This window comes from Sphingomonas sp. PWP1-2, from assembly GCF_049898305.1.
Lineage (GTDB): Bacteria > Pseudomonadota > Alphaproteobacteria > Sphingomonadales > Sphingomonadaceae > Sphingomonas > Sphingomonas glacialis.
Genome location: NZ_JAFCXM010000006.1, coordinates 1 through 57,671, shown reverse-complemented (window position 1 = coordinate 57,671; position 57,671 = coordinate 1). Strand labels below are relative to the sequence as shown.

The window sequence follows — 57,671 nt, the reverse complement described above, 5'->3', positions numbered from 1 at the left end:
GCCCGGCCTGTCCGTTGATCGACCCGATATTGACGATCCGCCCCCATTTGCGATCGCGCATGCCGGGGAACACGCCCTTGGCCATGTTGAAGCAGCCGCCGAGATTGGTGTCGATCACCTCTTTCCACGCCTGGTAGCTGAGCTTCATGATCGTGCCGTCGCGCGTGATGCCGGCATTGTTGACGAGCACGTCGACCGGCCCGAGATCGGCGGCGACGCGCGCGCAGCCGTCCTGGCAGGCGTCATAATCGGCGACGTCCCATTTGTACGCGGCGATTCCGGTGCGCTCGGTGAAGTCGCGCGCACGGTCGTCATTGCCGGCATAGGTCGCTGCGACGGTCATCCCGTGATCCTGGAGCGCAAGGCTGATCGCCTCGCCGATCCCGCGGGTTCCGCCGGTTACGATCGCGACGCGTGCCATTCTACTCTCCTCAAAGGATCTGTGTCCGGCGCGCACGCTAAGCGGCGCTCACCCAGCCTTCAAGTTCACGCGCGAGTAAAGTGCGCAACATTTCGACACCGGTGTCGCTGGCATTAAGGCACGGGATATAGGCGAAATGCGTGCCGCCCTTCTCCTCGAAACTCTCGCGCCCGCGGATCGCCAGTTCCTCGAGCGTCTCGAGGCAATCGGCCGAGAAACCGGGTGCGACGATCGCAATCTTGGTGATTCCCTTGGCCGGCAATTCCTCGAGCGTGATGTCGGTCGCCGGCTCGAGCCATTTCGCGCGCCCGAAGCGCGACTGGAACGACACGATCAAGGGTTTGCCGAGCCGCTCGCCGAGCAAGCGCCCGGTCTTCTGGCAATGGCAGTGATACGGATCGCCGAGTTCGAGCGTGCGCTGCGGCATGCCGTGGAAGCTCGCGACGATCGCCTGCGGCTCGAAATCGAGCGCCGCCACGCCCGCTTCGATCGAGGTCGCGAGCGCGTCGATGTAGACGGCATCGTCATGATAGGGCGGGAGCGTGCGCAGCGCGGGCTGCCAGCGCATCTTCGCCAGCGCCTCGAACGCCTTGTCGTTGGCGGTCGCGGTCGTCGCGCCGCAATATTGGGGATAGAGCGGCGCGACGAGGATCCGCTCGCAGCCGGCATCCTTCATCGCTTGCAACCGCTCGGGAATCGACGGCTTGCCGTAGCGCATCGCCCAATCGACCATCACGCCCGGCCCGAACGCGCCTTGCAGCGCCTTGTTCTGCGCCTTGGTGATCGCGGCGAGCGGCGAGCCGTCTTCGCTCCATACCTGCGCATAGGCTTCGGCCGATTTCTGCGGGCGCGTGTTGAGGATGATGCCGCGCAGGATCGGCTGCCAGATCAGCGGCGGAATCTCGACCACGCGCCGGTCCGACAGGAATTCCGCCAGATAGCGTTTGACCGACTTGGTATCGGCGCCGTCGGGCGTGCCGAGATTGGTCAGCAAGACGCCGACTTTCCGCTTGGGGATGGGGGGATGATCGGCAGGCAGCATCACAGGGTTCCGGGCATTAGCGGCAAGCTCCGCAGGCGATAGCCCGTAGCGGCTTGCAGCGCATTGGCAATCGCTGGCGCGACGGGCGGCACGGCAAGTTCGCTCACCCCGCCCGGATCGGCCTCGCTCGGCACGAGCTCGACGGTGATGTCGGGCGTGTCGGCGAGCCGTGGCAGCCCGAGCCCGCCAAGCCCGCGAACGGTCGCAAGATTGTCCGTGAAGCCCGTCGTGCAGCCCGTCGCCGCCGCCATGCCGAACAGCAGCCCACCCTCGATCTGCTGGCGGACGAGGTCGGGGTTGATCTGCCGCCCGCAATCGACCGCGGCGACGATCCGGTCGACGCTCACCGCTTGCCCCTCGCCGACATGCGCCTCGACCAGCACCGCGATGTGGCTGCCGCGGAAGCTGTGGCAGGCGATCCCCTGCCCGCTTCCCGCGACGCCGCCTTCCCAGCCGCCGAGCGACGCGGCGGTCGAGAGACACCGCGCGAGCCGCGCGTCGCCGCCGAGCATGGCGATGCGGAACGACAAGGCTTCGGTCCCGGCGACATGCGCGAGTTCGTCGAGGAAGCATTCGGTGAAGAAACTGGTGTAGCTGTGCGCGCCCGAGCGCCAATGCCCGGTCGGCACGCCGATCTCGGCGGGATGGTGATCGATCGCGACGGCGGGGATGCGATACGCCGGCATCGCGCCCGCGACGGCATAGGGGTCGGCCGCCCCGGCGAGCGCGAGCGCGGCGCTCGTGCCCGCGTCGTGCGCGAACATCCGCCGCGCGAGGTCGTGCCCCGTCGCGGGTGCGGCGATCTTGGCGGAAAGCCCGAGGATCTGGCCGTTGGTGCCGAGCCGCGCAGTCATCCGCGCGTGCGCCGGCGGGCGATAGCGATCGTGCAGCAGATCCTCGACCCGGCTCCAGACGAGCTGGACCGGACGCTTGATCGCGTGCGCCAGCACAGCCGCCTGCGCCGCGCACTCGGTCTCGAGATTGGCGCCGAACGACCCGCCGATGAGCATCGGGTGGACGAGCACCGCATCCTCGGCAAGCCCGATCGCCGCCGCTGCTGCGGCGCGCGCCACGCCCGGGGCTTGCGTCGGCAGCCACAGTTCGAGCCGGCCATGGCTGAACTGCGCGGTCGCGGTCATCGTCTCGATAGCGGCGTGGGGCGCGAGCCCGACCTGATACGCCGCGCTGACCAGCCGCGCGCCCTTGAACGCCGCGGCGACATCGCCTTGCGCGACCATCCGCGTTCCGGGCGCTGCAAGCGCGGCGGCGAGCGCGGCGGCGATGCTCGCGCTGGTCACGATCGGCCCCTTGGTCTCGAAGCGCGGCGCGAGCGCATCGAGCGCGCGGTTGGCCGACCACCAGGTGTTCCCGATCGCCGCGACCCAGCGATCGTTGGTGACGACCTGCAGCACGCCATTGACGCGGTCGGCCGCGGCACGATCGACGCGCGCCACTCTGCTGTCGCCGACCGGACCCTGGCGGATGCTCGCATAGACCATGTCGGGGAGCCGGACGTCGCCGGCAAAGGTCGCCGAACCGTCGACCTTCGACGGCGCATCGAGCCGTGGCAGCGACTGTCCCGACAGCCGCCCGGCGGGATCGCTGCGCAGCGGAAGCGGATCGGGCAGCGCCGCCCCCCCGAAATCGCGCACCGCTTCGACCGCGAGCTCGCCGAAGCGCAGCCGGTCCTTGCCATGCACGACGAAGCCCTCGCCGGTGGTGCAGGCCTGCCAATCGATCTTCCACCGCGCGGCGGATGCCTTGCACAGCAGGATCCGCGCCGCGGCCCCCGCCGCGCGCAGCGGATCCTCGAAACTGCGCACCGAGCTCGACCCTGCGGTCAGCGTCAGCCCGACCCGCACCGCATGGCCATCGCGCCAATGCTTGAGCAGGCCGTTGTCGGGCTGTTCGAACAATTGCTCGGCGCCGAACGGGTTGGCGTAAAGCGGATTGCTCGGCGCCGGCTCGACCCCGACGGTGCGCCAGTCGGCGCCGAGCTCGTCGGCGACGATCTGCGGCAGCGCGGTATAGACGCCCTGGCCATGTTCGGCCTGCGGCACCGCGACGATGACGCGTCCATCATCGCCGATCTTGAGCCACGCGCCGAAGATCGTCTCGCCGGGATCGGCAGTGAGATTGCCGACATAGCTGCGCGGCCACAGCTGCCACGCGACCACCAGACCGATCCCCGCGCCGCCCGCGATCAGCAGCGTGCGACGGTCGACCGTGGGGAGCGTGGGGGATGCCATCGCCAAGCTCTATCGCGCCGCGCGGTGCGCCGCCAGTTCGCTGTGCACCGCGCGGCGACCGGACGCCGACGGGCTGCAAAGCGGCATGGCGGCATCGAAGCGCCGAAACTGCACAAGCGGTCCTGTGCGAAGGCTCGGGGTGATCGCCAGCGACGCGCTGGTCACCAGGCCGAGGCAGCGCCGCGACCGCGTGTCGATGATTCGAGCCTGATCGTGCCCGGGTCCGGTGCCGCGCAGCTGCTGGCAAATGCCGGGCGTAGGGCTATCAAGGGCGGATGATGTCTCTCTACGCGCTGGCGCTGGCCTCAGCATTGCAGCACGCCGACACCGCAAATGGCGGTCCCGCGAGCACATCTGAGGTCGACGCCATACACTGCCGCCTCGATGTCCCCGGCTACACGCAGTTCGCCATGGCGATCGATGGCGAGGAGAAACTCGCGCAAACGCGCCGTTGGAAACGGATCGCCTCGCGCAATGCCTTCATGAACGAATATGAGCTGCCGCAAGCGATCACTGTCGCCGGCGCGTACAGCACCCGCCGGATCGCGTTCACCGCGAACGCAATCCTCGCCATCCTCGACTTGCCCGACCCAGCTACGGTCGCGCGCCCCGAGCAGGTCGAAAACGCCATGTCGACCGACCCGATGATCGCCGCGCTCGTCGACACCGGCACCATGACCGATGCGCAGGCGAAGGCTGCGGTCCCGTTTCGCAAATTCATGGGCGAGCGCATTCTGAAAGACGTCACCGAGCACGCGGCGGCGGGACAAAGCTACGGCAGCCATCTGGTCGTCGCGCGGACCATCTCCAACGCCACGACGCATCCGGGCAAGACCTTCTACGGCTGCAGCTACCGCTTCGAGATGCTCGACAAGGACGGGGTGCCGCTGTGACGCCGTGGCCCCGCCCGGCGGCATCATGGTGGCGCTGACGATTGCCGACGCCGCGGAGGATCCGCTGAGGAAACCGCGACCGCTCGGACGCGGCCGCGGATCGGCGACGGCGTCTAGCGCAGCGTCGCACCCGCCAGCTGCGCCGTGGCAGACAGCGTGGTCTGCGCCGCGTTCAGCCCAAGGCGGAAATCCTTGTCGTCATAGGTGCTGTAGAGGTCGCTCGGCTGGTGCCACTGCGGGTCCCAGCCGCTTCCGACCTGCGCGCCACGGTCGTTCTCGCGCAGGCTGACGGCCGGTGCCAGGTCCATGAACGGACTCGAATCGGTATTGGTCATGTGCCGTCCGACCGTGGCCGGATAGTCTGTCGCGTACCGCTCGTTCGCCGCCTGCAGCGCCCAAGCCAACTCCTGTGATTGGCCGGCCAGCTTGGATGCAGACTGGAATTCGATGTTCACGTCGGCCTCGGGACGCTGCACCGGACTCATGCTGCCGTCGGCGCGGGGCATGCCGTGATCGAACAGCATCATATCGTGTTGCATTACGCCGAGCCATTTCGGCTCGGAGTAGCGGCCCGATCCGGCAGGCGATTCCTTGCCTTGCAGTGCCGCCCGCTGCTCGACATAGGCCTTCGCGCCGTTGAGGCCGGTCTCCTCGTTGTTCCACAAGATGAAGCGGATCGAACGATCGGTCTGCACGTCGGGGCTGCTGAACACGCGCGCCAGTTCCATCACCAGCGCCGTGCCCGAGCCGTCGTCATTGGCGGCTTCGCCAAAGCCGATCCCGTCCATATGGGCGCTGACGATATACATCTCGCCAGGGTGGCCGCTCCCGATCTTAGTGCAATAGACCTCCTCGCGCGCGCCCGGGACCGCGGGCGGCGTGTCCAGCGCCCTGATCCGCGGGTCGGGCTGCGCGCCAGGATCGCTGTTCACGCCGGTCTTGCGCGTGAAGCCGCGCGAGCGCCCGCCACCGACCGACCGGCCGGGTTCGTCCGACCCGGCCACCACCGCTGCCCTGGCCGGTGCGACCGTATGGACGGGCTCCTCGCCGAACGTGTACTTCAAGCGCTCGGTATTGGTGCAGCCATAGCTCTTGAGTTGGGCTTCGATCCAGTCGGTCGCGGCGCGGTTGCGCGCGGTGCCCTGGCGGCGGTCGCCGAACCGGGTGAGCGCTTTGATCGTCGCCTTGTAGCGCTCCAGATCAAGCCGCTTGACCAGCACGCGGACCGGATCGACTGGCTGCGCCGTCGGCTGGGCGAGGACGGGGGTGGTCAGGACGGGAGCGGTCAGAACGAGGGCCATCGCCGCGGAAAGGGCGCGAAGGACGCGCTGGGGCGTCGGCTGGATCGGGCGGTGGTTCATCGCGTCCCCTTCTCGCCGCCATAATCCGTAAAGGATCAGCGGCATGTGTCTCCATCGTAGCCGAGGATCGGCTGGGCGCCATACCCGAAATGGCGCCGCGTCAGCCGATCACGGCTTGGGGTTCGAGATCGGCTTCGAGCCCGAACACGCCATTCTCCCGGCCGATGCCGGAGTGCTTGATGCCACCGAACGCAGCGGACATCGCCAGCGTCTGCGCCGTGCGGATGGCAGGCGCCTTCCGGCCGGTGCGCTGCATGCGCTTATCCAAGCGCTCAAGGTCGCGGGATCCGCGCGGCCAAGCCGTGCCCCATGCTGGGTATTTTCCGAGGCTGACGCGCGGCCTGCGGTGCGCCGATCAGGCGGCATTCTCCCGCCCCTTGATCAGAGGTATTGCGATGCACGACCGGACCCACGCCGCTGCAGCCATTGCGCATGCGGCATCCACCGAGCGCGACAGCGAGACCCCGTCGTCCGCCGCGCGATCGCCCAAATGGGCGAAATACCACGCCAAGATGGCAGGCGAGTTCCCCTCGCCCTTTCGCGGCGATGACGATCCGCTCGCGCGCCAGATCAACACATTCGTCGAGAAGCTCGACATGCTGCGCCCCGAAAAGGGTGGCCCGGCCTTTCTCGGCAAGAACCCGGCGCTCACGTATGCCTATCCCGACGTCAAGAACATCACCGTGCCGCAGGCGATGGGCGATCTCGACCAAGTGCTCGACGATGTCGTCAAGCTGTTCGAGGGCGCGCCCAATTGGGGCAACCCGCTGACGATGTGCAACGTCATCCCGCAGTCGAATACCGCGGCCGTCGTCGCGTCGATGCTGTCGCAGGTGTTCTCCGCCAACATCCTCGAGGGCGAATATGCCTGGAACGTCCACCGCGCCGAGCTCGAGACCGCGGGCATGGTCGCCAACATGTTCGGCTGGACCCCGGTCAACAGCGGCGCGATCTACACCTATGGCGGTGGCGGTTGCTGGACCTACGGGCTGAAATACGGGCTGACGCGCGTCCTGAAGGACTCACGCGACAAGGGCGTGCGGACCGACGCCAAGGTCATCTGTTCGCAGCAAGCGCATTACGTCCAGCAGAACGCGACCGACTGGCTGGGCCTCGGCATGGACAATATCGTCCATGTCCGAACCGATGTCGCGACCAACCAGATGGACCTCGGCCATCTCGAGGAATTGCTGACCGATTTCGCAGCACGCGGCATTCCCGTCGCGACCGTCGTCTGCACAATGGGGACGACCGATGCGAGCGCGTTCGATCCGATCGCGCTGGTCCGCGAAGTGATGGATCGCCACCCAAATCCCGCAGGCTTTGGCAAGGCGGTGCTGTATGCCGATGCGGTCGTCGGATGGTCGTGGGTCTATTTCAAGGATTATGATTTCGAGGCCAATCCGCTCGAATTCTCCGATCGGATCCTGCCCGTGCTGCGCCGCAATGGCGAGGCGATGCGCGCGCTCGAACATGCCGATTGCGTCGGGATCGATTTCCACAAGGTCGGCTGGGCACCCTATGTCAGCAGCTGCTTCCTGTACCGCGACGCGACCGAGTTCGAGTCGATCCATCGCCGCGGTGCGGACGCCTATCTGCAGGCGCGCACGCCGTACAATCCGATGTATTACACGCTCGAAGTCTCGCGCACCGCATCGGGCTCGCTCGCCGGTTGGGCGACGCTCAAATATTTCGGCAAGGAAGGGATGCAGGCGATCCTCGGCGGCATCCTCGAGACCAAATACTACCTCTACGACCTGATCCGCAGCCATCCCGACATGGTCTGCGTCAACCCCGACGACACCGGACTGATCACGCTGTTCCGGGTCTACCCCGAGGATATCGACGCGCAGGTCCAGTTCGGTCGCGAGCTGAGCGACCCGGCGCTGCGCAGCGACCTCATCAAGCATAACCATTTGACCGAAGCGGTCGGCAACAAACTGTTCGAATGGTTCCGTAGCGGCAAGCAGATCGACGGCAAGTACACGCCGTACATGAGTTTCAGCACGGGTTTTCGCGCCACGACCTACAATCGCGACGGGACCGACGACGAAGCCGTCGTCTACGCGCTGAAATCGTTTCCGATGAACGTCTTCATCACGCCCGAGACGATGCAATGGGCGCTGCACTGCGTCGCGGCAGCACGCGACGAAGTGCTCAAGCGCTAAACACTTGGTCCGACGTCTGCGCCGCCGGCAATAGTCGGCGGCACGCTTTTTCAAGGCTGTTCCCATGACCGAGCCCTCGCCCGCCGCCGCCATGCCCGGCGGCAAGCCCAAGCCCGCGGGGTGGCTCGCGCATGGCGGCCAGACCAAGCCACAACCCAAGATCGTGATCGGCATGCTGGCGTTCGCAGTCATGAACGTGACGACGATCGTCAGCCTGCGCGGCATGCCCGCCCAGGCCGAATACGGCATGGCGTCGATCTTCTATTATCTGTTCGCCGCGATCGTGTTCCTGGTACCTGTGGCGCTGGTCGCTGCCGAACTCGCCGCGACCTTCCCCAAGCAAGGCGGCGTGTTCCGCTGGATCGGCGAGGCGTTCGGCCCGCGCTGGGGCTTTGCCGCGATCTATTATCAATGGCAGGCGGTGGTGATCTGGTTCCCGACCGTGCTGATCTTTGCCGCCGCCGCGCTCGCCTATATCTGGTGGCCGCCCGCGTTCGACCAGGCGCTCGCCGACAACAAGGTCTACACGATCACCGTCCTGCTCGCGGTCTATTGGTTCGTGACGCTGGTCACCTTCCGCGGCATGGCGGCATCGACCCGGCTGAGCTGGCTCGGCGGTCTGTTCGGGACGATCATCCCCGGCGCGATCCTGATCGCGATCGGCGGCGCCTATGTCGCGGCCGGCAAGCCGATGCACCTCGACCTGCACGCCAGCCTGATCCCAGACTTCAGCGATTTCCACAACATGGTGCTGGCCGCCAGCGTCTTCCTCTATTTCGCCGGCATGGAGATGCAGGCGGTCCATGTGCAGGACCTCAAGAACCCGACGCGCAACTATCCGCTGTCGGTGCTGATCGCGACGGTCATGGTCGTGGTGATCTTCGTGCTCGGCACGCTCGCGGTCGGTGCGGTGATCCCGCGCGCGGCGATCGACATCAACCGCGGGCTGCTCGTCGCGTATAACGAACTGTGGGCGGCGTTCGGGCTGCCGTGGCTCGGCAACGTGATGGCGGCGACGCTGGCGTTCGGCGTGCTGGGGCAAGTCAGCGTGATCGTCGCGGGGCCGTCAACCGGGCTGCTCGCGGTGGGCAAGGCGGGGTATCTGCCGCATGTCCTGCAGAAGACCAACGCGCACGGTATTCCGGTCGCGATCCTGATCCTGCAAGGTCTGCTCGTCACACTGCTGTGCGTCGCGTTCACCGTGCTGCCGTCGGTCGAATCGGCCTATCAACTGCTCAGCCAGATGGCGACGATCATCTATCTGGTGATGTACGTCCTGCTGTACGTCGCCGCGATCCGGCTGCGCTACACCCAGCCGGACCGCGAGCGGCCGTTCCGCATTCCCGGCGGGAATGTCGGGATGTGGCTGGTCGGCCTGCTCGGGCTGGCCGGGGCGCTCGTCGCGCTGGGGTTCAGCTTCATCCCGCCGGCGCAGATCAGCACGGGCAGCCCGGTGCTCTATGTCGGCGCGCTGGTGGTCGGGTCGGCGGTCTTCCTCGCCATCCCCTTCGTGATCTACGCCTTTCACAAGCCCGACTGGAAAGCGGCGGATTCGGACTTCGAACCGTTCGAAACCGCGGCATGACGGCACTCGACACCAGCGCGCTGGTGACGATGACCGTCGGCCTGTTCGCGATCACCGCGCCGATCGCGGTGCTGCCGTTGTTCGTCGCCGCTACCGCTGGCCAGACACAAGGGGACCAGCGTCGCACCGCGCTGATGGCGGCGGCGACCTATGTCGTCGCGGGGCTGCTCGCGCTGTTCATCGGCAATGCCGCGCTCGGCGTCTTCGGGGTCAGCATCGCCGCATTGCGCGTGGCGGGAATGGCGGTGATCGGCGTGATCGGCTGGCAGATGCTCAACGCCCCGACCCCGAGCGAAGCGACGCCCGTCCGCAGCCACCACCACCGTGCGTCCAACACGCATGTGCCGGTCGCCGCGCACAATGCCGTCGCCCCCTCCCCCGCATCGGTCGGGATTCTGCCGCTGGGCTTCCCGATCTATGCAGGCCCCGGGGTCTTGTCGGTCATCATCGCCTGGGGCAGCGTCAGTCGCCCGGTCTATCTCGCCGCGATGGCCGCGATCCTCGCGAATGCGGCGGTCATCGTCGCGCTCGATTTCCTGGCCGCGCCGATCACGCGGGTGATCGGGGAGAAGGCCTTGCTGATCACCGAAAAGATCTTCGGCCTGCTCGTCGTCGCGATCGCGGTCGGCGGAATGGCGAGCGCGCTGGTCGTGCTGTTTCCAGGGCTCGACGGGCGATGAAGACGGTGTGCGCGGCGGTCGCCCTTTGCGCGCTGGGATCGCCCGGCGCAGCGCTGGCGCAGGATGCGGATCTGGCGGTTCGCAACCAATGGTTCACCGGCTCGCTCGAGGCGTCGTCACCAGCCTTGTCGACGGCCGGGACGCTCGCGATCGAACCCTATCTCATCTACAAGATCGATACCGGCGCCTATGACGATCGGGGCCATCGCCACTCCGGCGGCGACGGCGTGCATCAGACGCAGTCGGTGACGGTCGTGAAATATGCGCTCACCGACCGGCTGAGCTTCCAGGCGCTGCCGACGATCGTCCGCGTGACCGATGGGCATGACGCGCGGGGCCTGGGGATCGCCGATCTGCCGATCGAGCTGGAATATCGCCTGAAGGACGAGAATGGCCGAACCGGATCGCCCTCGATCACCGCGAGCGCCGGCCTCGTGCTGCCGATCGGCCGCTACGATCACTTGACGACCGTGCTCGACGGGCTCGGCACGGGTGCGATGCTGGCCAAGCAGGGCCTCGTCGTCGAATCGCTGTTCGACACCACGGGTGGCCACCCGGTTCGTCTCCGCCTCTTTGCCTCGGTGACCGAGGCGCTGGCGTCGGCAGGCGTTCGCGATCTGAGCGTCTATGGCACGACGGACGGCTTCGTCGGCCACGCCATGCCGGGCGTGTCCGCGCAGTTCGGTGTGGCCGCCGGCTATGCGCTCGACCAGCGCTGGGTGATTGCACTCGATCTTGTCCGGAGCGATGCCAGTGGTTCGCGGCTGACGGGCGTCGATGCCAGCGGGACAGTGCGACGGACCACGGGCCGGCGCGCAAGCCGAACGACCTTGGCGCCGGCGCTGGAATATAACTGGTCGGCCCGCGCCGGGCTCATTGCGGGGGTCGAAGTGTCCGTCGCCGGCCGCAATACACCGTCCTACGCCGCGCCCCAGATAGCATTTGCCTTGGCATTCTAGCGTTCGTCGCGTCGAGCGATACCCCGATGGTGTGCGTAATTTCCGACGCTGCTCGCGCCGGGGGAACGGGACTACCGCGGGATGCTTGGGACAAGAGGATCAACGCATGAGCAGCTATACTCTCGTCAGCAGCGGAATTGCCGCGCTTGCCGGGGCGGTCATCCTGCTGCGGGATGGAGAAGTCGCGGGCGCGGACATCACGATCCTCGAGGAACGTCACCAGAGCGGCGGCGCGTTCGATGCGCACGGTAGCGCCGAGGACCGATATTTCCTGAGCGGCAGCCATATGCTCGAGGCGATGTACCAATGCACCGTCGACGTGCTCGACGACATTTCTTCGGCAAGCGACGCGACGATCTCGGTGCCCGAGGAAGCCAACCCAGCCGCTGCGGAATGGCGGTGGGACAATGAGGTGCGGCTCGTCAATCTGGACGGCTCTCGCTCGGATGCGCACGCCATGGGATTCACCGAGCACGACCGGATCGAACTGCTCGCGCTCATCGGTGGATCCGAGCGCAGGCTCGGCGACAAGCGCATCACCGATTGCTTCGCGGCCCATTTCTTCGAGACCACCTTCTGGCTGGAATGGGGGGCGCTGTTCGCGTTCGAGCCGTGGCACAGCGCAATCGAATTCCGCCACTACTTGCGACGCTTCATCGATCATTTCTCGGCGATCGAAGTCTAGGACGACATCTGTCGTACCATTTACACCCAGCATGACGGCATGATCGTGGCGTTCAGGTCCGCCATCGCGTCTGTCTCGAGGATCTCGGCTTTGCTGCACGCAGCACCGTGATCACCGTGATCACCGTGAGCGGCATCTCACTGGCCGCCCCGAACACGCGTTGCCGTGTCCATCGCAGTCGTGAGCGCATGCAGAGTGAAAGGCTTGGCGAGGACCACGGCGTCCGGCACCGCCTTCAAGAGCTGGATCGTATCCCCGCTCATATAGAAATGCGCGACAAAGCCGCGGGCAAGGATCCGCCGCATTGCGGATACTCCGCTGCCCTCGGCAAGATTGCCGTCGACGATCAGCAGATCGGGCGCCAAGCGCCGCGCCGCCGCCACGGCATCGCTCTCGGTCGATGCGATGTGGCACACATCGTGCCCCATCGCGATCAGCAGATCGGCAAGATCCATCGCGATCAGGACGTCATCCTCGACGAGGAGGATTCTGCGTCCAGGGCTCACAGCCGCGCACGCCTTGCCTCATCCGCGCGACGTCCACGCCCGGACACACCGTGGTACACCGCCGGTGGCTGCGCGCGCACGATCTTGGGCAAGCTGTTCGGGTTCGGGTACACTGTCTAGCCTCCAGGCCACCCCGTCGGCGATAGACATGAACCCGGGCACGATCGTGAACGGCGTTGTCATCAGGGTCGTCCGCGGTACTGCCTCAGAAAAATGCGCGCAGTCAGTCTCGGAAAATACTCAAGCTCATTGTGCACACCGGCGATTTATTTTTCAGCGTAACTATGCGTAGGATGGATGGGACCAGACAGTGCTACGTCCATTTCATGACCGTAAATAAAACACCATCGGTGGGGGCAAGCGACCAGCCTCTGCCCCATCCGGCGTCGCCGATGCCGCAAAAGGCTACCCCCAAAGTCGCTGGGCCGCGGCTTGCGGAGTCGGTCCCGATCGTCGCGATAGGCGCTTCGTCGGGGGGACTTAAGGCGGCATCCGGACTGCTCGACGCGATCTCACCCACCACGGGCATGGCGTTCATCGTCGTTCAGCATCTCGATCCGACGCACAAGAGCATGATGGTCGACCTGTTGGCCGATCATACCACGATGGACATCGGCGAAGCGGTCGATGGCTGCGTGATCCGCCGCGACCATATCTACGTCATTCCCCCCGGCCGATATCTTTCGGTCGAAGACGGCGCGCTGGCCCTTTCCCCGCAACAGTCGCACCATGGCGCGCGCCTGCCGTTCGACTTTTTGCTGGCGTCGCTGGCGGAAGAATGCGGTGACCGGACGATTGCCGTAATCCTGTCGGGAACGGGCGCAGACGGCAGTGGCGGGCTTGCCGCGCTGAAAGCCGCAGGCGGCTATGCGATCGCGCAAAAGCCCGAACAGGCCGATTATGACGGTATGCCGCGGAGCGCGATCGAAACGGGGCTGGTCGATCAGACCCTTGCGCTGGAAGACATCCCCCAGGCACTGGCGGACCGCAAAGTCGCGATCGCGCAGTCCGCCGCCGCACCGAGCGTGCCCGCCCCGCCGAGCATGCCCGCCCCGCCCGCATCGACCGACCTGAACGCGATCATCGCCTTCCTCGACGACAACACGGCGCACGACTTCCGCCAGTACAAGTCGGGGACGCTGGAACGGCGGATCGAGCGGCGGATCGTGCTACGCACGCTCGCGCCCGGCAATCTTGCCGGCTATCTCGATCTGCTGCGCACAGAGCCGGCCGAGCGCGACCTGCTCGCCAAGGACCTGCTGATCAACGTGACGCGCTTCTTCCGGGATCCGGCGATCTTCGATGCGTTGGCGCAGACGATCCTTCCCGACCTCGTCCGGCTCCTCCCCGAGCAAACACCGCTCAGGATCTGGGTCGCGGGATGCAGCACCGGTGAAGAGGCCTATTCGATCGCGATGCTCTGCCGCGACGCGATCAAGGCGTCGGGACGCGACATCAAACTCAAGCTCTTCGCCTCCGACGTCGACCCGGACGCGATCGCGACCGCACGCGAGGGGCTGTATCCGTTCGATATCGAGAACACGGTCCCCGCGGACCTGCTCGCGCGCTTTTTTGTTCGGGACGAGGCCGGCTACCGGGTGGCGACCGCGCTGCGGGACACTGTCGTCTTCACCGTGCAGGACGTACTGTCGGACCCGCCCTTTTCTAAGATCGATCTCGTCTCCTGCCGTAACCTGCTGATCTATCTGAACCCCGAGGCGCAGGCCAAGGTCATATCGCTGTTCCATTTCGCGCTCCGCGAAGGCGGCATCCTGCTGCTCGGATCGTCCGAGACGGTGGGCAGCGCCGGAGACCGGTTCGAAGTGATCGCCAAGTCGGAACGCATCTACCGGCACGTCGCGCACGGCCGGACCGGCACCACGGGCTTTCCCGTCAGCTTCGGCGACGCGCTGCCGATGCCGGGGACGACGGGCCGGTCCGCCTCATCGCAGCGCCAGGCCACGCTGGCGGACATTTGCCGCCGGGCCGTCATCGCCACCCACGCGCCCGCCGCCATCCTGATCAATCGCAAGCGGCAGTGTCTCTATTCGATCGGGCCGACCGATCGCTATCTGCGGATCCCGCCGGGCTATGCCACGCTCGACTTGCTTGCGATGGCGTCCCCGACGCTCCGCACCAAGTTGCGGCTCGCGATCGACAAGGTCAGCGAGGCAACGCCGCGCGTCGATGGCGGCCGGACGCGCGTGATGCAGGACGGCATCGCCATCTGGTTTCGGATCGATGTCATGGCGGTGGTCGACGGGCAGGACGACATGCTGCTCGTCTGCTTCGTCGAGGAACCGGGCGAGAGCGCGGGTGCGACGGCATCCCCCAACCGCGGTGACGCCGCGCGGGTCACCGAGCTCGAGCAGGAACTGGAGGCAACCCAGGCGGAATTGCAGACGTCGATCCTGAACCAGGAAACGTCGAGCCAGGAACAGAAGACGATCAACGAGGAAGCGCTCTCGGTCAACGAGGAGTTCCAGTCGACCAACGAGGAATTGCTGACGTCCAAGAAAGAGCTGCAGTCGCTCAACGAGGAACTGACCGCGCTCAACAGCCAATTGCAGGAAACGCTGGAACGACAGCGCCTGACCTCGGACGATCTGCAGAACGTGCTCTACAGCACGAATGTCGCGACGCTCTTTCTCGACATCGACTTGAAGATCCGGTTCTATACGCCCGCGATCAAGTCGGTCTTCAACATCATCGCCGGCGACATCGGACGACCGATCACCGACCTGGGCTCGATCGCGACCGATCCCGACCTGTTGGGTGATGCGCGCAAGGTGCTGGCGGATCACGGCTTGATCGACCGCGAGATCAGCGCGCCGAACGATACGTGGTTTCTGCGCCGCGTGTTTCCCTATCGCACGCATGACGATGCCGTCGAAGGCGTCGTCATCACCTTCGCCGACACCACCGACCGGAAGATGACCGCCAAGGCGCTCGAGGCCGCCAAGATCGAGGCGGACCGCGCCAATCTTGCCAAGTCGCGCTTCCTTGCGGCAGCAAGCCACGATCTGCGCCAGCCGCTTCAGTCGCTGACGCTGCTGCAGGAACTGCTGAGCCAGACCGTCGAGGGCGAGAAGCCCAGAAAACTCGTCTCCCGCCAGGGCCAGACGCTGGCCGCGATGTCCGGCATGCTCAATGCACTGCTTGACATAAACCAGATCGAAGCCGGCGTGGTGGAGGCAAGGCCAGTGGTCTTTCCGATCGCCGACGTGCTCGATCTGCTGCGCGACGAGTTCGGTTATCTCGCACAGGCCCGTAACTTGTCGCTGCACATCCTGCCAAGCGCGGCGTTGGTCCACAGCGACGCCACGCTGCTCACGCAGATGCTTCGCAACCTGCTGGGGAACGCGATCAAATATACCAAGCAGGGCAAGATCCTGCTCGGCTGTCGACGGCGCGGCGACACGCTTCGAATCGAAGTTTGGGATACCGGGATCGGGATCGCCGCCGACCAGTTGCACGCGATTTTCGAGGAATTCCACCAGATCGACAACGCCGCGCGCGAACGCAGCCTCGGCCTGGGTCTTGGCCTGTCGATCGTGCAACGCCTCGGCCATTTGCTCGGACATGCCATCGACGTTCGCTCGCGCCCGAACGCGGGCTCGGTCTTCACGATCACGCTTCCCTGCCCGGCCGCCGATCCGCCGGGCGCCGTCGCCAAACCACCCGAACCCGATGCGGCCCCGGACGGGCACCGGCGCACCTGCAAGATCGTCGTCGTCGACGACGACCCGGATGTCGTCGAATTGCTGGAACAACTCCTCAAGCGCGAGGGGCATATCGTCAAGACCGCGGCCGATGCAGCATCCGCGATCAAGCTGGTTGCGGGCAGCGCGATCAAGCCGGAATTGCTGTTGACCGACTATAACCTGCCCGGCGGCCGGGATGGCCTCGATCTCCTGCGCAGCCTTCGCGCGACCCTGCCGCACGGGCTCCCGGCGATCGTCCTCACCGGAGACATATCGAGCGCGGCGCTGGCGCGGATCGCGGCAGAAGACTGCGTGCAACTGAGCAAGCCGGTGAAGGCGCGCGACCTGCTCGCGGCGATCGAGCTCCTGTTGGCCCGGGCACTGCCGTCGGCGTTGCACCCGGCCGGAGCTGTTGCGATTGCGGGCCCATCGATCACCTATGTCGTCGACGACGACCCGTACATTCTGGCGACGATCCGCGATGTGCTGGAGGGCGATGGACGCAGTGTCCAGGATTTCCCAAATGCAGAGGCGTTTCTTGCAGCCTATGCGCCGGGCAATGACGGGTGCCTGCTGGTCGACGCGCACCTGCCAGGGATGAGCGGCGTGGCGCTGATCGAGCAATTGCGCGCCCGCGCAAACCATCTCCCCGCGATCTTGATCACGGGGAGCGGCGATATCGGGCTCGCGGTCAAAGCAATGCGAAGCGGCGCCTGCGATTTCATCGAAAAGCCGGTCGGCCGGGTCGAATTGCTTGCGAGCGTCGCGCGTGCAATTGATCAGTCACACGACCTTCGGCTGCGGGATGACGCGCACCAGAAAGCGGCGGCGCATGTCGGCGAATTGACCGACCGCCAGCGTGAAGTCATGGACCTGGTTTTGGCGGGCCATCCCAACAAGAACATCGCCGCCGATCTCGGGATTAGCCAGCGCACCGTGGAAAACCATCGCGCTGCGGTCATGCACAAGATGCAAGCCAAGTCGCTTCCCGAACTCGCGCGGATCGCGCAAGCCGCCGCCGACGGGAATGCGGCACGGCCGCGTTCGGCTCTGCCCCCGACCGAAAGTGCGGCGGTCTGAGGCAGGGCGTTGCAGCGGTCGAGCGGAGCATAGCGCCGCTGCACCGCGCTATCCGGCCGATATCAGTGTCCGGCAGTCCGCCTGCATATCGCAATCGCAGCACGCCGCGGCCTCGCCCACCGTGTCGATACACCGCGCACGGTAGAGGCGCGCGAGATGGGCGTGCGACCATGCGGCGGGGCCACAGTCGGTCGCCGCCGCGATCAGGTCTTCGGTGCGTGCCCGGTCGCGCAAAAACGCTCTGGTTTCGATTGACATGGCACTGGTCTTTCCGGCTGACCGCGGCGGGGTGGAGCGGTCCTCGGGCCAGATGCTATGGTGACGAACACGGCCGCCCAAGGATCGGAAACTACGCACGGAACAACCATCGCGAGCCGACGGACGCCTACTCGCTATCCGATCCGAGGATTTCTGCAATTTTAGCGGCGATATCTTCGGGACCTAGGATAAAATCGACACAGCCACTGGCAATGGCGCTGTCGGGCATGTCCGCCTGAATCGCGGACGCCGGCAATTGGGCGATCGTGACCCCGCCGCACGCGCGAATCCCGCACAGCGCGTCCGCACCATCGCCGTCATAGCCCGACACGATCACCGCGATCAGCCGGCCATGTCAATATTGCGTCAGCGATTGCAGGAAGACGGTGATGACGTCCGGCCATCCCCGCGGTTTGGAGATCGCCGTGAGGCGAAATGCCCCGTCCAGCACGTGCAGGTCGCGTTGCGCGGGAATGATGAAGACGTGGTTCGGTCGGATATCGAGCCCTTCGGTAATGAGCTCGACCGGCATCGCGGTATGCCGCGGGAGGATTTCGTGGAGCAGGGTCGAGACGGTTCGCAAATGGTTCACGATCACGATCGCCGCCCCGAGATCACTCGGTAGATTGTCGAGCAAGCGCTTGTACGCATCAAGGCCACCCGCCGATCCGCCGACGCAGATGATCGGTATATCCCGATCTGTCATTGAACGAATGCTCCTTTGCGTGAATGCGCCAAGCTATGTCCTGCGTCGGCACGCGCGACGGGCGGCGGTGATCGACCATAGGCATTTCTGCGCGGAACCCCGTACGCTTTCTGGTGCGGTGCCGGCATTCGGTCCGAATCGCTTGGAGTCGCCGCTCCGCTCGAGCAGCGTGACGGCGGCGGCGCAGCAATTGCCCCGGGCGCCACGCTGCTGCGTTCACAGGGCCGAAGTGATGGCCGGCGCGTTGTGCGTCATGAACCAGACCGGCTCCGGGCTTGACCCTGACACGGTGTCAGACCCTATCTGGGTTCGCATGGAGACCCAGATGACCAGCGACGTTCCCGTGCACGGCCTCGACCCCGACAGTCCTCGAGCGGACGGGATGGTGACCGATCCCGTCTGCGGCATGACCGTGGACGCGACAAAGACCGCACATCACGCCGACCATGAAGGTCACCGCTATTCCTTTTGCAGTGCGCGCTGCCGGAGCAAATTTATCGCAGCCCCCGAAACCTACCGCGCCGGCAAACCCGTACCCGCGCCCAAAGCGGGCCCCGGTGGAGTATGGACATGCCCCATGCATCCCCAGATCCGGAACGACGGTCCGGGAACGTGCCCACTCTGCGGCATGGCGCTCGAGCCCGAAGATCCGACGCTCGATACGGGGCCAAACCCTGAACTCACCGATTTTACCCGACGAGCCTGGGTGGCCGGGGCGTTGAGCGTTCCGTTGCTTGCGATTTCGATGGTGGCCGAGATGCTCGGCATCACGCTCGTGCCGCCGACATATTCGCCGTGGATCCAGCTCGCGCTCACCGCACCGATCGTCCTGTGGGCGGGTGCGCCGTTCTTTCAGCGCGGCTGGACGTCGATCCGCACGCGACACCTCAACATGTTTACGTTGGTCTCGCTCGGCGTCGGCGCGGCATTCAGCTATAGTCTCGTCGCGACGATCGCGCCCGGCGTGTTCCCGCCCTCGTTCCGCATGCACGGGGTCATTCCGGTCTATTACGAGGCGGCTGGCGTCGTCGTGACGCTGGTGCTGCTCGGGCAGGTTCTCGAACTGCGCGCGCGCGCGGCGACGGGTAGAGCCATCCGCGCGTTGATGGATCTCGCGCCGAAGACAGCGCGGCGATTGCGCGAGGATGGCAGCGAGGAAGAAATTCCCCTCTGCGACGTCGCCACCGGCGATACGCTGCGGGTGCGGCCCGGCGAGGCATTGCCGGTGGATGGCATCGTGGTCGATGGCCGGTCGTCGGTCGACGAAGCGATGCTGACCGGCGAACCGGCAGCGGTGCTCAAGCAGAAGGGGTCTTCCGTCACCGGCGGGACGATCAACGGCACCGGCTCGCTGGCGATCGAGGCGCGTGCCGTCGGCGCCGACACGGTCTTGGCGCGGATCGTCAAGATGGTCGCCGAGGCGCAGCGCAGCCGCGCACCCATCCAGGCGATCGCCGACCGTGTGTCGGGCTGGTTCGTGCCGCTGGTGGTGGGGGTCGCGATCCTTACTTTCGTCGTGTGGAATGGGGTGGGGCCGGAGCCGCGCTTCGGCCATGCCTTGCTCAACGCCATCGCGGTGCTGATCATCGCCTGCCCGTGTGCGTTAGGGCTCGCGACGCCGATGTCGATCATGGTCGGCACCGGGCGTGGTGCGCGCGGCGGCGTGCTGATCAAGGATGCCGAGGCGCTTCAGATGATGGCCGTCGTCGACACGCTGGTGATCGACAAGACCGGCACGCTGACCGAGGGCCGCCCGAAGGTGACCGCGATCGAGCCTGGTGACGGCTTCGATCGCGATACGGTGCTCGCGGCGGCGGCGGCCGTGGAGGGCCAGTCGGAGCATCCGCTGGCCGCTGCCATCCTGCGTGCCGCGCAGGACGCAAAGCTGAGGCTCGGGTCGCTTGCGCAGTTTGCATCGCAGACCGGATTGGGTGTCAGCGGTCATGTCGATGGCAAGGCGGTCGTGGTGGGCAATGCGGCGCAGATGCACCGGATCGGGGTCGATGCGGGGTCGCTCTCGGAGTCAGCGGAACGCTATCGCCGTGACGGCGCGGGCGTGATGCTCGTCGCAATCGCGGGCAAGCCGGCCGGATTGATCGCGGTCGCCGATCCCATCCGGGACTCCGCGCGCGACGCCATTGCTGCGCTCAAGGCGGAAGGGTTGCGGATCGTCATGCTCACCGGCGATGCCGAGGCAACCGCGCAGGCCGTTTCCACGGCGATCGGCGGGATCGACGAGGTCCATGCCGGGCTCAAACCCGAAGACAAGGCGCGGATTATCGGCGAGCTCCAGGCAAAGGGTGCCAAGGTCGCGATGGCGGGCGATGGCATCAACGACGCGCCCGCGCTCGCCGCGGCAGACGTGGGTGTGGCAATGGGCACCGGCACCGACGTCGCGATCGAGAGCGCGGGCATGACGCTGACCAAGGGCGATCTGGCGGCGATGGTGCGTGCGCGCCGTCTGGCCCGCGCGACGATGCGCAACATCCGCCAGAACCTGTTCTTCTCGTTCGTGTTCAACGGCATCGGAGTCCCGATAGCAGCCGGCGTGCTCTATCCCGTCACCGGTTTGCTGCTGTCACCGATGATCGCGGGCGCGGCAATGGCGCTGTCGAGCTTCACCGTGGTGACCAATGCGTTGCGATTGAACCGGGCCAAGCTGTGAAAATCGGGCCCGCATCGCAGGCGAGCGGCGTCTCGCAGCGGATGATCCGCCATTATGAGACGATCGGCCTGATCCCGGCGCCCCTCCGCCGCGACAGCGGGTATCGCGATTATGCCGATGCCGATGTGCACCGCCTTCGCTTCATCGCGAACGCGCGCGATCTGGGCTTCCCGATCGAGGACATCCGCTCGCTGCTGGGACTGTGGAACGATCGCGACCGCCAGAGCATCGACGTCAAGCGCCTCGCATTGGCGCGCGCCGACGACCTTCACCGCAAGGCCCTTGCACTGGAGGCGATGCGAAATACGCTGCTCGATCTCGCCGAACGATGCCATGGTGACGGGCGGCCGGATTGCCCCATCATCGCCGCCCTCGATACCGCATAGGGTCGCCACGACCTCAGCCCGTGCGATGCCCCGGCGCGCGCCGATCATCCGCCTTACACCTCGGCGTGGCGATGGCTCCTCGAGCGCGCAGCCCGCTCAGCGCGCGTCGGCACCACTGCCCAATGACAGGCGTTCGGGCCGAAGTCGCGTTGGGCATCGTCGCGCCTGAGCGTCATTCCGAGCGGGCGTTCGCCCATATCCGCCAGGAAAGCGGGAAAATCGTCTCTCCACCGCGCAGCCACCGCAATCCCTCGGCCGCCGCATTGCGGATAGCCGCTGACCTTTGGATTGTCGCACAGGCTCTTCATCGCCTGCCAAGCGCGGTAGGTCGGCGCATGCCGTTTGTCAGCGCGCTCGCCATGCGTGCGCAGCCGTGCGGCGCTGATCTCGCGGTGTCTGCAGCCACAGCTCGTGGTGCTTCCTGCCCGTACGTTGCCGCCATGCGCCACGATCATGGTGCCGCAATCACAGGCGAACAGCCAATGACAATGGCCGTGCCGATCGGTGTGCGAAAAATCCACACCCAGGAGCCGCGCATAGCGCAGCCCGGCCATGTCGATCCGAACCTTGCGCATCTCCCCCGTCACCCGTGCTTGTCGGCTGCAGGCTTTGGTTGCACCGACCAGGCGGCGGGTTCGTCGCCCTGGTCGGCCTTGGCCGCCGCTGCCGTGGCCTGCACGGTATCTGGCCGATGATGCGCGGCGGCATAGACGGTATAGAGTTGCATCGGCGTCGTGCCGGTATTGGTGATGTTGTGCCACGTCCCCGCCGGAACGAGCACACACCAGCCGTCCGAAACGTTTTTCTCGAAGGTCAACGCGTCCTTGGCAGCGCCCATCTGCACGCGCCCATGGCCGGCATCGAGGCGCAGCAACTGATCGGTTTCGGGATGCGCCTCGAGTCCGACATCGCCACCGACCGGGATCGACATCAACGTCACCTGCAGATAGCGACCGCTCCACGCGACGGACCGATACTCGGCATTGTCCTTGGTCGCGCTTTCGAGGTCGAACGACTGCGGCTGTGGCCCGATGTCTTTGATGCGTGAGTCGGTGCCGGCCATCATTCGTCTCCTCGAAAGCGTCGACCGGGCGTGGACTGCTTCACCCATTCTGAAGCGCACGCCGTGTCGCGATGGCGCTATCTGGCAGGCCGCCGCGACGGAACAGCATCGGAAACTACGCACGCCACAGGATGCTGCGCCGGCGGTATGCATCACCATCGGAGAAACGCGCGAGATCGTCAGAACTTGAACCGAACACCCGCCTCGTAGCTTTGGTCGTAGAATTCGCGTTGCGTCGTGGGATATTTGGCGATGTCCTCGGCGGACTGGACGTCGATGAGATGGGAAGCCGCCTTCTCCTCGGCGCGCGCGGTTTTTGCCGCGCGCGTGGCTGTGCCGACGATCGTTGAACAAAGTTCGACGATCGCAAAACCGCACCTTCAACGCGCAGGTTTGACCACCAGAATGTGAAAGGAGCCCGGCACCATCGCGGGACGTCCGCCCCCCGCTGCAGCCGCGCCGAACTTCGCGGTTGGCAGATACAGCGCCCCCGTTTTGGGATCGAGCGCGCCGGTGCGCGCGCCGACTTCGGTCGTCACGACGCCCACGGCTTCCACACGGACACCTTTCAACGAAAGGATGTCGAGCACCCCGTCTTTCCCGCACGGGATGAACGCGAGCCCGCGCGCCTCGTCCATAATCACGGCGTCGGGCCCCGCGCCGATATCGACGAGCGCGCTCAGCTGCCGTCGACGGGCGTCGACGATGGCGGCCTTGCCGTTGGCGCACGACGCGATCAGGCGGTCGTGCGCGCTGTCATAACCGAGCCCGGTCGGTGCTTTGCAGCCCGGCAGCGCGATCGCCTTGCCGGCGACCCCGCGCGCGACGTCGACCGTTTCGATCTGGTCCACCTCCTCGTTGTTGACGAACAGCGTCCCGTCCGCGCCGAACGCGGCATATTCGAGCGCGGGCTTGACCGGGATCGTGCGAGTCACCTTGCTGGTGGCGAGGTCGATCACCGACACGGTGCCGCTATCGGCATTCATGACATAGGCATGGGCCTTCTGCGGATCGAGAATGGCAGCGTCGGGTTTCTTGCCGACGGCGATGCTCGCGGTTTCGGCACCCGACCGCAGATCGTACAACCGCACAGTACCATCGGTCCCGCTCGTCACCAGCAGCTTGCCGCCGGACAGCGGCACGACTGCATGACCGCGCTGCACGCTGCCGAGCGAAGTGACCTTGCCGGTCGCCACTTCCAGCACCGTGACCGCGTTGCTGCGCGCGACATACACGAACGTGCCGTCGTCGTCGGTGCGGGCATAGTCCCACGATCCGTCGGGCCCAGCGATCGATTGGGTGACGGCATAGATCGGCGCGGGCGTCGCCGCGAGACCGGACGGCGTGGCGGCAGCTGCAGCGAGCAGGACGAGAAGCGAAGGGCGGCGCATGGCGGTCTCCACGAAGATGAGGGCTGCCTTTTGCCCCAGCGCCCCACTGCGGTCACGTTAGGGATCGCTAATCAGGCGCTGCGACCCCGGTCTCGACCACGCGTGTGGGCTGCGCGAAGGTCAGGCGAACCCGCAAGCCAGGGCGATTGTCGAGCAAATCGAGGCGGACGCGATGGAGCGCCGCAATCGCCGCGGCCAGCGCCATGCCGAGCCCTGCGCCCGGCAAGTTTCGGCTGCGGTCGAGGCGGTAGAAGCGAGTCAACACGGCGTCGCGTTCATGCGGCAGAATGCCAGGTCCGTCATCGCTGACGCTCGCGACGATCGCGCCGTCGATCCGCTCTAGCCGGCTGACGATCGTGCTGCCGGCCGGCGTATGGCGGATCGCATTGTCGACCAGATTGGTCATCATCTGCGCCAGCAATTCGGCATCGCCCTCGATCAGCAGGCCGTCGGCATGCGCCGCGATCAAGGTTTTCCCATCGTCCTCGGCAACGGGCTGATACGCGGCGATCACTCGCCCGACCAGTTCGCTCAAATCGAGCGGAGCGAAATATTGGCGCCCGTCGCCCCCCTCCAGCGTCCCGATCCGCAACAACGCCCGGAAGATCGCGAGAATCTCGTCGGTCTGCGCGATGGCGGTGTCGATGCTGGCGTCGAACCGCTCCGGGTCACGCGCATCGCGCGTTTGCTCGAGCTGCTGGCGAAGCCGCCCGAGCGGAGTGCGCAGATCGTGTGCGATGTCGGTGGTGACTTGGCGCAGGCCGTCCATCAGCGCGCCGATCCGGTCTAGCATCGCGTTGAGGTTCGCCGAGAGCTGGTCGAATTCGCGGCTGATACCGATCGGCGGCAGACGTTCGGCCGTATTGCCCGCCATCACCCGCGCGATCGCAGCGTTCACACGGTCGAGGCGGCGCATGAACAGCGCGCCAATGAGATAGCCACCGACCAGCGCAAGCACGGTGATGACCGCTCCCGCGACGACCAGGAAGCGGTCGAGCGCACGCCGCAATTCCTGGATGTCGTAAGTGTCGGTGGCGACGACCAGCGTCCCGCCGTTGGGGAGGGCAACCCCGAGGCTCCGCAAGGTTTCGGCGGCGGGGTCCTGCGGGTCGTCGTGCACCGCGACCTGCCCCCAGCCGAGCCTGACCGTCGGCGTGCCGATATCGTCGACCAGCAGGCGTCCGGCGCGGTCGATCACCTGGTATCGGAACGCTTCCGCGCCGCTCGCGCGCCGATGCCGGGCGATCGCCCCGAGCAGGCTTATTCGCCCCTCTTCCCGGTCCTCACCCGCAAGGATCGCGGCCTCGCTGGTCAAGCCGCCTTCGGTGGCATCGACCGCATAATGCGCGATGGACCGCTCGACCACGACCAAGACGAGCGCGGAACCTGCCGCGAAGGCAAGCGCGAGCAGGCAGGCAAAGCGGAACGCGCCGCTCCGGAAACCGCTAAGCCAGGCCATCGCACCGATAGCCCGCGCCGCGCACCGTATGGATCAGTTCCTGATCGAAGCCGCGATCGACCTTCGAGCGCAAGCGACTCATGTGGCTTTCGATGATATTGGTCTGCGGGTCGAAATGGAACGACCACACATTTTCGAGCAGCATCGTCCTTGTGACGATCTCGCCTGCGTGGCGCATCAGATATTCGAGCAGCTTGAACTCCTGCGCCTGCAACGGGATCGCCCGGCCGCCACGCCGCACGCTGCGCTTGATCAGATCGATTTCGAGATCGGCGACGCGCAGCACGGTCGCCACGTCTCGAGCCGGCTGGCGGCGCAACAAGGCGTTGACCCGCGCGAGAAACTCGATCGCGGCGAATGGCTTGACCAGATAATCGTCGGCGCCCGCGTCGAGCCCCTCGACGCGGTCATGGACTCCGTCGATCGCGGTGAGGAAGATCGCGGGGGCGCGAACACCGGCCGCGCGAAGCGCCTTGAGCACGCCAAGCCCATCGACTCCGGGCACCATGCGATCGAGGATGAGGACAGCATAATCGTTGGTGGCCCCGAGGACGATCGCGTCGCTACCGTTGCTGCAAGCGTCGACGACATGCCCTGCCGCAACCAACGTGCGCTCCAGATGGGTGCGGGTCGCTTCGTCATCCTCGAGCAGCAGCAGGTTCACCGCATCACCTCCACCAGCTGCGTAGCACGATCGCCTAGCCGGACGTCCCGCGCCACGCGCAAGTTGGGAATAAACAATATCCGGATCATCATCCGCCTATGCCATATCACACGACGGCCGCGCGTTCTTTCCGTGGCTCGGCTTCCGGAGTTGACCGCGTTGAGACGTACCCTTCCGCGCCGCGCCATGGCTGCGCTCGCCGCACTGAGCGGCGTGACCGGGTGCGCGCGCTACACCCCGCTCCCGCTGGCGACCGCGCCACCGCTGGCGGCCGACGTGCGATCGTTGGCGCGGGCGGAAACGATCGTCGCGACAGAACCGCTGTCGGTCGCGCAGGTGGTCGACCTCGCCCTCGCCAACAACCCCGACCTCAAGGCGGCACGGCTGCGGCGCGCGATTGCCGCGGGCCAGACGCGGCAGGCGGGTGTCCTGCCCAATCCGTCGCTGACCGGCGCCTTCCTCCCGCTGCTGTCGGGTGGCGGGGCGGTGCCCGCGTGGAACATCGGCCTCAGCCAGGACATCAAGGCGCTGCTCACCTACCGCACGCGCCGCCGCGCCGCTGTCGACAGCGAACGCCAGGTCGCCGCGGATATCGTCTGGCAGGAATGGCAAGTCGCGGGGCAGGCGCGGCAAGTCGCAGGCGACCTGATCCTCGGCGCGGCCAGTCGGCAAAGCTATGTCGCGGCCTATCGGTTGCTGGCCTCGCGCAACGCCAAGCTCGAACAGGCACTGGCCGCGCGCAACGTCACGCTGGTGACGGTCGCGCCCGACCGGGTCGCGCTGCAGGCCGCGCGGACCGCGCTCGATGCGCTCGATCAGCGGCAATTGGCGTTGATGCATCAGCTCGACGCATTGCTCGGGCTCGCGCCCGACGTCGTCGTCCCGCTCGCGACGCAGATCGATCTGCCGCGGTTCGACCCCGCCGCGATCCGCGCCGGGCTCGCGACGTTGCCCGACCGCCGCCCCGATCTGATCGCGCTGCGGATGGGCTATGCCGCCGCCGACGAACAGCTGCGCCAGGCCATCGTCGCGCAATTCCCCGACGTCGTTCTCGGCGGCAGCGTCAGCAGCGACAGCTCGAAGGTCATCAATGCCGGCCCCAATGTCGCGATCGGCCTGCCGATCTTCGATCGCAACCAGGGCAATGTCGCGATCACGCGCGCGACTCGTGCGCAACTCCAGGCCGACTATGCCGCGCGCCTTGCGACGGCGGTTGGCACGGTCGGTGCGTTGCTGCGTGAGATGGAGCGACTGTCCGCGCAGCTTGCGGTCGCGCGCCGCGACCTACCCGCGGCGCGGTCCGCCGCCAACCGCGCGCAGGCCGCGTTCGGCGCCTCCAACATCGACGAGCGGGGCTATGTCGACCTCGTCTACAACCGCTTTGCCAAGGAACAGGAGATTATGACGCTGGAACTGGGATTGCTCGACCGACAGGTCGCGATCCAGACGCTTGTCGGCGATGGCCTGCCGATCGTGGATTTGCGCGCCGACGACGCCCGGGCGGTGTCGCGATGAGGGTGCCGCTCGGTCTGTCGATCGCGCTGGCGCTGTCGGGCTGCGGTGCGGGGGGCACCCCAGATTCCGCACAAACCGCAGTACCGAGCGCGCTCGTTTCCACAGTCGCTCCGATCCAGGGATCCTTGCCCCAAACGGTCATCGGCTATGGCACCGTTGCGCCCGCGCTCAACGGAACGCGTAGCTTCAACGAAGCGCAGCCGGGCCAGATCACGCGGCTGATGGTCGCCCCCGGCACGGCGGTCCGGCGCGGGCAGCCGCTCGCCAGCTTCGCCACCGCGCCCGCCTCGCGGAGCTTGTACCGCCAGGCGGTCGATGCGCTGAGCGCGGCACGCAAGCAACGCACGACCACCGCGCAGCTGCTGTCGCAACAGCTCGCGACGCAGGATCAGTTGGTCCAGGCGGAAAAGGCGGTGTCCGACGCGCAGACCGCGCTTGCGGCGTTGCAGGCGGATGGGGCGGGGAACGGCGAACAGACGCTGACCGCCCCGTTCGACGGCGTCGTCACCACCGTGAGCGTCGCCCAGGGTGACCGGACGCAAGCGGGCGCCCCGATCCTGACGGTCGTCAAGGGAACGGGTATCATCGTGACCGCCGGCGTCGACCCTGCCGAGCGCGGTCGCGTCGCGGTCGGGCAATCCGCGTCGCTCGTCCGGCTGTCGGGCGGAACGCCGCTGACCGGACGCGTGCTACGGGTCAGCAATGCGCTCAATGCCAAGACCCGGCTGGTCGACGTCGACGTTGCGTTTCCGGTCGGAAGCCTGTTGCCGGGCGAAGCTATGCAGGTCGCGATCGCCACTGGGCACGTCGCCGGCTGGGTGGTGCCGCATCGCTCCGTCGTCACCGCGGGCGGGCCGACGCACGTCTTTCAGGTCAGCGGCGGCAAGGCGGTCGCCGTCCTCGTCACGGTGGCGCTCGCCTCTGATGCGGGCGATGTCGTCAGCGGGGCGATCGACCCCCAGCGTCGCCTGATCGTCGATGGTGCCTATCAGGTCAGCGACGGTGCCGCCGTGCGGTGGACGCGCTGATGCTCGAGCGGTTGCTGCGCGAGCAATCGCGCGCCTTCGTCCTGATCGCCATAGCACTGGCAGTGGCGGGGCTGGTGGCGGCGCTGTCACTGCCGATCGGACTGTTTCCGCAGGTGTCCTTCCCGCGCGTCGTCGTCGATCTCGATGCCGGCAGCCGCCCCGCCGATCAGACCGCGCTGACCGTCACCCGCCCGGTCGAGGAAGCGCTCCGCGCGATTCCCGGTGTGCAGGACGTCCGTTCCGCGACCAGCCGCGGGGCGGCGCAGATCTCGATCGATTTCGGGTGGGGCCGCGACATGGTCGCGAGCACGCTGCTGGTCGATTCGGCGATCGCGCGGACGATCGCGTCGCTTCCGAGCGGTACCCAATACACCGTCCGGCGGATGGACCCGACGGTGTTCCCGATCATTTCCTACGCGCTCGTCTCGACCGCCGCCGATCCGGTCGCGCTGCAGGATATCGCAAAATACCAGATCACGCCGTTGCTCTCCTCGGTCCCAGGGCTCGCGCGCGTCGGGGTGCAGGGGGGCGACACCGCCGAGGTGCAAGTGCTCGCCGATCCGCACCGGCTCGCCGATCACGCTCTGTCGATGGCCGACCTCACCACCGCGATCCGCAACGGCAATGTGCTGAGCGCGGTCGGACAGGTGCAGGATCGCGGGCGCCTGTCGCTCGTCATCGCTGATCGCAGCGTGACGACCGCGGCGCAGATCGGTGCAATCATCGTCTCTGCCGATCCGCAGGGCGTCGTCCGCGTTCGCGACGTAGCGACCGTGCAGAATGGTGCCGTCCCGGTGTGGCAGCGCATCGTCGAGGATGGCACGCCCGCGGTGCTGTTCAACATCTATGAACAGCCTGACGGCAATGCGGTGCGGATCGCGCAGGGCGTGCAGCAGAAGCTCGCCACGCTCGCGCTCCCGCCCGGCGTCAAGCTGGTCTGCTGGTACGACCAGAGCGAGCTCGTCACGCAATCGGTCGCCAGTGTGCGCGACGCAGTGCTGATCGGGCTCGTGCTCGCAGCGGTGGTGCTGTTGGGCTTTCTGCGCAGCTGGCGGGTGACGCTGGTCGCGGTCATCGTCGTGCCCGCGACGCTCGCGGCAACGGTGCTCGTCCTCAGCATGCTGGGGATGAGCTTCAACATCATGACGCTCGGCGGGATCGCCGCGGCGGTCGGGCTGCTGATCGACGACGTCATCGTGATGGTCGAGCATATCGCACGCCGCGCCGGCGCGATCGGCGCGGACGGCCGACCCGCCGGGGACGCCGCGGTGATCCCGGCGGCGCGCGAGTTCCTCGCGCCGCTCACCGGATCGAGTCTTGCGACGCTGATCGTGTTCGTGCCGCTGTCGTTCCTCACCGGGGTGACCGGCGCCTTCTCCAAGGCACTGTCGCTGACGATGGCGGCGGCGCTTGCGATCTCCTGGGCGATGACCGCGTTCGTCGTGCCGGTGCTGGTTCGCTGGCTGGTCGATTTCAGCGCATGGCATGACCCCGGCGCGCCCGGAGTCGGGCGTATGGCGCGGCTCCACGACGGCATTCTCGACCGCCTGTCGGCACGCCCCTGGCTGCTCGCCATCGCCGCGGTTCCCTTGCTGGCGATCGGCTATGTCAGCTACGAAAACGTGCCGAGCGGCTTCATGCCCAAGGTCGACGAAGGCGGGTTCGTGATGGACTATTACACTGCGCCCGGCACGTCGCTCGATGAAACGGGGCGGCAGGTCGGGCAGATCGACGCGATGTTGAAGGCCAACCCGGCCGTACTGACCTTCTCGCGCCGGCTCGGCACCGGGCTCGGCGGCGATCTCGGGCAGAGCTATCACGGCGACTATTTCGTGCGGCTCAAGCCCGGTCATGCCGCCCCGACCGAGGAGATCGCGGCGGCGGTGGCGGAGCGGATCACCGCGGAGGTACCCGGCGTCCAGGTCGAAGTCGCGCAGCTGATCGAGGATCTGATCGGCGACTTGACCGCAGTGCCGCAGCCGATCGAGGTGAAGCTCTATGCCGCCGACCCTTCGGTCCTGCAGGGCGAGGCGCGCAAGGTCGCTGCGCTGATCGGCAAGATCGACGGCGTGGTCGAGGTGAAGGATGGGGTACAGCTCGCGGGCGATGCGCTCGACGTCCATGTGGATCCGGTTCGCGCAGGGATCGAGGGTGTCGCTCCCGCCGATATCGAGGCGCAGTTGAGCGCCGCGCTGACCGGGAGCATTGCAACCACGCTCGCGCAGCCGAGCAAGGCGGTCGACGTGCGGGTGCGCTTGCCCAACGCACTGACGCTCAGCGAAGCCGGGCTCGCCCAGTTGCCGATCCGCGCGAGCGACGGACACGTCTTCGCGCTGTCGCGCGTCGCCACGATCGAGGCGGTGACCGGGCAGCCGCAGATCAGCCGCGAAAATCTCGAACCGATGATCGCGGTGACCGGGCGGATCCAAGGCCGCGGGATCGGTGCTGCGGTCGGCGACGTGCGGGCGGTGCTCGACCGGCCAAGCGTTCTCGGCCCCGGCGTGCGGTATGAACTGGGCGGCCTCTACCAGCAGCAACAGATCGCTTTTTCCGGGTTGATCAAAGTGTTCGGGGCGGCGCTGGTGGCAGAGCTGGTCTTGCTGCTGATCCTCTATCGCCGATTCTGGTTGCCGGTGATCATCATCGGCTGTTCGCTGCTGTCGACCACCGCTGTGTTCACCGCGCTGTGGGCGGCGGGGGTCGACCTCAACATCACGGCGCTGATGGGAATGACGATGATCATCGGCATCGGCACCGAGATGGCGATCTTCTACGTCTCGGAATTCGAAGAGCTGGCGCGGACCATGCCGCCCGCGGCGGCGACGCGCGAGGCGAGCCGCAACCGTCTGCGCCCGATCACGATGACGACGCTCGCGGCGATCTTCACGCTGCTGCCACTTGCGCTGGCTATCGGTCAGGGCTCGGGGATCCAGCAACCGCTCGCGATTGCGATCATCGCTGGTCTGATCTTGCAATACCCCTTGGTATTGCTCGCGATGCCGGTCCTGGTACGGCTTACGTTGCCAAAGGACGAGCGTGTCCTCGACACCGTGCGCGAATCCTGATCGATCGGACCGACGAGAAGGTGTAGGCGATGCCACACCGACTATCGCTTTCCGCCGAAATACTGGCGGCTGCGCTCGGACCACCATCGCGGTATTATGAGGGGGAATTCCGGCGACTCGCAACGATTGGCCGCTTGTGAGATTGGCATGCGCGATGACGTGCCCCCCGAAATACCCCAAAAAAGCGGGGCATCACGGGCCAGAAAGGCACCAAAGCGCGCGCAGCAAGCGGCGATGAATCCGCGAAAAGCCTCCGAAAGCAGACACAAAACCCGCCTCGGGAATTTCTGAGACAGTTTGGTATGTCGGTGTGTGGTTGCGGAAACCTGCATTCAGCTTGGCTTGTTTACGTCGACCACGTGGTCAACCTAACCGCATCGTAAATAAAATTTCGGAAGAAGTATGGCAGCATCAGAATACTACCAAGGAATGGCGTCCGTTCTGAGACATCGATAAACATTAACATTGTTTGGAACTCTCGCGCTCCGCTTGAAGCGGGCATCGGGCGAACGAAGCGACGCGTCCCTCGCACCACGGTGATTGCCTTAACGCTCGGATCGATGTCGACCGGGCCGATGGATTTGCGGCGAGGCAACGTAAGGACGCTCACTTGTCTCCGCATGAGGATTTCAGCGCGGTCGAGATTTCTCTCAATGCCGAGTCGATAGCACCACCGGCCCTATCAGGCCGGAGGTCCGCAATGGCGCATCTGCGCGATACGTCGGTAGGGTGGTGAAGGTCACTTTCTCCGCGTTCGGCTGTGCATCGCCGATCAGGCGGTTGACCCAAAGGTTGGCGACCCGCACTTCGATCGTATTGCGGCCGGCGCGGACAGCGCTGCCAATATCGACGCGGTACGGTGGGTGCCACAGCGTACCGACGCTCAGCCCGTTGATCCGCACCTCCGCCACGTCCCCGACGCTGCCAAGGTCCAACACCACCGATTTTGCCGCGCTTGCCCGCGGCAGGTCGAACCCACTGCGGTACGTCGCAATTCCCGAGAAATAGCGGATGCCCGGATCGGCGCTTTTATCGAGCGGCTGCAGCACGGTCATCGTGGTTTTGGCAGGCGCCCCGCGCCCCGGCTCGAATGTCACGGACCATGGCGCGTTCAGCGTTGCAAGGAGCGTCTCGACGGTCGGTGCGACAGTCTCGCTGCCTAGCGCTGTGTGCTTGCGAAATACGACGAACACGGACTCATGCGCCTTTAGCGTAAGCGGGGTCACGGTTGACCCGCCGAACCGTCGCCAGGAGATCGGCTCGCTTTGGCCGGTCTCGGCATGCCACAGTTCCGGGATCCTACCGCTTACCGAAAAGGTGGCATCGATCTGCGCGACTCGATTTCCGCGGTTGTCGATCCAATAGATGTCCGCGCCAGCGGTGCGCCGATGCACGAACGCCAACTCGGCGTCGGCTGGTCCGCTATGCTGAAAATCGGGGGCGATCTTGGCGCGCGCCAGCCCTTGCGCGACGCTGTCGACAGCGATCACGCGGCCGGCCCCTACGCGCGTCTCTTGCCCCCCGGCCCACAACCGCGTGACGAGCGTTGCAAACGCCGCGGGATCGTCGGCAAGGCTCGGGCTGCTATCTGGCGCCTTGCCGATCACGGTCGCCCCCGCCTCGGCGAGCGCGGCAATGCGGCGCAGCGTCGGCAGCGTCATCCGGCGGGAGGTGCCACCGAGATAAAGCGCCTTGTAGCGCGCACCGCCCTTCGCGACGATCAGCCCGTGCTCGACCGTTACCGCATCGGTCAGCGCGGGTGCATTGATATAATCCCAGCCCCAGACAGGCGGCACGTCGGCCAACGGTGTGACCGCGTTGAGTGCAGTGATCGGCGCTTCCTCACCATAGAAGTAAGCCAGATCGGCAACATTGCGCCCCTGCTGCAGCAGGAAGCTGGTGCGTGCGATATAGTCGATCCAGGGTCGTGCCAGCTCGGCCCAGGTCTCGTGCCGCGTGAAATACTGCCCGATCATCGCCAGGCTGAGCCCCGGCGCCCGGTCGAGCGGCTGATGGACCGAGGTGTGGATCACGGGCCGATTGATGCCGTTCGCGAATTCCAGGTCGATCATCGGCCGCAAATCGGCCGGCGCGAACGCCCACGGCCAGAAAGCGGCGGTCAGGGACTCGGCCGCGACCAAATTCTGCCCATAAATGTGCGCGACCGACGCCGCGCCGCGATCATCGCCGATCAGCGTCGCGCGTGGTCCGTCCGCGCCATACGTCCACATCGCCGCCATCGGAATGTCGGTATGCGCCCGCATCGCCATATCGTCGCCGAGCACCGGACGCTTGTCTTCGAGCGCTTCGCCATAGACTTTCAGCCCATGCTCATGCGCCACCGCAGCGAGCGTTCCGTAATGCGCATCGGCGAGCAGGTCGGCGAGCGTCTGGCGATAGTCGTACAGAAACGCGTCGGTCCGTGTCGCCGAGCCGATCACCGCCCCGGTCAGCGTGGGCAGCCAAGGTGTAGGGTCGTAGCCCCGGAGCAGCTTGAACGCGGATACCATGTCCGGCGTCCAGTTCGATGCGCCGACCTCGATCGAATCGGTCAGCAGCGCGCCAAGACTCTTGCCGATCGCGTCCTTGCCCGCGGCGTCGCGATAAAGGTCGAGATAGGCTTCGAGATACCGCCGAACCGCTGCGGCATCATATTTGTCGACCTCGAGCCCGGTCGCCTCGGGGGTCGCGGGATGGTTGGTCTTGCCGAGCAGCGTCGAACCCAGCCGCACGACCCGCCAACGCCCCGGCGGCGGGCTCCAGTCGAGCGTGCCGTCGGGGTGCAGCCGGGTGGTGAGGTCGATCACGCGTGCGGGATCGACCCCCGGGCTCGCGGGCGCGTCGAGCGCATAATAGTCGAGCGCGATGTCGAACCCCGCCTTGGTCTCGGCGCGATGGACTCGCGCGGCATCGCTTACGCGGAACATGCCGAGGCGGACTGTTGGGCCCTGCGGGGCTTTCGGGAATATATCGATGATCTCGGCACCCGGCGCGCCGATGCTCATCGGCCTTGGCCCCGACACGGCGGTCGGGACGAGCACCAGCCGTACCGCGCGCGTGCGGACGGGTGCGAACGACACCGTCGTCGGGACGCCCCCGAGCGGAACGTCGGCGAGCTTGCGCCAGCGGCCATCGACCTCTGCCTCGATGATCGGACGCAGCACCGGCGCGGAAAACGTCGATTTGGCATCGCTGATGAATACCGTCGCTGCGCGGATGGTGCGCGGGGCGGCAAACCGCAGGATGGCCAGTCCCGGCGCGGCGGCCGTTCCCCTTGCGACATCGACGGCGGAGACCAGCGATGCATCCGAGAGCGCCGCGGCGTCGAGGGGCGTTCCGATAGCGTCGTTCGCCGTCACGCGCGGCGCGGCACCCTCGGCGATCGGGTACGCCAGAACTGCGACGTCGGTGTAGAAACTCGGCTTCGGCGACGCGACGGGCGCGCCGCCCGGTTCGTCATTCTTGAACGCGATATCCTGGAACGGTCCGGTCGTTACGGGCGGCGGCCCCAGCACACCGCGGAAACGCGTTCCGCCCACAATGTCGGTTTCGCTCCAGACGAGCTTCTTCATCGCATCGCTCGGCGCGACCCACGGACCACCTGTCTCGCTCCAGCCGGGCGAGGCCGCGATCGCGAATTCGAGCCCCAGCCGATCGGCGGTCGCCACGGCATGCGCGAACGCCTGTTTCCACGGCGGCGTCATATAGGGCAGCCGCCGCTCGACGATTTGGGGGGTACCGAGCGTCGCGTCGAAGGTCTGCACCCCGCCGATGCCGATCCGGTGCATCCATTCGAGATCCTTGGTGATCCCGTCTTCGGTAATGTTGCCATTCAACCAGTGCCACCAGACGCGCGGTCGCGCGCTGGCGGGGGGATCGCGAAAGCCATCGACCAGAGGATCGGCCGCGGCAACCTGCTGGGCGTTCGCCGCGGTCGTACTCAACAGCGCCGCGAGCAAAAGGAGGGCACGCGCGCGCATCATATCGGAGGCCTTTCCAGCATGGTTGGCCGCTGCCTGGACGCGACGGCCATCACCAGATCCAGACGGGCAGCGACGACTAGGACGCCGGCGCTGCCCGCGACGATCAGTATTTGAAGCTCAACCGCATGCCGTAGGTCCGCGGCGGCTGGAACTGATAGGTGTTGATCGACGGGATCGCGGTGAAGTTACGCGTCGCGTTCGCGAACACCGCCTTGTCGGTGAAGTTGCGAACGAACGCCGAGATCTGCAGGTGCCCGCCCGCCGGCGCATAGGTCAGTTGCGCATTGCCCGTCGCATACGCCGTCTGGCGCGTGTCGGCGTCGTTGAACACGCTGTAATAATAGGCCGTCGAATATTTCCCATCGACCCGCGGCGTCAGCGTCGCGCCATTGGCGAAGTCGAAGCGATATTCGAGCCCACCGGTCAGCGCGAAGCGCGGCGCGTTGGGCAGATCGTTGCCCGAGACGTTGCGCGACACCGCCGCACCGGTCACCGGATCGGTGCTGCTCACCGTGCCGATATTCTTGTCGAACTGCGCGTGCAGGTAGGTGCCGTTGAGATCGAGACGCGCGGCACCGAACAAGGCGATGAACTGCGCCTCGGCGCCGTAGATCTTGGCGCTGCCGATGTTGAACACGCCAGACCCCGACGAGACCACGGGCGAAGCCTGCGACGCCTGGTAGCCCTTGTAGTTCTGGTAGAAGATATCGGCGTTGAGCTGCAGCTTGCGATCCGCGAAACGGTTCTTGGTGCCGATCTCCCACGAATAGACGTTCTCGGGGCCGTAATCGACCGACGGCGCCGAACCGTTGGAATTGAAGCCACCCGATTTGTAGCCGGACGAATATTTCGCATAGACGAGATTGCGATCGGTCGGCGTCCAGTCGATCCCGCCAAGGAAGGTCGGACGCTGCTGGCGCAACGTGCCGTTGCCCAGCCCCGGAAGGATCGGCGGGTTCCCCAGGCACCCGATGATCGGATAGAGGAACGCCGGGATATGCGCGATATCGCAGCGCAGCTGCGAGGTCCCCGTGCGGTCCTTCTTGTCCCAGGTATAGCGCGCGCCCGCGGTCAGCTTGAGCGTATCGGTCACGCGCAGGCTCGCCTGGCCGAAGACCGCGTCGGAGCTGGTCTTGGTATTGTAGCGGAAGCGGACCAGATATTGCCCGGCATATTGCCCCGACAGCTGCAGCAATCCGCTGTCGAGCGAGTTCGACTCGTCGAAGTGGAAATAGCCGACCTGCGCCGAGAATGCGCGGCCCTGCGGCGTGGCGAGGCGGACTTCGTGATTCCACGTGTCGGGGTTTTCGGCCTGACGGAAGTTGACCGGGTTGGCCGCGTTGCCGCTTGCGTCAAGCGCATGGCGCCACTGCTGCGAGTCGTACCCACCGGCATAGGTCAGCGTCAGGCCGAGCGGGAGGCGATCGTAGCTGAATTCCCAGCGGATGCGGTTGCCATTGATGCGATTGAAGGTCGGCGCGTAATTGACGAACTGCTTCTCATCGAAGCTTGCCGGAAGGATCGTCGCAATCGGACGGATCGCCGCGACATCGCCGACATTGTTGATGTCGTCATGCTGATACTGGATCATGCCGTCGAATCCGGCAAAAGGCTGCACCGCCAGGGTGACGCGCCCCGACGTCGTCTGATCGTCATCGCCGCGACCGCCGACGCCGAGCAGCTCGCGATACCCGTCGTGCCGGCGCGCGACGCCCGAGAGACGCAGCTGCACCCAGCTCGCGAGCGGAATATCGATACCCGCTTCGGCATTGACCGTCTTGTAATTGCCGGCCTCGAGCGAGAAATTGCCCCCGAGATCCTTGCCCGGCCGCCGCGTGATCAGGCTGATCAGGCCGCCGGTCGAATTGCGACCGAACAACGTCCCCTGCGGCCCTTTCAGCACTTCGACGCGCTGCAGATCGTAGATCGAGGTGGCGATGCTGAACGAGCGGTTGGTGAAGAACCCATCGCGCGCGATCGGCACCGACGGATCGCCGATCTCGGTGACGTCGGTCGAAGCGATGCCGCGGATCGCGACATAGGCAGCGCCGGTCGACGAGACGATGTTCACGCTCGGATCGATGCGCTGCAGGTTGGTGACGTTGGTCACGCCCGCGGCGGCGAGGTCGGCGCCGCTATAGACCGTCAGCGCCGTGGCGGTCTTCTGCGCGCTCGATTCGACGCGGTTCGCGGTGACGATGATGTCCTGAAGCTGGTCGGCAGGGGCTTGGTCGCCCGTGGCCGCGGCAACTGCCGGAGCGCCCGGTTGCGTGGTCGGCGCGGGCGCCGGCTCGGTCTGCGCCATCGCCGGCAGCGCGGTGGTGATCAGCGCCGTCGTGGCCATGAGCCGCAGGAAATCGGATGTGTTCATGCTGTCCTCCCCTTCATTCGCAGGTCGGTCGCCATCCGGCACCGCCCGCATTTCATGATCGACACCATCGTCGAATTATAATCAGCGTTCTAATACCAATATGGCTATGCCGTCAAGACGGTCGGAACGGTCTTCATCGTAATGACGAGCGGAAGATCGTCCGACGCTTGTCCGACGTGCAGCGACAGCGGCCCGGCGATCGCCACCCAGCCGTCCGCGCGCCAGACGCGCAGCATTCTCGGCTCGATATCGATGGCGATCTGGCGTTGCGCACCGGCCGCGACGAAGACCTTCGCGAACCCGACCAACGCGCGCTCGGGCGCGAAGCGATAGACCTGGACGACGGTGCTGCCGTCGCGTTCGCTCAGATTGCGCACCGTCACGCCGACGCGCGCGCCGTCGATCGTCGGCTGTTCGATCGCGAAGCGGGCATAGCCCATGCCGCTGCCGAACGCGTAGGCAGGCGTCTCCATACCGCGCCAGCCGACGGCAAGTCGCTCCGAATACGCAAGGTTACCGTCAGCGTCGGGCGTGAGCCCCAGCGCCGGATAGTCGGCCTCGTCGCGCGCGATCGACACCGGCATCCGCCCGCCCGGCTCGCGATCCCCGGCAAGCACTTCGGCCAAGGCGCGACCGAATGCCTGCCCAGGATACCAGGCGACCAGCACGGCGGCAGCGCGCTCGGCCCAGGCGGCATCGAACGCATGGCCGACATTGGCGACGATCACGGTGCGCGGGTTCGCCGCCGTCACCGCTTCGATCAATGCGATCTGCTCGGGAGCGAGCCGCGTATCGACACGGTCCTTGCTCTCGACGCTCGAATCCGATGTCTCGCCGACCACCAGGATCACCGCATCGGCGCTGCGCGCGAGCTCCACCGCGCGATCGTGCATCGCCTGCGCCGAATCGGGCGTGCGAACGCCGAACCACAATCCCTGGACCCGCGCGGGCGTGTGCCGGAAGACGATCTCGACGAGGACATCGCGGCCAGCCAGCAGCGACACGACCGCGCAATCGGCATCGCCACGCTTGAGCGTACCCATCACGTCCGACGCCGCTACGGCCTCGTCGCGGCGCAGCACCTCGGTGCCGTCGACCGTCATCGCCACCGCGCCGGTGCCACCGAGATAGAAACGATAGTCGCCGTCGCGCTCGGGCGTGAACCAGCCGCGCGCGCGGATCGCAGCCGGGCGGTCCCATGCACCCTGCTCATGGACGCCGACGAACCAGACGAGCGAATTGGTCGCGCGAGTCTCGCTGAAGCGCGGCGTGCCCGATACAGCGGTGTCGTCGAAATAGTCGATCGTCATGCCGACGGTGCAGCCGTCCCTCAGATCGCGCTCGGGCCGCACCGGCATCGAGGGCAGCCGCGGCTGCGGATCGACGCCGACCTCGTGGACGATCCGCGCCTGTCCGGCATAATGGCGGCGGATCGCCTCGAGCGGGCGCACCGCATCGGGCGTCACCGCGATCTTGGCGAAGGTGCCGCCCTGATAGCAGGGCGCATCGGCATTGGGCCCGATCACCGCGATCGTCGCATCGCGACCGGGAACCAGCGGCAGCAGGTCGCCCTGATTGCGCAACAGCACGAAGCCCGCCGCGGCGGCCTCGGTCAACAGATTGTCGACATCAGCCGTGGCGATCGAGGGAGTCTTGGCACCGGTGAACCGCCGCGCGAAGCCCGCGACCCGTGCCGCGGCATCGGCCACGCGCGCGGGATCGACCTGATCGGCCAGGACCGCCGCGCCGACCTTCGCGCCGAGAAAGCGGGCCGGCCCCGGCATTTCAAGATCGAGCCCGGCGTTGATCGTCGGCACGGTGCTGTGCGTGCCGAACCAGTCGCTCATCACGACGCCGCCAAAGCCCCATTCGCCCTTCACGATATCGGTCAGGATATGATGCTGCTCGGCGCAATAGCTGCCGTTGACGCGGTTATAGGCGGCGAGCATGCCCCCTGCCCCCGCCGCCGCAGCAAGCTCAAACGGCAGCAGATAGACTTCGCGCAGCGTGCGCTCGTCGATCACGACGTTCATCGTGTCGCGCGCGGTTTCGCTATCGTTGCAGACGAGGTGCTTGACCACCGAGGCGGTGCCGGTCGACTGCAGGCCGGTCGTCCAGGCCGCGCCGAGCGCACCGGTGAGATAGGGATCTTCCGAGAAATATTCGAACGCTCGCCCGGCAAGCGGACTGCGCGCGAGATTGACGTTGGGCGCGAGCACCGCGTCGACGCCGCAGCGGACGGCTTCCCCGCCGACCAGCGCGCCGACCCGCGCGACGAGATCGACGTCCCAGCTCGCGCCAAGCGACGTCCCGCACGGCGTCAGCAGCGACACGTCGCGTTCGTCGACGCGCCCGCTGGCGATCCCCATCGGGCCATCGGCCATCGTGGCCGCTGGAATGGCGTGCGCGGGCAGCGCCAGCGTCGACCACATCGCGCCGCCGGCGGACAGGCTGGCTTGTTCTTCGAGCGAAAGCGGATCGGTCATGCGGCGTGCGCCTCGAGTGCGAAGGTCATGATCTGCCGCGCTTGCGCGGAAACTGCCGAGGCGATGCCGGCGTCGACAAGCTCGCCGTTCGCATCGAACGGCCGCTGCTCGACCGAATTGATCGCAATGCCGATCGGCGTCGGCCAGCCGCGCATCGCGTGGACAATCCCGCGCAACGCGCTCAGCGTCACGCCGCCCGCCTGCCACCCGGCGGCAGACACGATCAGCCCGACCGGACGCCCCTCGAAATACGGACGCGTGTCGCCGCGCAGATCCTCGAGCAGGTCGATCGCGTTCTTGACCAGCCCCGAGACCCCGCCGTGATACCCCGGCGTCCCGAGCACGAGACCGTCGGCCGCGCGCACGCTTTCGATAAAGGCCCGCTGTTCGTCGGTGCGAGTAGTGTCCTCGACATTGAAATGCCCGAAGCGCGCGAGCGCCGCGCCATCGAACAGCGTCGTCTCGGCACCCGCATCGCCACAGGCGGAGAGCACTGCGCGCACCAGCCGCTCGCTGCTCGAACCGGCGCGCAGCGTGCCGCCGATCCCGACGATCCGCTTGCGACGCGTGCTCATGCCGCGTCGCGCAGCGCCGGCATCACCCGCGTCGACAGCAGTTCAAGCGTCTGGTCGGCATAGCGCAACCGCTCCGCCGTCAGCGGGCCGGTCGTCGTGCCGCACAGGATGTTGCCGATGCCGAGCGCCGCATACGGCTTGAGATGCTCGATCACCGTCTCGGGGCTGCCATAGAGACACCAGGTCCCGATCCAGTCCTCGGTCAGGGCGTTGGGCGTGCGATCGGTCTTCTTGTTCGCGCCATCGGTCTCGGCGCGCGCGTTGAACGCCGCCTCGCGCTCGATCGCTTCCTGGTAGCTCGCGAGGATTTCGAGCAATTCGGTCCGCGCCTGTTCGTCGGTCTCGGCGAGGTGGACGACCTGATAGGTATGCGTCGACCACGACAGCGCGTCGGCGACGATTTCGGGCGCGTGGCCCGCCGCTTCGAGCATCGTCCGATAGGCGGTGAAATGCTTTGTGACGTGCTTGAGCGGCTCGGTCCCGCCGATCACCGGCGGGGTGAAGGCCGGGATGAACGCCGGCCAGCCATTTTCCGCAGCACGCCGGGCGCTCGTTTCCTTCATTGCGACGGGCATCAGCCGCGCATGCCGCGGCGTATAGGCCGCTGGTGCGATCCGCTGAAGGACGCGGCCCTTATATGGGCCATTGTCGATCTCGACCGCGGGATCCTCGACACCCTTGGCCCAGAGCTGCTCGGCAATCGCAAGGTTGCGGTCGGCGATCGCCCCGGCGTCCTGATAATTGACGCCGAAGCCGATCATTTCCTCGGGCGTCGTGCCGCTGCCGACGCCGACGAGCAGCTTGCCGTCGGTCAGCTGGTCGAGGATGTTGATCCGCTCGACGAAGCGCACCGGATGATGCAGCGGCACCGACGTGATCGAGAAGCCGAAATACATCTGCGGCAGCTTTGCCGCGAGATAGGCCGCGAACATGTAGCTGTCCGACGCGATCGGCATATAGCCGTTGAAATGGTGGTCGGGCAGGAAGATCGCATCGAAGCCGAGCTCGGCCGCGCGGGTCGCGTGCCCCTCCAGATCCTTGATCAGCGCACGATCTTCTTCCGGCGCCATCGATCGGGCATTCAGGAAAACCGAAAATCGCATAGTCTATCCCCTCGCACGCTCACGCGGTGATGCCTTGCCGGCCATCCCGCATCGTTGTAGGATTTAGAACTAGAACGGTAGTTCTGATATGTCCAGTCCCATTTGCGCGGCGATTGCCGTAGAACGCGTCTTGCTATGAACGTCGAAACCAAGATCAGCGCGGTCCGCGCCCCGCAACAAGGCCGCAGCCGTGCGTCGTTCGAACGCATGCTGATTGCTGCCGAAGAGTTGATGTCCGAGCGCGGCACCGACGATTTCACGCTCAATGAGGTCGGCAAGCGCGGCAAGGTGTCGATCGGATCGATCTACTGCCGCTTCGACAGCAAGGACGATCTCGTCCATGCGGTGCAGACGCGCGTGCTCGAGCGCGTCAATGCCGAGCAGCTCGCGATGGTCGAGTCGGCGCGGACCGAGGCGCCCGATCTCGTCATACTGGTCGATCGGCTGGTCGAAGGCACCGCCGAATCGCTCCGCCGTTTCGCCGACGTGATGCGTCCGTTCATGATCCGCGCGAGCACCGACACCGTCGTCGCCGCGCAAGGCAAGGCGCGCTATGCCGAAATCGCCGATGCCGTCTGCGCGGCCTTGCTCGAGCACAGCGCCGAGATCGCGCAGCCCGACGCCGAGCGTGCGGTGCATTCGGCCTATCGCATTCTCTATTCGTCGATCGCACGCTATCTCGGCTTCGGCTCGACGATGGGATCGGCCTGGGATGGCGATTGGCAGATCCTCAAAGAAGATCTCGCACGGATGATCGCAGCCTTTCTCACCACTTCACCGCGGATCGCTTGACCACCGACCCTGCTGCCGCTTATCAGAACTGTAATTCTGATAACAGAATGGGAGTGGGATGCGGCGTTTGCGCATGGGTATGGTCGGCGGCGGGCCGGGTGCGTTCATCGGCCCGATCCACCGTATTGCCGCCGAACTCGACCGTGAGATCGAGCTGGTAGCAGGTGCGTTCGGCAGCACGCTAGAACGCTCGCGCGCCGCGGGCGAGGCGTATCGCATCGATCCGTCGCGAGCGTACGGCGATGTCGCGGAGCTGCTCGTGGGCGAAGCGACGCGCGACGACGCGATCGATTTCATCACGATCGCCTCCCCCAACCATCACCATCTGCCAGCCGCCCGCGCCGCGCTCGCCGCGGGGATCCCGGTGCTCAGCGACAAGCCCGCCACCGCGACGCTCGCCGAGGCGCACGCGCTCGCCGGCCTCGTCGCCGACGCCGGACTCCCGTACGGGCTGACCTACACCTATTCGGGCTACCCGCTGGTGCGCGAGGCACGCGCGCGGATCGCGGCGGGGCTGCTCGGCACCATCCGCAAGGTCGTCGTCGAATATCCTCAAGGCTGGCTGGCAGGTGAAGGCGCCGGCAAGCAGGCCGAGTGGCGGCTCGATCCGGCGCGTGCGGGCGAAGGCGGCGCGATCGCCGATATCGGAGTCCACGCCTTCCATCTCGCCGAATTCGTCACAGGGCTGCGCGTGACGCGGCTGCTCGCTGATCTCGCCGCGGTCGTTCCGGGCCGCCGATTGGACGACGATTGCCAGGTGCTGCTGCGCTTCGACAATGGCGCGCGCGGCGTCCTGCTCGCCTCGCAGATCATGCTCGGCGAGCGCAACGGGCTGCGGCTGCGCGTCTATGGCGATCGCGGCGCGCTCGACTGGCGGCAGGAAGCGCCCAACCTCCTGACGCTCCATCACGCCGATGGCCGCACCGAGCTGGTCCAGGCGGGCGACGCCGGGCTTGGCGACGCAGCACGCGCCGCCAGCCGGACGCCCGGCGGGCATCCCGAGGGCTATCTCGAAGCGTTCGCCAATCTCTATCGCGATTTCGCGCGACAGCTGCGTGGCGAGCCCGGCAGCCTCGTCCCCGGGATCGACGAAGGTCTCCGCGGGATGGCGTTCATCCATTTGGCCGTCACCGCCAGCCGCGCCGATGCGGGCTGGGTAGATTTCGAGGTTTGACCCCCATGCGCACGATCAAAGGCCCCGGCATCTTCCTCGCGCAGTTCGCCGGCGACGCGGCACCGTTCGACAGCCTCGAGCACATCGCCGATTGGGCGGCAGGGCTCGGCTACAAAGGCGTCCAGATCCCGAGCTGGGATGCGCGGCTGTTCGACCTCGCCCGCGCCGCCGAGAGCAAGACCTATTGCGATGACATCGCCGGGATGCTCGCCGAGAAGGGACTCGCGGTTACCGAACTGTCGACGCACCTCCAAGGGCAGCTGGTCGCGGTTCACCCCGCCTACGACGCGCAGTTCGACGCCTTCGCCGTCGAAGCGGTCCGCGGGAATCCGACGGCACGGCAGGCCTGGGCCGTCGAGCAACTCAAGCTTGCCGCACGCGCCAGCGCGCATCTCGGGCTGGCGGCGCATGCGACCTTCTCGGGCGCGCTCGCCTGGCCCTATCTCTATCCCTGGCCGCAACGCCCCGCCGGGCTGGTCGAGGACGCCTTTGCCGAGCTCGGTCGGCGCTGGCGCCCGATCCTCGACGCGTTCGAGGATGTCGGGGTCGACCTCGCCTTCGAGATCCATCCCGGCGAGGATCTCCACGACGGCGTGACGTTCGAGCGCTTCCTCGCCGAAGTCGGCGATCACCCGCGCGCGAACATCCTCTACGATCCGAGCCATTTCCTGCTGCAACAGCTCGACTATCTCGCGTTCCTCGACATCTATCACGACCGCGTGAAGTGCTTCCACGTCAAGGACGCCGAGTTCCGCCCGTCGGGGCGCTCGGGGGTCTATGGCGGCTATCAGGGCTGGGTCGACCGGCCCGGCCGGTTCCGCTCGCTCGGCGAAGGACAGATCGATTTCGCCAGCATCTTCTCGAAGATGGCGCAATATGACTTCGCCGGCTGGGCGGTGCTCGAATGGGAGTGCGCGCTGAAACATCCCGAGGCGGGTGCCGCCGAAGGCGCGCCGTTCATCGCGCGCCACATCATCCCGGTGACCGACCACGCCTTCGACGATTTCGCCGCCAGCGGCAGCGACCGCGCGCTCAATGCGCGGCTGATGGGACTTGACGCATGACCGACTTCGACCGCCGCGAGATGATCGGTGCGGGCGCGCTCGCGCTCGGTGTAATTGCGATGCCGATCGCGGTGCTGCGCGCGATGCGCGCGCCGACCGACGACGAACCGAGCGACCGGCAAAAGCTGATCGCGCAGCAGGTCGCGCAAATCCTGATCCCGCCCACCGATACGCCCGGCGGCGCCGATGTCGGCGCCGACGCCTTTCTGCTGCTCGCGCTCGCCGCGGGCCTTGACGGGACGCGCACGCCCGACGGCGGCGCCGCGATCCAAGGCGCGACCGCGCGGTATCGCCGTCCCGATGGGTCGCTCGATCACCTGACCTGGCTCGAGGAAGAACTCGACCGCAAGGCGCATGGCGATTTCCTCGCCGCCCCGCTCGCGCGCCAGCAGGCCGCGCTCGACACGATCGACAGTGCCGCCTTCGCCAACCACCAGTCGACCGGCCCGTGGCCCAAGATCAAGGGGCTGCTGCTGACCGGCTATTACACCTCGCAGCCCGGCGGCGCGAAGGAACTCACTTATGAATTGGTGCCGGGTCGCTTCGACCCCGATCTGCCGCTGCGTCCCGGCATGCACGCGTTTTCGAGCGACTGGACCGCGGTGGAGTTTGGATGATGACGGTGGATTTCGACGCGATCGTGGTGGGCTCGGGCATCACCGGCGGGTTTGCCGCCAAGGAACTGACCGAAAAGGGCCTCAAGGTCCTGATGATCGAGCGCGGGCCCAAGATCGAGCATGGTACGGGCTACAAGACCGAGACGCTCGCGCCGTGGGACCTGCCGTTCCGCGGGCTGGGCGATGCCGAAGAATATGCCTCGGTCTATCCGGTCCAGTCGAAGAACCGCCACTTCACCGAATTCACGCAGGACCATTTCTGTCGCGACGATGAGAACCCGTATACCACGCCCGCCGGCGGCGAATTCACCTGGTTCCGCTCGTACAATCTCGGCGGCCGCTCGCTGACCTGGGGGCGGCAATGCTATCGCTGGTCGGATTACGATTTCGGCGCCAACAAGCGTGACGGAAACGGCACCGACTGGCCGATCCGCTATGCCGAGCTCGCGCCCTGGTATGACCGGGTCGAGGATTTCGTCGGCGTGTCCGGCGCGGCCGAGGGAATGCCGCAGCTCCCCGACGGGCATTTCCAGCCGCCGATGCCGCTCAACGTGGTCGAGCAGCATGTTCGCGAGGGGATCAGCGCGCGCTGGCCCGGACGGCGGCTGACGATCGGCCGCACCGCCAATCTGACACAAGCCAAGGACGGCCGCAGCGCGTGCCAGTATCGCAGCATTTGCGCGCGGGGCTGCTCCTACGGCGCGTACTTCTCGACGCAGAGCGCCTCTTTACCGGCGGCGATGAAGACCGGATTGCTCACCGTCGTCACCGATAGCGTCGTCGAGGGCGTCGACTACGATCCGATCACGCGCCGCGCGACCGGCGTGCGCTTCCTCGACACCGCCAAGAAGGAACGCCACCGCGCCACCGCGCGGCTCGTCTTCCTCAATGCCGGCGCGTTCAACACCAACCACATCCTGCTGCGCTCGCACTCGGAGGCGATGCCCAACGGCCTCGCCAACTCGAGCGGCGTGCTCGGCACGCACATCATGGACCACGCGACGACGCTGTCGGCGATCGCGATCATGCCGGGGTTCGAGCAGCACACCACCTTCGGCAACCGCCCGACCGGGATCGTCATTCCGCGCTTCCGCAACCTCGAAACGCTCGACGGCAACGGCTTCACACGCGGCTATTCGTTCCAGGGCGGCGCGCTGCAGAGCACCTGGACGCAAGGCAAGCGCCAGGCCGGGATTGGCCACGGCTTCAAGACGCATCTGCGCACGCCGGGCGACTGGAAGATGATCCTCGTCACCTTCGCCGAATCGATGCCACGCGCGAGCAACCGGCTGACGCTCGATCCGGCAAAGATCGACGCGAACGGTGCGCCCGCGCTCAACATCGCTTTCGCGCACGGCAAGGAGGAGCATGCCGCGCTCGCCGACGCCAAGGCCGAGGCGGCGGCGATGCTCGGTGCGGTCGGCGGCCAGGTGGTGATGGGGATGGACCAGCCTGGACCCGGCGGCTCCGCGATCCACGAAATGGGTGGTGCGCGCATGGGGCTCGATCCGACCACTTCGGTGCTCGACAAATGGAGCCGCGCGCATGACGTCGCCAATCTGTTCGTCACCGATGGCGCGCAGATGAGTTCGTCGGCATCGCAGAACCCGTCGCTGACCTATCTCGCGCTCACCGCGCGCGCCTGCGATGCGGCCGTGTCGATGCTGCGCGCTGGCACGCTGTAATGCGCCTGACCTTTTCCGGAGAGAGAGCATGATCGACCGTCGTACCCTGCTGGCGGCGACAGCCGCGTCGCTCGCCGCCCCGGCGTTCGGCCGACCAGCCAACCCCAGCTTCCCGAAGGGCTTCCTGTGGGGCGCGTCCACCGCGGCGTATCAGGTCGAGGGCAACAACATCAACAGCGACCTCTGGCCGCTCGAGCATGCGAAGCCGACTGCGTTCGCCGAGCCGTCGGGCGATGCCGCCAACAGCTTCGAATTGTGGCCTACCGATCTCGATCTGGTCCGCGCGATGGGGCTCAACGCCTATCGCTTCAGCTTGGAATGGGCGCGGATCGAGCCGGCGCGCGGGCAATTCTCGCAAGCGATGCTCGATCATTATGCCGCGATGATCGAGGGGTGCCGCACGCGCGGGCTGACGCCGTTCGTCACCTTCAACCATTTCACCACCCCGCGCTGGTTTGCCGAAGCCGGCGGCTGGACCAACCCGGAAGGCCCGGCGCTGTTCGCGCGCTTCTGCGACCGCGCGGCGCGGCACCTCGCGCACGGCATCGGCTATGCGACCACGCTCAACGAGCCCAACCTCAACGGGCTGCTGAGCGAGCTGCTCCCCACCGGTGTCGGCGAACGGCTGATGGAAACCGACAAGGCGATGGCCGCCGCCGCGGCGCGTGGGAGCGGCGTCCCGCTCTATTCCGCGGGCAGTGCGCTCTACGTCGCCGATCCGCAGCTCACGCAGAAGCACCTGCTGGCGGCGCACCGGCTCGGGCGCGCGGCGATCAAGGCGGTGCGGCCCGATCTGCCGGTCGGCGTCAGCCTTGCCATCATCGACGATCAGCCGGTCGGCAAGAACAGCGTGCGCGACGCCAAGCGCGCGCGCTTCTACGCCGCGTGGCTCGACGCGGCGCGCGCCGACGATTTCGTCGGGGTCCAGAACTACACGCGGACGCTGTGGGATTCCTCGGGCAAGCTGCCCGTGCCACGCGGAGCGCCGGTCAACGCTGCGGGCGAGGAAATCTACCCCGCCTCGCTCGCCAATGCGGTGCGCTATGCGCATTCCGTCAGCGGCGTGCCGGTGATCGTCACCGAACACGGCATCAACGCGACCGATGACCGGTTGCGCGTAGCGCTGATCCCCGCGGCGCTCGCCGAGCTCAAGAAGGCGATCGACGAGGGCGTGCCGGTGAAGGGCTATATGCACTGGTCGCTGATCGACAATTTCGAATGGGTGTTCGGCTACACGCCCAAGTTCGGGCTGCACAGCCTCGACCGCGTGACCTTCCGCCGCACCGCCAAGCCGAGCGCCGCCGTGCTCGGCGCGATCGCACGGCGCAACGCGGTGTGAGATCCGCGCGCCGCTAGCGCGGCGCGCGGCCCTGCAGGAACAGCGCAACGCTCGCTGCCGCATGGTCAGCGAGCGCCGCTCCCGCGAGACGCTCGGCGCCGTACAGCGCGCGGCTGACCGCCCCCGCGATCGCGAGGTCGAACAATCGCTGCGCATCGGCGGCGGGATCGTCGCACACGAGACGGCCATCGCGCGTCCATCGCGCGAGATGCTCCGCGAGTTGCCGCTGGAGCGGCGCGCCCGCCGTCGCATGGAAGACGCCGCTCAGCGTCGGCAGCTTATGCCCCTCGGCAATGCCGAGCCTGCCGAGAAACAGAGCATCCTCCGCGAGAATCCAGCTCAACACCTGCGTGACGAACGTCGTCAGCCAGGCGCGGGGATCATCCTCCTGCCCGACAACGCCGCTAACCCGCGCCTGCCCGCGCGCGGTGATGCGGCGGATCACCGCTTCGAGCAGCGCCTGCTTGGTCGGAAAGTAGCGGAACAGCGTCGCCTTCGACCCACCGAACGCAACCACCATCCGATTGGTGCTCGCCGCTTCATACCCCGACGCCATGAACTCGGCCTCGGCTGCATCGAGAATGCGAGCCGTCACCGTCTCCGGATCTCGGCTCACAGGGGGTTTGCGCACGCCACCGGACCCGCTACAAGAACCATCTGGTTTCTTTATAATCATGACTGGGAAAGGAATGCCGATGGAACCGTATGTACGCAACCTGTGGTATGTCGCCGCGTGGGAGGACGAGGTGCCCGAGGGCGGCATGCTGCCCCGTACGCTGCTCGACGAGCCGCGCCTGATCTATCGACTCGCCGACGGTAGCTACGCGGCGCTTGCCGATCGGTGTCCGCATCGCTTCGCCCCGCTGAGCCGTGGCAAACGCGCTGGCGACCGGATCGTTTGCGGCTATCACGGCCTCGAATTCGGCGCCGACGGGGGCTGCGTGCGCAACCCCTTTTCCGACCTGATCCCGCCCAACACGCAGGTCTCGTCCTGGCCGACCGAAGCGCGCTGGGGCGCGGTCTGGGTCTGGCCCGGCGACGCGGCCGCGGCGGATCCCGCGCTGATCCCCGATTTCTCGTTCATCGACGCCGGCCCGCCGATCGTCCGCGGCCGCACGCACATGCGCGCGAATTACGAGTTCATCACCGACAATCTGATGGACCTCAGCCATGCCGAGTTCCTCCATATCGAGACCTTCGCGACCAACGGCGCGCTGTTCAACGGCGAGCATAGCGCGACGCAGGACGACAGCGGCGCGATCTGGTCGAACTGGCGGATGCCCGACACCCCGCCGCCGCCCTTCGCCACCGCGCTCGTCCCCGATGGCGGCCGCGTCGACCAATGGCTCGAGATGCGCTGGCATGCGCCCGCGTCGATGGCGCTGTTCATCGGCGTCGCGCATGCCGGCAGCGAACGGCAGGCGATGGTGGTCCCGGCGATGGCCAATCCGCATATCATCACGCCCGAAACGACGACGAGCTCGCATTACTTCTTTACCCGCGAGCCGGGGGACGCATCCGAAGCGATGGCCAAGCAGGTGTTCGACGCGGAAGATGGCCCGATGCTCGAGGCGATCCAGCACGCCATGCTCGGCCGCGAATTCTGGGCCGAGCGCCCGGTCATCCTGTCGGTCGACGCCGCGGCGATCCGCGCGCGACGCCGCCTGATGCAGCTGCGTCGCTCCGAGATGCCGTCCCCGGTCGAGGTAGCCGCCTGATCAGCGCCTGACCGGAACGCTCCCGCGCGTTCCGGTCAGGCGATCGCGCGATATCGAAAATCGCGGAAATGAACCCTGCCCGCCCCGCTCGCGAAGAGCGCCGGGCGAAGCTGCGCGAGATCGTCGATCGTGTTGGCGTTGTAGCCCGAGACTTCGCTGCGCACGCCGTGGCGCGTCCAGCTCTTGCCGTCGACGCTGTAATAGAAGGTCACGATCTGCTGGTCGTTGACGATCCGCATGAACAGGCGCCGCACCGCGGGTGCCGGCTCGGGCCAATAGCTCGGCTTGCCGCCCCGATACGTGATCATGCGCTTTCCATCGATCCCCATGCCGAGGAACAGCCGGTCGTTGAAGAACAGCAGCAGCCCGCCCTGCGCGTCGCCACCGAGTTCGCACTCGACCGTGATTTCATAGGCATGGTCGCCGACGATCTGCGTCAGCGGTGCGCAATCGTTCGGGCCGGTGCCCTTGCCGGCGATCGTCAGCGTATTGCGCTCGATCCGCGCTCGCGAAAGCTCGCCCGGCCCCCCGCCGTAGAAGCTCCAGCGCGTTCCGAAGGCGGGCTTGGAGAAATCGTCCGAGCCCGCAATGCCGTGCGGCCCCGCCACGCCACCGGGCCGCGGCAGCGGTTGCGAGAGATCGCCGCCTGTCGCGCGGAACCAGCCATCGTCACCCCACACGATCGGCTCGAGCAAGGTCTGCCGCCCGAGCGAGCGATAGCCGTTTTCATAGCCGTGATAGACCATGTACCAGCGCCCCCCCGGCCCCTCGACGCAGGTCGCATGGCCGCGCGACCACCAGCGTTCGGCCTCGCTGCGCGTCCGCACGATCGGGTTGTGCGGGCAATTCTCCCACGGCCCGGCGAGCGTCCGCGCGCGCGCGGCGATCACCATGTGCCCCGTCGCCGGGCCACCCGTCCCGCCGACCGCGCTGACCAGATAATGCCAGCCCCCGCGCCGGAACAGCTTTGGTCCCTCGAGCGAATAGGCTTCGGTGATCCAGTCATCGGGATAGTGCCAGCCATCATAGACCTTCTCGACCTTGCCGACGGTCGACAGCCCATCGGGCGCAAGCCGGACGCGGTTGACTCCCGACAGGAAGAGATAGCGCTGGCCGTCGTCATCGACCGCATGGCCGGGGTCGATCAGGTCGCCGATGCCGAGATCGATCGGATCGCTCCACGGCCCGTGCATCGACGGCGCATGGATGACGTAGATGTTGGCGAAACTCGGCAATGCCCCCGACCACGACGCCTTCATGAACGGGATGTAGATGAAGTACCGCCCGTCATGCTTGACGATGTCGACCGCGAAGACCGTGCCGAGCGGCTTGGCGAGCGCCGGGCCGACCGGCGTCCAGTTCACCAGATCGCGCGAATGCCAGATCAGCAGCCCGGGCGACGCATCGAACGACGAATGCGTCATCCAATAGTCGCCGCCGTCCTTGAGGATCGACGGGTCGGGCCGATCCCCCGCCAGGATCGGATTGAGATAGCGCCCATCGCCGAGATCGGGCGCGCGCTGCCCCTCGACCCCGCGCCGAGCGGCAGGCGGCAGCGCTGCCACCGCCGGTAGCGCCGCGCCGCCCGCCAGCGCGAGCGCCAGCACATCGCGGCGCGACGCGCTCACGCCGCGACTTCCAGCGTCTTGGCGTCGCTGTTCATCGCAGGGAACGGCAGATACGAGACCCTCAGCTTCTCGCTCAACGTCAGGCTGTGCGCGCCTGGTGCCAGCGGCTCGGACGCGATCACGCTGATGGTCGCGACCGCGCCGAAGTTCCACTGGCGGTCATAGGTGGTTTCCATCTCGTCGAGCGTCAGCGGCGCGCCACCACCGGTCTCGTCGAAGCGGATCGCCTCGCGGGCCACTGGTTGGTCGTCGATCGTCACGACCAGATCCTCGACCATCGAAAGCCCGAGCCCCCGATAATAGCCGAGCCGCGCGTCGAACGCGAAGCCGTCCGCCGTCGCGCGCAGGCTGTCATCCACGATCAGATATTTGTCGAACATGCGGGCAATCCCTTCAGGAAGCGGTCGTGGTCGCGCCGATCAGGCGCTCGAACATCGTGTGCTGGCGGCGGACCTGCTCGCGGCTGTCGACCGGCTCGACGTCCTGGATCCAGCGATTGCCTTCATATTCGCTCGAGAGATAGCCGTTCCACCCGGCTGCCGCGAGCACCGGGATGACCTCGTCATACGAGATCGACGGGTCGGTCGCCTCAGGCGTCATCTCGTAGAACTTCGCCTGGATGTGCCGAAAGTAGGGCGCATATTCGGCGAGCCGCTTGGGGTTGGCATAGGGCGCGTGGCGCAGCGTCTCGGCCATCGCGACCTCGGCCTTGTTGCCGCCCATCTTCACCGCGACCTCATAGATCGTATATTCGGCCATGATCTTGGCTTCGTGGCTGTCGACGATGAACTGCGCGATCTCGGGCCGCGCGCCTTGCCGTTCGAAGCGTGCGCGGAACACCGGCGGGTAATGCTTCATGAAGATGCCCATGTCGGGCAGGATACCGAGATGCTTCGTCCCGAGCCGGTCGGCGGTGTCGACCGTGCGCAGGATCCAGGCATGTTCGAGGTGCCACGGCGCATGGACCTCGACCCCCATATGGACATCGAGCGCCTCGGCATAGGGCACGCACTTTTCGAGGATCTCGGGCCGCACGAACACGAGGATCCGCATCGATCGGATGCCGAGCCGGTGGCACAGTTCGAGGTCGCGGCGGATCGAGGCGACCTGCTCCTCATCGGTCATCGGGCGATCCTTGCGGATCTTGGTGTCGAGGAACATGTCGTAGCAGCTGAGCTCGCAGCCATGCTTGGCGACGGTGTCCTTCCACCAGGCGACTTCGGCATCGCTGACATTGGGGAAGCTCGGCATGTTCTGTTCGGGCAGCACTTCGATCCCGGTCGCGCCGATCGAGGCCGCGAACGCGATCGCATCCTCGACGGTCATCTGGCGCAGGAACAGCTCTTCCTGGAAACTGTAGAGGCTGACGCCCCGCTTGATCGTGGACGGCATCGGCATCAAACCTCGACTGGATGGGAAACGGGGGCGCGCAGCGCCATGCCGACGCTGACCAGCGCGCAGAGCACGCCGAGCACGCCGGCGGTGAGGAAGGCGGACTGCATCGTGACGACCGCGCCGCGCACGACGCTGACGAGCAGCGGACTGGCGAACTGGCCGAAGAAGAAGCACGCGGTCCAGACGCCCATGCCGCGACCGCGATGTTCGAACGGCAGCTTGGTCTGCGCCCAGGCGATCAGCGTCGGGATCGTCATGCCGGCGCCGGTCTGCTGGATCACCAGTCCGGCGATCATCCACTTCCAATCGGGCGCCAGCCCGATCATCGCGAGCCCGACCCCGAGCAGCCCGAAGCACGACGCCAATTGCAGTTGCGCGCGCGCGCGGCCCATCAGCCAGAACAGGCCCGCGCCGACGACGACGAACAGGCTCGGCAGCGCGGTCAGCTCACCGAGCTTCGCCGAGGACTGGATCCCGACCTCGCGGAACGCCATCCCGCCATTCACGATGAAGACGTAATACAAAACGGCGGCGGCAAGCGTCACCGCGCCGATCTGCAGCACCGAAGACCAGGGAAACGGCGTACGCGCGACCCGATCCTGGTCGATCCCTAGCATCTTGCGCGCGGTCGCATCGCTTGCCGGTTCGTACAGATACACCACCATCGCCGCGAAGATCGGGAGAGCGACGAGATAGATCAGGAACACGCCATTCCAGCGCACTGCAGTGAGCATCCCGGCGCAATAGATCATGCCCGCGGCGAGCAACGGTCCGACCGTCCCCTGCAGTGCCAGCCAGTGACGCCGCCCGCGATCGTCCCAATAATCGCCGATCAGCGTATTGAGCGTCGTCAGGATCGCCGCTTCTGTGACCCCGAGCAGGATGCGCGAGCCATAGATCGCGTTGAGGTTGTCGAGAAAGAACGGAATGACGCCGATCAGGGCGTAGAAAAACGTTGAAAACAGCAGCAGCCGCCGCCGCCCGAAGCGATCGACCAGAATGCCGGCAAACGGCGCGATCGCCGCGATCGCGAGACCGGGCGCCGACACCATCGCCGGCACTTTCCAGCCCGCCTCCGGGTCACCCGCAAAATGATCGATGATCGACGGGACCGCTGGGAATAGCGAGACGATCGCCAGGATCGGCAGGAATCCTGCGGCGATGACGGTCGAACCTTGCCCAAGACCGGGTCGTCGCCCGGCGTTCGACGCAATACGTGCAGTGGCTTCCACGATTCGCCTCTCCTACGCGCCGGGCTCATGCCGACATCAAATTAGAACTATTGTTCTGAAACCAGTATCGATATGCTGCTGTGCATGTCAAGCGAGACGATCCCACCACATCCGCCGTCCCCACTGCTTTCGGAGGTCGGAGTCGCGCAGCTGCTCGGCTATCGTCGACGGCTTGCCTTCACGACCGTCATCCTCGCGCTCGTGCTCGAGATTGTCGACACGACGATCGTCAATACCGCCCTCCCCGCGATCCAGCGAGGCTTGGGCGCGAGCGAGAGCGCGACGCAATGGGTCGTCACCGGCTATTTCCTGATGTTCGCGATCCTGCTCGTCGCCGGCGGGCGGCTGGGCGATCTTTATGGGTACCGGCGGCTGTTCCTCGTCGGCGTCGGCGGCTTCACGCTTGCCTCGCTCGCGTGCGGATTGGCGCCCGATGCGACGACGCTGATCGCGGCCCGCTTCGCGCAGGGCGCCGCCGCGGCGATCATGGCGCCGCAGATGATCGCGCTCGTCCAGCTGATGTATTCGCCGCTCGAGCGCGTCGCGCGGCTGGCGGTATTCGGGCTGGTCGGCGGGCTCGCGGCAATCGGCGGGCCGATCCTTGGCGGTCTGCTGATCGCCGCCAATCCCGCTGGGCTCGGCTGGCGCGTCGTATTCCTGATCAACTTGCCGATCGGGCTGGTGGCGCTGGTGGCGGGGTGGTGGCTGCTGCCGCGCGGGCGCTCGCCGCACGCGCTTCGGCTCGATCCGATCGGGACGCTTCTGCTCGGCGCCGCGCTGATCGCGTTGCTGATCCCGGCGATCGAAGGTCGCGCGCTGGGCTGGCCGTGGTGGAGCCTCGCGCTGCCGGTCGCGAGCGTCATCCTGGCGATCGCCTTCTGGCGCCATTCGGTGCGCCGGACGGCACGCGTCGGATCGGCGCTGATCGCGCCCGAACTGTTCGCCGCACCCACCTTCCGCCTCGGCCTGTCGATGACGCTGCTGTTCGCGACCGCGACCAACGGCTTCCTGCTGGTGCTGAGCATGGTGCTGCAGCGTGGCCTCGGCATGAGCCCGCTCGACACCGCCTTGCTCCACTTACCCTTCGGACTGGGCGTGATGGCGGGGATCGCGCTGATCGGACCGCGCGTCCTGCCGCGGGTCGGCACAGGGCTGCTGATCTTCGGGGCGCTGACGATGGCGCTTGGCCTGGCGGGAACCGCCGCAGCGGTGGCGTTCGCGCCGATCCCGGAGTTGATCGCCGCGACGCTCGCGCTGAGCGGTATCGGCATGGGCTGCATCACCGGGCCGCTCGGGCCGGTCACGCTGGCGCGGGTCGATCGCGGGCATGCCGGGGTCGCCGGCGGGATGCACAATGGCGCGCAGCAGATCGGCGGTGCGCTCGGCGCAGCAGTGATCGGCTCGCTGTTCTTCGCGATCCTCGATCACGGCGGCGCGCAGCGTGCCTTCGGTGGGGCCGTCGCGCTCGACATCGTGTTGCTCGCCGCGGTGGCGCTGCTCGCCCGTTTTCTCCCCGGCGCGATCTTCCTGCCCGAAGGCTAATCGGCGGCGGCCTCGACCCGCAATTGGTCGCGCCGCCAGCGCAGGCCCGGATCGGCGTCGCGCGCACGGTGATGCTGGATCACCTCGGCCATTTCGGGAAAAAACAAAGGGCACGGGTACCAGCACGATCGGCAAGCACGTCCGCATTGAGCAGGCCAGCCGTCATGCATCAATGCGATGCGCCGCGTGCCGACCACCATCCACAGGACTGCGGCGAAGCTCGGCACCGTCACGCCGATCTGCCGGACCTTGCCGATCTCCTCGAGCTGCCGGTCCGCGAACGCCGCCGGAACATTGGTGCCAAGCAGCACCGCGACATTGTCGAGCGCGAGAAAATCGGCCTTTTTGATCCGCCGCTCGGCCAGCGCCGGTTTGTCCGCACACCCCGCGACGACTTGCCGCTCGGCAAACAACAATGCGACCGGATGACGCGGCAAGGCGAACTTCTGCGCCGTGACGAACAGGCCGATCCGTCCCTCGTCGAGCCGCGACCGCGTCCGTTTCTCGATCAGTTCGAGCACGATGCGGATCCCCGGCCCGATGTGCTTCAGCCGCTGGACTGGCAGATTACAAACCCACGTGCTCGGGCCGCGCACGTCCGCGTCGCACCGTCCGCGGCGAAAATCATCGAGCACCGGATGCACGTACACCCGCCCTCGATCATCCTCATGGAGATCTGGGTCGTCGGAGTGCCATGCGAACCAGCGCGAGTGCCGGCTCTGGCCGCGCTCGATGTGCGACAGTTGAGAAGCGGAGGCACCGGCGGCAACGGCGGCGACCGCAATCGACAAGCTGAATTCACGACGCCGGTGTCGCAGGTTTGCGCCGAGGTCTAATTCTCTGTCGGCGTGAGGTATGTCGGCTGACAGGAGCGTCGCAATAGTCACATGCCCCCGGACCGCGACGTCGGCAGTTTTCAGGTCAAGCGCCGTCAGTAGCCTGTTGAGCGTTTCCATGCGGGGCACGGCACGACAACGCTCGATCCGCAACTGTGTGATCCGACTTATCCCTACCGCCTCGGCCAGCGCTTCCGGCTGGTGACCAAGGTCCCGCGCTGCGTCGCCATGACGTGCGGGGCGCAGGATGGCGCCAAGGTCGCCCTGAGGCAGGGGCGGCAAATGGAGTCCACAATCAACGGCAACAAGAAACGCCGAATCTGCGTCCTTAACGCTCTCAGCTATATCGGCGAGCTATAGAGACCGGCGCTAAGCGCACGGGGGGTTTCTCTTGCGTGAATGCAGCCTTGAATCCCCAAAATATCCCAAGAAATTCGACATCACGGGTCAAAAAGGCACCGAATAGCGCGCAGCAAGCAGCGACGAATTGGCGACAAGCCACGGAAAGCAGGTACAAAAAAACCGCCTCGGAATATCCTGAGACGGTTTGGTATGTCGGTGTGTGGTTGCGGGGACAGGATTTGAACCTGTGACCTTC

General features: G+C 66.5%; 43 protein-coding genes and 1 pseudogene (1 of these 44 running past the window's edge). 20 read left to right on the top strand and 24 right to left on the bottom strand.

Features of this window, described 5'->3' with window-relative positions:
• The 3 genes in view from phbB to ACP7C5_RS15280 are tightly spaced (at most 37 nt apart) and all read right to left on the bottom strand, a layout consistent with a single transcriptional unit that may run on beyond the window.
• A protein-coding gene (phbB, locus tag ACP7C5_RS15290) for an acetoacetyl-CoA reductase (protein ID WP_322161267.1) crosses the window boundary here: on the bottom strand, window positions 1-421 show its 5' portion. Its footprint begins 302 nt before the window's first position; the window shows 421 of its 723 coding nt (coding positions 1-421); it begins with the start codon at window positions 419-421; its stop codon lies off the left edge, out of view.
• A gap of 37 nt (window positions 422-458) precedes the next feature.
• Window positions 459-1,463: a ferrochelatase gene (hemH, locus tag ACP7C5_RS15285; protein WP_322161268.1), complete on the bottom strand. Its 1,005-nt coding sequence runs from the start codon at window positions 1,461-1,463 to the stop codon at window positions 459-461.
• The gene (locus ACP7C5_RS15280; RefSeq protein WP_426264887.1) at window positions 1,463-3,712 is read right to left on the bottom strand and encodes a molybdopterin cofactor-binding domain-containing protein; all 2,250 of its coding nucleotides are present in this window, start codon (window positions 3,710-3,712) and stop codon (window positions 1,463-1,465) included. The genes hemH and ACP7C5_RS15280 overlap by 1 nt, the downstream gene beginning before the upstream one ends.
• Window positions 3,713-3,990: 278 nt before the next feature.
• On the opposite strand from ACP7C5_RS15280, the gene ACP7C5_RS15275 reads away from it, so the two are divergent.
• Window positions 3,991-4,605, top strand: coding sequence for a hypothetical protein (locus ACP7C5_RS15275; RefSeq protein ID WP_426264886.1), 615 nt, complete (start codon window positions 3,991-3,993; stop codon window positions 4,603-4,605).
• Window positions 4,606-4,718: 113 nt separating this feature from the next.
• On the opposite strand, the gene ACP7C5_RS15270 is transcribed toward ACP7C5_RS15275, so the two are convergent.
• A complete protein-coding gene (locus ACP7C5_RS15270) occupies window positions 4,719-5,966 on the bottom strand; it encodes a M20/M25/M40 family metallo-hydrolase (RefSeq protein WP_426264885.1) in 1,248 nt (415 codons plus the stop codon).
• Window positions 5,967-6,066: 100 nt separating this feature from the next.
• On the bottom strand, window positions 6,067-6,222 hold the full coding sequence (locus ACP7C5_RS15265; RefSeq protein WP_426264884.1) for a hypothetical protein: 156 nt from the start codon (window positions 6,220-6,222) through the stop codon (window positions 6,067-6,069).
• A 139-nt stretch (window positions 6,223-6,361) separates the two neighbouring features.
• On the opposite strand from ACP7C5_RS15265, the gene ACP7C5_RS15260 reads away from it, so the two are divergent.
• From ACP7C5_RS15260 to ACP7C5_RS15240, 5 genes are all read left to right on the top strand, one after another.
• Complete coding sequence (locus ACP7C5_RS15260; protein ID WP_426264883.1) at window positions 6,362-8,134, top strand: pyridoxal phosphate-dependent decarboxylase family protein; 1,773 nt, start codon at window positions 6,362-6,364, stop codon at window positions 8,132-8,134.
• 64 nt (window positions 8,135-8,198) lie between these two features.
• Window positions 8,199-9,719, top strand: coding sequence for a putative glutamine/gamma-aminobutyrate antiporter GadC (gene gadC, locus ACP7C5_RS15255; protein ID WP_426264882.1), 1,521 nt, complete (start codon window positions 8,199-8,201; stop codon window positions 9,717-9,719).
• Complete coding sequence (locus tag ACP7C5_RS15250; protein WP_426264881.1) at window positions 9,716-10,399, top strand: MarC family protein; 684 nt, start codon at window positions 9,716-9,718, stop codon at window positions 10,397-10,399. Before gadC ends, ACP7C5_RS15250 begins: the two co-directional genes overlap by 4 nt.
• A complete protein-coding gene (locus ACP7C5_RS15245; protein WP_426264880.1) occupies window positions 10,396-11,358 on the top strand; it encodes a hypothetical protein in 963 nt (320 codons plus the stop codon). Before ACP7C5_RS15250 ends, ACP7C5_RS15245 begins: the two co-directional genes overlap by 4 nt.
• A gap of 106 nt (window positions 11,359-11,464) precedes the next feature.
• The gene (locus ACP7C5_RS15240; protein ID WP_426264879.1) at window positions 11,465-12,043 is read left to right on the top strand and encodes an oleate hydratase; all 579 of its coding nucleotides are present in this window, start codon (window positions 11,465-11,467) and stop codon (window positions 12,041-12,043) included.
• Window positions 12,044-12,180: 137 nt separating this feature from the next.
• Here the strand turns inward: ACP7C5_RS15240 and ACP7C5_RS15235 are convergent, their stop codons facing one another.
• Complete coding sequence (locus tag ACP7C5_RS15235; protein ID WP_426264878.1) at window positions 12,181-12,549, bottom strand: response regulator; 369 nt, start codon at window positions 12,547-12,549, stop codon at window positions 12,181-12,183.
• A 392-nt stretch (window positions 12,550-12,941) separates the two neighbouring features.
• On the opposite strand from ACP7C5_RS15235, the gene ACP7C5_RS15230 reads away from it, so the two are divergent.
• Window positions 12,942-17,333 (top strand): chemotaxis protein CheB, encoded by a 4,392-nt coding sequence (locus tag ACP7C5_RS15230; RefSeq protein WP_426264877.1) that lies wholly within the window; start codon window positions 12,942-12,944, stop codon window positions 17,331-17,333.
• A 48-nt stretch (window positions 17,334-17,381) separates the two neighbouring features.
• Here ACP7C5_RS15230 and ACP7C5_RS15225 read toward each other — a convergent pair whose 3' ends face one another.
• Together ACP7C5_RS15225 and ACP7C5_RS15220 are read right to left on the bottom strand one after the other, a co-directional pair.
• Window positions 17,382-17,591, bottom strand: a complete 210-nt coding sequence (locus ACP7C5_RS15225) for a hypothetical protein (RefSeq protein WP_133190872.1) — start codon at window positions 17,589-17,591, stop codon at window positions 17,382-17,384.
• Window positions 17,592-17,718: 127 nt separating this feature from the next.
• Window positions 17,719-18,297 (bottom strand): annotated as a pseudogene (locus tag ACP7C5_RS15220) (chemotaxis protein CheB).
• A 382-nt stretch (window positions 18,298-18,679) separates the two neighbouring features.
• On the opposite strand from ACP7C5_RS15220, the gene ACP7C5_RS15215 reads away from it, so the two are divergent.
• On the top strand, window positions 18,680-20,962 hold the full coding sequence (locus ACP7C5_RS15215) for a heavy metal translocating P-type ATPase (RefSeq protein WP_426265044.1): 2,283 nt from the start codon (window positions 18,680-18,682) through the stop codon (window positions 20,960-20,962).
• Window positions 20,959-21,348 (top strand): Cu(I)-responsive transcriptional regulator, encoded by a 390-nt coding sequence (gene cueR, locus ACP7C5_RS15210; RefSeq protein WP_133190876.1) that lies wholly within the window; start codon window positions 20,959-20,961, stop codon window positions 21,346-21,348. Before ACP7C5_RS15215 ends, cueR begins: the two co-directional genes overlap by 4 nt.
• Before the next feature lie 53 nt (window positions 21,349-21,401).
• On the opposite strand, the gene ACP7C5_RS15205 is transcribed toward cueR, so the two are convergent.
• From ACP7C5_RS15205 to ACP7C5_RS15185, 5 genes are all read right to left on the bottom strand, one after another.
• The gene (locus tag ACP7C5_RS15205; protein WP_426264876.1) at window positions 21,402-21,923 is read right to left on the bottom strand and encodes a hypothetical protein; all 522 of its coding nucleotides are present in this window, start codon (window positions 21,921-21,923) and stop codon (window positions 21,402-21,404) included.
• An 8-nt stretch (window positions 21,924-21,931) separates the two neighbouring features.
• Window positions 21,932-22,411 carry a cupin domain-containing protein gene (locus ACP7C5_RS15200; protein ID WP_426264875.1) on the bottom strand — a complete coding sequence of 160 codons (480 nt, stop codon included), beginning with the start codon at window positions 22,409-22,411 and terminating at the stop codon, window positions 21,932-21,934.
• 380 nt (window positions 22,412-22,791) lie between these two features.
• Window positions 22,792-23,802, bottom strand: a complete 1,011-nt coding sequence (locus tag ACP7C5_RS15195; RefSeq protein WP_426264874.1) for a YncE family protein — start codon at window positions 23,800-23,802, stop codon at window positions 22,792-22,794.
• Between the two features lie 67 nt (window positions 23,803-23,869).
• Window positions 23,870-25,261 carry a sensor histidine kinase gene (locus ACP7C5_RS15190; RefSeq protein WP_426264873.1) on the bottom strand — a complete coding sequence of 464 codons (1,392 nt, stop codon included), beginning with the start codon at window positions 25,259-25,261 and terminating at the stop codon, window positions 23,870-23,872.
• On the bottom strand, window positions 25,248-25,925 hold the full coding sequence (locus tag ACP7C5_RS15185; RefSeq protein WP_426264872.1) for a winged helix-turn-helix domain-containing protein: 678 nt from the start codon (window positions 25,923-25,925) through the stop codon (window positions 25,248-25,250). Before ACP7C5_RS15185 ends, ACP7C5_RS15190 begins: the two co-directional genes overlap by 14 nt.
• A 186-nt stretch (window positions 25,926-26,111) precedes the next feature.
• Between ACP7C5_RS15185 and ACP7C5_RS15180 the strand changes: the two genes are divergently transcribed.
• From ACP7C5_RS15180 to ACP7C5_RS15170, 3 genes are read left to right on the top strand one after another with little or no spacing between them, the layout of a single operon-like run.
• Entirely contained in the window at window positions 26,112-27,440 is a 1,329-nt protein-coding gene (locus ACP7C5_RS15180) for a TolC family protein (RefSeq protein ID WP_426264871.1), read from the top strand.
• Entirely contained in the window at window positions 27,437-28,468 is a 1,032-nt protein-coding gene (locus ACP7C5_RS15175; RefSeq protein WP_426264870.1) for an efflux RND transporter periplasmic adaptor subunit, read from the top strand. Before ACP7C5_RS15180 ends, ACP7C5_RS15175 begins: the two co-directional genes overlap by 4 nt.
• Window positions 28,468-31,533 carry an efflux RND transporter permease subunit gene (locus ACP7C5_RS15170; RefSeq protein WP_426264869.1) on the top strand — a complete coding sequence of 1,022 codons (3,066 nt, stop codon included), beginning with the start codon at window positions 28,468-28,470 and terminating at the stop codon, window positions 31,531-31,533. The genes ACP7C5_RS15175 and ACP7C5_RS15170 overlap by 1 nt, the downstream gene beginning before the upstream one ends.
• A 650-nt stretch (window positions 31,534-32,183) precedes the next feature.
• Here ACP7C5_RS15170 and ACP7C5_RS15165 read toward each other — a convergent pair.
• The 5 genes from ACP7C5_RS15165 to ACP7C5_RS15145 all read right to left on the bottom strand — a co-directional run bounded on the left by ACP7C5_RS15165 (window position 32,184) and on the right by ACP7C5_RS15145 (window position 42,051).
• Window positions 32,184-35,516 (bottom strand): glycosyl hydrolase, encoded by a 3,333-nt coding sequence (locus ACP7C5_RS15165; RefSeq protein WP_426264868.1) that lies wholly within the window; start codon window positions 35,514-35,516, stop codon window positions 32,184-32,186.
• A gap of 103 nt (window positions 35,517-35,619) precedes the next feature.
• Window positions 35,620-37,887, bottom strand: coding sequence for a TonB-dependent receptor (locus ACP7C5_RS15160; RefSeq protein WP_426264867.1), 2,268 nt, complete (start codon window positions 37,885-37,887; stop codon window positions 35,620-35,622).
• A gap of 104 nt (window positions 37,888-37,991) precedes the next feature.
• Window positions 37,992-40,373, bottom strand: coding sequence for a glycoside hydrolase family 3 protein (locus ACP7C5_RS15155; protein ID WP_426264866.1), 2,382 nt, complete (start codon window positions 40,371-40,373; stop codon window positions 37,992-37,994).
• Window positions 40,370-40,948 carry an NADPH-dependent FMN reductase gene (locus tag ACP7C5_RS15150; RefSeq protein WP_426264865.1) on the bottom strand — a complete coding sequence of 193 codons (579 nt, stop codon included), beginning with the start codon at window positions 40,946-40,948 and terminating at the stop codon, window positions 40,370-40,372. The genes ACP7C5_RS15155 and ACP7C5_RS15150 overlap by 4 nt, the downstream gene beginning before the upstream one ends.
• Complete coding sequence (locus ACP7C5_RS15145) at window positions 40,945-42,051, bottom strand: LLM class flavin-dependent oxidoreductase (RefSeq protein ID WP_426264864.1); 1,107 nt, start codon at window positions 42,049-42,051, stop codon at window positions 40,945-40,947. The genes ACP7C5_RS15150 and ACP7C5_RS15145 overlap by 4 nt, the downstream gene beginning before the upstream one ends.
• Before the next feature lie 135 nt (window positions 42,052-42,186).
• Between ACP7C5_RS15145 and ACP7C5_RS15140 the strand changes: the two genes are divergently transcribed.
• Genes ACP7C5_RS15140 through ACP7C5_RS15115 form a run of 6 tightly spaced genes read left to right on the top strand, consistent with a single transcriptional unit; the run spans window position 42,187 to window position 48,722 of the window.
• Complete coding sequence (locus ACP7C5_RS15140) at window positions 42,187-42,843, top strand: TetR/AcrR family transcriptional regulator (RefSeq protein WP_189674618.1); 657 nt, start codon at window positions 42,187-42,189, stop codon at window positions 42,841-42,843.
• A gap of 58 nt (window positions 42,844-42,901) precedes the next feature.
• On the top strand, window positions 42,902-44,017 hold the full coding sequence (locus tag ACP7C5_RS15135; protein ID WP_426264863.1) for a Gfo/Idh/MocA family protein: 1,116 nt from the start codon (window positions 42,902-42,904) through the stop codon (window positions 44,015-44,017).
• Window positions 44,018-44,022: 5 nt separating this feature from the next.
• Complete coding sequence (locus ACP7C5_RS15130; protein WP_426264862.1) at window positions 44,023-45,081, top strand: sugar phosphate isomerase/epimerase family protein; 1,059 nt, start codon at window positions 44,023-44,025, stop codon at window positions 45,079-45,081.
• Complete coding sequence (locus tag ACP7C5_RS15125) at window positions 45,078-45,698, top strand: gluconate 2-dehydrogenase subunit 3 family protein (RefSeq protein WP_426264861.1); 621 nt, start codon at window positions 45,078-45,080, stop codon at window positions 45,696-45,698. The genes ACP7C5_RS15130 and ACP7C5_RS15125 overlap by 4 nt, the downstream gene beginning before the upstream one ends.
• The gene (locus ACP7C5_RS15120; protein ID WP_426265043.1) at window positions 45,698-47,383 is read left to right on the top strand and encodes an FAD-dependent oxidoreductase; all 1,686 of its coding nucleotides are present in this window, start codon (window positions 45,698-45,700) and stop codon (window positions 47,381-47,383) included. Before ACP7C5_RS15125 ends, ACP7C5_RS15120 begins: the two co-directional genes overlap by 1 nt.
• A gap of 28 nt (window positions 47,384-47,411) precedes the next feature.
• Window positions 47,412-48,722, top strand: a complete 1,311-nt coding sequence (locus tag ACP7C5_RS15115; RefSeq protein WP_426264860.1) for a glycoside hydrolase family 1 protein — start codon at window positions 47,412-47,414, stop codon at window positions 48,720-48,722.
• A gap of 13 nt (window positions 48,723-48,735) precedes the next feature.
• On the opposite strand, the gene ACP7C5_RS15110 is transcribed toward ACP7C5_RS15115, so the two are convergent.
• Entirely contained in the window at window positions 48,736-49,317 is a 582-nt protein-coding gene (locus ACP7C5_RS15110) for a TetR/AcrR family transcriptional regulator (protein WP_426264859.1), read from the bottom strand.
• Window positions 49,318-49,417: 100 nt separating this feature from the next.
• On the opposite strand from ACP7C5_RS15110, the gene ACP7C5_RS15105 reads away from it, so the two are divergent.
• Complete coding sequence (locus ACP7C5_RS15105; protein ID WP_426264858.1) at window positions 49,418-50,440, top strand: Rieske 2Fe-2S domain-containing protein; 1,023 nt, start codon at window positions 49,418-49,420, stop codon at window positions 50,438-50,440.
• Between the two features lie 35 nt (window positions 50,441-50,475).
• Here the strand turns inward: ACP7C5_RS15105 and ACP7C5_RS15100 are convergent, their stop codons facing one another.
• From ACP7C5_RS15100 to ACP7C5_RS15085, 4 genes are read right to left on the bottom strand one after another with little or no spacing between them, the layout of a single operon-like run.
• The gene (locus tag ACP7C5_RS15100) at window positions 50,476-52,068 is read right to left on the bottom strand and encodes a family 43 glycosylhydrolase (protein ID WP_426264857.1); all 1,593 of its coding nucleotides are present in this window, start codon (window positions 52,066-52,068) and stop codon (window positions 50,476-50,478) included.
• On the bottom strand, window positions 52,065-52,448 hold the full coding sequence (locus tag ACP7C5_RS15095) for a C-glycoside deglycosidase beta subunit domain-containing protein (RefSeq protein WP_426264856.1): 384 nt from the start codon (window positions 52,446-52,448) through the stop codon (window positions 52,065-52,067). The genes ACP7C5_RS15100 and ACP7C5_RS15095 overlap by 4 nt, the downstream gene beginning before the upstream one ends.
• A gap of 13 nt (window positions 52,449-52,461) precedes the next feature.
• Complete coding sequence (locus ACP7C5_RS15090; protein WP_426264855.1) at window positions 52,462-53,466, bottom strand: sugar phosphate isomerase/epimerase family protein; 1,005 nt, start codon at window positions 53,464-53,466, stop codon at window positions 52,462-52,464.
• Window positions 53,466-54,695 (bottom strand): MFS transporter, encoded by a 1,230-nt coding sequence (locus ACP7C5_RS15085; RefSeq protein WP_426264854.1) that lies wholly within the window; start codon window positions 54,693-54,695, stop codon window positions 53,466-53,468. The genes ACP7C5_RS15090 and ACP7C5_RS15085 overlap by 1 nt, the downstream gene beginning before the upstream one ends.
• An 84-nt stretch (window positions 54,696-54,779) precedes the next feature.
• On the opposite strand from ACP7C5_RS15085, the gene ACP7C5_RS15080 reads away from it, so the two are divergent.
• Window positions 54,780-56,237 (top strand): MFS transporter, encoded by a 1,458-nt coding sequence (locus ACP7C5_RS15080; protein WP_426264853.1) that lies wholly within the window; start codon window positions 54,780-54,782, stop codon window positions 56,235-56,237.
• Here ACP7C5_RS15080 and ACP7C5_RS15075 read toward each other — a convergent pair.
• Window positions 56,234-57,193, bottom strand: coding sequence for a helix-turn-helix domain-containing protein (locus ACP7C5_RS15075; protein WP_426264852.1), 960 nt, complete (start codon window positions 57,191-57,193; stop codon window positions 56,234-56,236). The two genes, ACP7C5_RS15080 and ACP7C5_RS15075, sit on opposite strands and share 4 nt — an antisense overlap.
• Window positions 57,194-57,671: the final 478 nt, after the last annotated feature.

Coding starts and splice junctions, on each gene's coding strand:
- ACP7C5_RS15125 (WP_426264861.1), top strand. CDS start 45,078: ATGACCGACTTCGACCGCCGCGAGATGATCGGTGCGGGCGCGCTCGCG.
- ACP7C5_RS15080 (WP_426264853.1), top strand. CDS start 54,780: ATGTCAAGCGAGACGATCCCACCACATCCGCCGTCCCCACTGCTTTCG.
- ACP7C5_RS15180 (WP_426264871.1), top strand. CDS start 26,112: ATGGCTGCGCTCGCCGCACTGAGCGGCGTGACCGGGTGCGCGCGCTAC.
- ACP7C5_RS15230 (WP_426264877.1), top strand. CDS start 12,942: ATGCCGCAAAAGGCTACCCCCAAAGTCGCTGGGCCGCGGCTTGCGGAG.
- ACP7C5_RS15190 (WP_426264873.1), bottom strand. CDS start 25,261: ATGGCCTGGCTTAGCGGTTTCCGGAGCGGCGCGTTCCGCTTTGCCTGC.
- ACP7C5_RS15135 (WP_426264863.1), top strand. CDS start 42,902: ATGCGGCGTTTGCGCATGGGTATGGTCGGCGGCGGGCCGGGTGCGTTC.
- ACP7C5_RS15165 (WP_426264868.1), bottom strand. CDS start 35,516: ATGATGCGCGCGCGTGCCCTCCTTTTGCTCGCGGCGCTGTTGAGTACG.
- ACP7C5_RS15150 (WP_426264865.1), bottom strand. CDS start 40,948: ATGAGCACGCGTCGCAAGCGGATCGTCGGGATCGGCGGCACGCTGCGC.
- ACP7C5_RS15200 (WP_426264875.1), bottom strand. CDS start 22,411: ATGGCCGGCACCGACTCACGCATCAAAGACATCGGGCCACAGCCGCAG.
- ACP7C5_RS15205 (WP_426264876.1), bottom strand. CDS start 21,923: ATGCGCAAGGTTCGGATCGACATGGCCGGGCTGCGCTATGCGCGGCTC.
- ACP7C5_RS15260 (WP_426264883.1), top strand. CDS start 6,362: ATGCACGACCGGACCCACGCCGCTGCAGCCATTGCGCATGCGGCATCC.
- gadC (WP_426264882.1), top strand. CDS start 8,199: ATGACCGAGCCCTCGCCCGCCGCCGCCATGCCCGGCGGCAAGCCCAAG.
- ACP7C5_RS15175 (WP_426264870.1), top strand. CDS start 27,437: ATGAGGGTGCCGCTCGGTCTGTCGATCGCGCTGGCGCTGTCGGGCTGC.
- ACP7C5_RS15155 (WP_426264866.1), bottom strand. CDS start 40,373: ATGACCGATCCGCTTTCGCTCGAAGAACAAGCCAGCCTGTCCGCCGGC.
- ACP7C5_RS15275 (WP_426264886.1), top strand. CDS start 3,991: ATGTCTCTCTACGCGCTGGCGCTGGCCTCAGCATTGCAGCACGCCGAC.
- ACP7C5_RS15170 (WP_426264869.1), top strand. CDS start 28,468: ATGCTCGAGCGGTTGCTGCGCGAGCAATCGCGCGCCTTCGTCCTGATC.
- hemH (WP_322161268.1), bottom strand. CDS start 1,463: ATGCTGCCTGCCGATCATCCCCCCATCCCCAAGCGGAAAGTCGGCGTC.
- ACP7C5_RS15130 (WP_426264862.1), top strand. CDS start 44,023: ATGCGCACGATCAAAGGCCCCGGCATCTTCCTCGCGCAGTTCGCCGGC.
- ACP7C5_RS15160 (WP_426264867.1), bottom strand. CDS start 37,887: ATGAACACATCCGATTTCCTGCGGCTCATGGCCACGACGGCGCTGATC.
- ACP7C5_RS15270 (WP_426264885.1), bottom strand. CDS start 5,966: ATGAACCACCGCCCGATCCAGCCGACGCCCCAGCGCGTCCTTCGCGCC.
- ACP7C5_RS15140 (WP_189674618.1), top strand. CDS start 42,187: ATGAACGTCGAAACCAAGATCAGCGCGGTCCGCGCCCCGCAACAAGGC.
- ACP7C5_RS15095 (WP_426264856.1), bottom strand. CDS start 52,448: ATGTTCGACAAATATCTGATCGTGGATGACAGCCTGCGCGCGACGGCG.
- ACP7C5_RS15215 (WP_426265044.1), top strand. CDS start 18,680: ATGGTGACCGATCCCGTCTGCGGCATGACCGTGGACGCGACAAAGACC.
- ACP7C5_RS15240 (WP_426264879.1), top strand. CDS start 11,465: ATGAGCAGCTATACTCTCGTCAGCAGCGGAATTGCCGCGCTTGCCGGG.
- ACP7C5_RS15280 (WP_426264887.1), bottom strand. CDS start 3,712: ATGGCATCCCCCACGCTCCCCACGGTCGACCGTCGCACGCTGCTGATC.
- ACP7C5_RS15245 (WP_426264880.1), top strand. CDS start 10,396: ATGAAGACGGTGTGCGCGGCGGTCGCCCTTTGCGCGCTGGGATCGCCC.
- ACP7C5_RS15225 (WP_133190872.1), bottom strand. CDS start 17,591: ATGTCAATCGAAACCAGAGCGTTTTTGCGCGACCGGGCACGCACCGAA.
- ACP7C5_RS15090 (WP_426264855.1), bottom strand. CDS start 53,466: ATGCCGATGCCGTCCACGATCAAGCGGGGCGTCAGCCTCTACAGTTTC.
- ACP7C5_RS15105 (WP_426264858.1), top strand. CDS start 49,418: ATGGAACCGTATGTACGCAACCTGTGGTATGTCGCCGCGTGGGAGGAC.
- ACP7C5_RS15120 (WP_426265043.1), top strand. CDS start 45,698: ATGACGGTGGATTTCGACGCGATCGTGGTGGGCTCGGGCATCACCGGC.
- ACP7C5_RS15075 (WP_426264852.1), bottom strand. CDS start 57,193: ATGGAAACGCTCAACAGGCTACTGACGGCGCTTGACCTGAAAACTGCC.
- ACP7C5_RS15265 (WP_426264884.1), bottom strand. CDS start 6,222: ATGCAGCGCACCGGCCGGAAGGCGCCTGCCATCCGCACGGCGCAGACG.
- ACP7C5_RS15145 (WP_426264864.1), bottom strand. CDS start 42,051: ATGCGATTTTCGGTTTTCCTGAATGCCCGATCGATGGCGCCGGAAGAA.
- ACP7C5_RS15115 (WP_426264860.1), top strand. CDS start 47,412: ATGATCGACCGTCGTACCCTGCTGGCGGCGACAGCCGCGTCGCTCGCC.
- ACP7C5_RS15195 (WP_426264874.1), bottom strand. CDS start 23,802: ATGCGCCGCCCTTCGCTTCTCGTCCTGCTCGCTGCAGCTGCCGCCACG.
- ACP7C5_RS15250 (WP_426264881.1), top strand. CDS start 9,716: ATGACGGCACTCGACACCAGCGCGCTGGTGACGATGACCGTCGGCCTG.